The 56,651-nt window shown below is 57.6% G+C and carries 54 protein-coding genes and 1 tRNA gene (2 of these 55 only partly in view); 31 read left to right on the plus strand and 24 right to left on the minus strand.

Features of this window, described 5'->3' with window-relative positions; genetic code table 11:
- On the plus strand, positions 1-636 hold the 3' end of the coding sequence (locus JAO77_RS10590) for a DUF3858 domain-containing protein (RefSeq protein ID WP_198990307.1). It extends 1,443 nt beyond the left edge of the window; only the last 636 of its 2,079 coding nucleotides appear in the window; the start codon falls outside the window, past its left edge; its stop codon occupies positions 634-636.
- A gap of 36 nt (positions 637-672) precedes the next feature.
- Positions 673-2,619 (plus strand): DUF3857 domain-containing transglutaminase family protein, encoded by a 1,947-nt coding sequence (locus JAO77_RS10595; RefSeq protein ID WP_198990308.1) that lies wholly within the window; start codon positions 673-675, stop codon positions 2,617-2,619.
- A gap of 63 nt (positions 2,620-2,682) precedes the next feature.
- Here the strand turns inward: JAO77_RS10595 and JAO77_RS10600 are convergent, their stop codons facing one another.
- A complete protein-coding gene (locus tag JAO77_RS10600; RefSeq protein WP_198990309.1) occupies positions 2,683-4,842 on the minus strand; it encodes a helix-hairpin-helix domain-containing protein in 2,160 nt (719 codons plus the stop codon).
- Positions 4,839-5,720 (minus strand): PorV/PorQ family protein, encoded by an 882-nt coding sequence (locus JAO77_RS10605; RefSeq protein WP_198990310.1) that lies wholly within the window; start codon positions 5,718-5,720, stop codon positions 4,839-4,841. Before JAO77_RS10605 ends, JAO77_RS10600 begins: the two co-directional genes overlap by 4 nt.
- Before the next feature lie 203 nt (positions 5,721-5,923).
- Here JAO77_RS10605 and yidD point away from each other — a divergent pair, with 203 nt between their 5' ends.
- Both yidD and JAO77_RS10615 read left to right on the plus strand, forming a co-directional pair.
- The gene (gene yidD / locus JAO77_RS10610) at positions 5,924-6,148 is read left to right on the plus strand and encodes a membrane protein insertion efficiency factor YidD (RefSeq protein ID WP_198990311.1); all 225 of its coding nucleotides are present in this window, start codon (positions 5,924-5,926) and stop codon (positions 6,146-6,148) included.
- A 45-nt stretch (positions 6,149-6,193) separates the two neighbouring features.
- Positions 6,194-7,114, plus strand: a complete 921-nt coding sequence (locus tag JAO77_RS10615; RefSeq protein ID WP_198990312.1) for a hypothetical protein — start codon at positions 6,194-6,196, stop codon at positions 7,112-7,114.
- 77 nt (positions 7,115-7,191) lie between these two features.
- Here the strand turns inward: JAO77_RS10615 and lgt are convergent, their stop codons facing one another.
- The 4 genes from lgt to nadE all read right to left on the minus strand — a co-directional run bounded on the left by lgt (position 7,192) and on the right by nadE (position 11,418).
- Complete coding sequence (lgt, locus tag JAO77_RS10620) at positions 7,192-8,205, minus strand: prolipoprotein diacylglyceryl transferase (protein WP_198990313.1); 1,014 nt, start codon at positions 8,203-8,205, stop codon at positions 7,192-7,194.
- Positions 8,206-8,345: 140 nt separating this feature from the next.
- The gene (locus JAO77_RS10625) at positions 8,346-8,630 is read right to left on the minus strand and encodes a hypothetical protein (protein WP_198990314.1); all 285 of its coding nucleotides are present in this window, start codon (positions 8,628-8,630) and stop codon (positions 8,346-8,348) included.
- Positions 8,623-9,258: an RNA polymerase sigma factor gene (locus JAO77_RS10630; RefSeq protein WP_198990315.1), complete on the minus strand. Its 636-nt coding sequence runs from the start codon at positions 9,256-9,258 to the stop codon at positions 8,623-8,625. Before JAO77_RS10630 ends, JAO77_RS10625 begins: the two co-directional genes overlap by 8 nt.
- Before the next feature lie 228 nt (positions 9,259-9,486).
- Positions 9,487-11,418, minus strand: a complete 1,932-nt coding sequence (nadE, locus tag JAO77_RS10635) for an NAD(+) synthase (protein WP_198990316.1) — start codon at positions 11,416-11,418, stop codon at positions 9,487-9,489.
- Between the two features lie 67 nt (positions 11,419-11,485).
- Here nadE and JAO77_RS10640 point away from each other — a divergent pair, with 67 nt between their 5' ends.
- The gene (locus JAO77_RS10640) at positions 11,486-11,986 is read left to right on the plus strand and encodes a hypothetical protein (protein ID WP_198990317.1); all 501 of its coding nucleotides are present in this window, start codon (positions 11,486-11,488) and stop codon (positions 11,984-11,986) included.
- 5 nt (positions 11,987-11,991) lie between these two features.
- Here JAO77_RS10640 and rnc read toward each other — a convergent pair whose 3' ends face one another.
- From rnc to JAO77_RS10655, 3 genes are all read right to left on the minus strand, one after another.
- On the minus strand, positions 11,992-12,726 hold the full coding sequence (gene rnc / locus JAO77_RS10645; protein WP_198990318.1) for a ribonuclease III: 735 nt from the start codon (positions 12,724-12,726) through the stop codon (positions 11,992-11,994).
- 288 nt (positions 12,727-13,014) lie between these two features.
- Positions 13,015-14,271 (minus strand): beta-ketoacyl-ACP synthase II, encoded by a 1,257-nt coding sequence (fabF, locus tag JAO77_RS10650; protein ID WP_198990319.1) that lies wholly within the window; start codon positions 14,269-14,271, stop codon positions 13,015-13,017.
- A 210-nt stretch (positions 14,272-14,481) separates the two neighbouring features.
- Positions 14,482-14,718: an acyl carrier protein gene (locus JAO77_RS10655; RefSeq protein ID WP_068229068.1), complete on the minus strand. Its 237-nt coding sequence runs from the start codon at positions 14,716-14,718 to the stop codon at positions 14,482-14,484.
- A 176-nt stretch (positions 14,719-14,894) separates the two neighbouring features.
- Here JAO77_RS10655 and JAO77_RS10660 point away from each other — a divergent pair, with 176 nt between their 5' ends.
- Positions 14,895-15,320, plus strand: a complete 426-nt coding sequence (locus JAO77_RS10660) for an IPExxxVDY family protein (protein ID WP_198990320.1) — start codon at positions 14,895-14,897, stop codon at positions 15,318-15,320.
- A 13-nt stretch (positions 15,321-15,333) separates the two neighbouring features.
- Entirely contained in the window at positions 15,334-16,776 is a 1,443-nt protein-coding gene (gene pyk / locus JAO77_RS10665) for a pyruvate kinase (RefSeq protein WP_198990321.1), read from the plus strand.
- A 191-nt stretch (positions 16,777-16,967) separates the two neighbouring features.
- Here the strand turns inward: pyk and rpsT are convergent, their stop codons facing one another.
- Entirely contained in the window at positions 16,968-17,219 is a 252-nt protein-coding gene (gene rpsT / locus JAO77_RS10670; RefSeq protein WP_144852434.1) for a 30S ribosomal protein S20, read from the minus strand.
- Positions 17,220-17,423: 204 nt separating this feature from the next.
- Between rpsT and JAO77_RS10675 the strand changes: the two genes are divergently transcribed.
- Entirely contained in the window at positions 17,424-18,407 is a 984-nt protein-coding gene (locus tag JAO77_RS10675) for a YheT family hydrolase (RefSeq protein ID WP_198990322.1), read from the plus strand.
- Positions 18,408-18,472: 65 nt separating this feature from the next.
- Here the strand turns inward: JAO77_RS10675 and JAO77_RS10680 are convergent, their stop codons facing one another.
- Complete coding sequence (locus JAO77_RS10680; RefSeq protein ID WP_198990323.1) at positions 18,473-18,784, minus strand: cupin domain-containing protein; 312 nt, start codon at positions 18,782-18,784, stop codon at positions 18,473-18,475.
- Between the two features lie 208 nt (positions 18,785-18,992).
- Here JAO77_RS10680 and JAO77_RS10685 point away from each other — a divergent pair, with 208 nt between their 5' ends.
- The 9 genes from JAO77_RS10685 (at position 18,993) to JAO77_RS10725 (ending at position 31,875) form a co-directional block, all read left to right on the plus strand.
- A complete protein-coding gene (locus JAO77_RS10685; RefSeq protein ID WP_198990324.1) occupies positions 18,993-19,835 on the plus strand; it encodes a serine O-acetyltransferase in 843 nt (280 codons plus the stop codon).
- Positions 19,836-19,926: 91 nt separating this feature from the next.
- Positions 19,927-20,853: a cysteine synthase A gene (gene cysK / locus JAO77_RS10690; RefSeq protein WP_198990325.1), complete on the plus strand. Its 927-nt coding sequence runs from the start codon at positions 19,927-19,929 to the stop codon at positions 20,851-20,853.
- 93 nt (positions 20,854-20,946) lie between these two features.
- Positions 20,947-21,735 carry a TspO-related membrane protein gene (locus tag JAO77_RS10695; protein WP_198990326.1) on the plus strand — a complete coding sequence of 263 codons (789 nt, stop codon included), beginning with the start codon at positions 20,947-20,949 and terminating at the stop codon, positions 21,733-21,735.
- A gap of 73 nt (positions 21,736-21,808) precedes the next feature.
- Positions 21,809-22,576, plus strand: a complete 768-nt coding sequence (tpiA, locus tag JAO77_RS10700) for a triose-phosphate isomerase (RefSeq protein WP_198990327.1) — start codon at positions 21,809-21,811, stop codon at positions 22,574-22,576.
- Between the two features lie 113 nt (positions 22,577-22,689).
- Entirely contained in the window at positions 22,690-23,043 is a 354-nt protein-coding gene (locus tag JAO77_RS10705; RefSeq protein WP_198990328.1) for a 7(1) septoil knot domain-containing protein, read from the plus strand.
- Between the two features lie 89 nt (positions 23,044-23,132).
- Entirely contained in the window at positions 23,133-23,963 is an 831-nt protein-coding gene (gene prmA, locus JAO77_RS10710) for a 50S ribosomal protein L11 methyltransferase (protein ID WP_198990329.1), read from the plus strand.
- A gap of 57 nt (positions 23,964-24,020) precedes the next feature.
- Positions 24,021-29,537 (plus strand): hypothetical protein, encoded by a 5,517-nt coding sequence (locus JAO77_RS10715; RefSeq protein ID WP_198990330.1) that lies wholly within the window; start codon positions 24,021-24,023, stop codon positions 29,535-29,537.
- A gap of 56 nt (positions 29,538-29,593) precedes the next feature.
- Entirely contained in the window at positions 29,594-30,232 is a 639-nt protein-coding gene (plsY, locus tag JAO77_RS10720) for a glycerol-3-phosphate 1-O-acyltransferase PlsY (protein ID WP_198990331.1), read from the plus strand.
- A gap of 269 nt (positions 30,233-30,501) precedes the next feature.
- Complete coding sequence (locus JAO77_RS10725) at positions 30,502-31,875, plus strand: dipeptidase (RefSeq protein ID WP_198990332.1); 1,374 nt, start codon at positions 30,502-30,504, stop codon at positions 31,873-31,875.
- Between the two features lie 79 nt (positions 31,876-31,954).
- Here JAO77_RS10725 and JAO77_RS10730 read toward each other — a convergent pair whose 3' ends face one another.
- The 3 genes from JAO77_RS10730 to JAO77_RS10740 form a co-directional block, all read right to left on the minus strand.
- Entirely contained in the window at positions 31,955-32,572 is a 618-nt protein-coding gene (locus tag JAO77_RS10730) for a porin family protein (protein ID WP_198990333.1), read from the minus strand.
- A 120-nt stretch (positions 32,573-32,692) separates the two neighbouring features.
- Entirely contained in the window at positions 32,693-33,286 is a 594-nt protein-coding gene (locus JAO77_RS10735) for a porin family protein (protein ID WP_198990334.1), read from the minus strand.
- Between the two features lie 150 nt (positions 33,287-33,436).
- The gene (locus JAO77_RS10740) at positions 33,437-34,072 is read right to left on the minus strand and encodes a porin family protein (RefSeq protein ID WP_198990335.1); all 636 of its coding nucleotides are present in this window, start codon (positions 34,070-34,072) and stop codon (positions 33,437-33,439) included.
- Between the two features lie 397 nt (positions 34,073-34,469).
- On the opposite strand from JAO77_RS10740, the gene JAO77_RS10745 reads away from it, so the two are divergent.
- Entirely contained in the window at positions 34,470-35,459 is a 990-nt protein-coding gene (locus tag JAO77_RS10745) for an acyloxyacyl hydrolase (RefSeq protein WP_198990336.1), read from the plus strand.
- 67 nt (positions 35,460-35,526) lie between these two features.
- On the opposite strand, the gene JAO77_RS10750 is transcribed toward JAO77_RS10745, so the two are convergent.
- The 8 genes from JAO77_RS10750 to JAO77_RS10785 form a co-directional block, all read right to left on the minus strand.
- Positions 35,527-36,561: a quinone-dependent dihydroorotate dehydrogenase gene (locus JAO77_RS10750; RefSeq protein WP_198990337.1), complete on the minus strand. Its 1,035-nt coding sequence runs from the start codon at positions 36,559-36,561 to the stop codon at positions 35,527-35,529.
- Positions 36,562-36,572: 11 nt separating this feature from the next.
- Entirely contained in the window at positions 36,573-38,111 is a 1,539-nt protein-coding gene (locus JAO77_RS10755) for a YifB family Mg chelatase-like AAA ATPase (RefSeq protein ID WP_198990338.1), read from the minus strand.
- Between the two features lie 124 nt (positions 38,112-38,235).
- Entirely contained in the window at positions 38,236-38,832 is a 597-nt protein-coding gene (lpcA, locus tag JAO77_RS10760; protein WP_198990339.1) for a D-sedoheptulose 7-phosphate isomerase, read from the minus strand.
- Positions 38,833-38,841: 9 nt separating this feature from the next.
- Entirely contained in the window at positions 38,842-39,243 is a 402-nt protein-coding gene (locus JAO77_RS10765; protein ID WP_198990340.1) for a hypothetical protein, read from the minus strand.
- Between the two features lie 74 nt (positions 39,244-39,317).
- Positions 39,318-39,569, minus strand: coding sequence for a hypothetical protein (locus JAO77_RS10770; RefSeq protein WP_198990341.1), 252 nt, complete (start codon positions 39,567-39,569; stop codon positions 39,318-39,320).
- 44 nt (positions 39,570-39,613) lie between these two features.
- Positions 39,614-41,458, minus strand: a complete 1,845-nt coding sequence (locus JAO77_RS10775; protein WP_198990342.1) for an ABC transporter ATP-binding protein — start codon at positions 41,456-41,458, stop codon at positions 39,614-39,616.
- A gap of 117 nt (positions 41,459-41,575) precedes the next feature.
- A complete protein-coding gene (locus JAO77_RS10780) occupies positions 41,576-41,929 on the minus strand; it encodes a hypothetical protein (protein ID WP_198990343.1) in 354 nt (117 codons plus the stop codon).
- A 69-nt stretch (positions 41,930-41,998) separates the two neighbouring features.
- Entirely contained in the window at positions 41,999-43,906 is a 1,908-nt protein-coding gene (locus tag JAO77_RS10785) for a capsule assembly Wzi family protein (protein ID WP_198990344.1), read from the minus strand.
- A gap of 118 nt (positions 43,907-44,024) precedes the next feature.
- Here JAO77_RS10785 and JAO77_RS10790 point away from each other — a divergent pair, with 118 nt between their 5' ends.
- The 4 genes from JAO77_RS10790 (at position 44,025) to JAO77_RS10805 (ending at position 47,166) form a co-directional block, all read left to right on the plus strand.
- Positions 44,025-44,969, plus strand: coding sequence for a GNAT family N-acetyltransferase (locus JAO77_RS10790; RefSeq protein ID WP_198990345.1), 945 nt, complete (start codon positions 44,025-44,027; stop codon positions 44,967-44,969).
- A complete protein-coding gene (gene upp / locus JAO77_RS10795; RefSeq protein ID WP_198990346.1) occupies positions 44,954-45,643 on the plus strand; it encodes a uracil phosphoribosyltransferase in 690 nt (229 codons plus the stop codon). Before JAO77_RS10790 ends, upp begins: the two co-directional genes overlap by 16 nt.
- Before the next feature lie 129 nt (positions 45,644-45,772).
- Positions 45,773-46,219 carry a hypothetical protein gene (locus JAO77_RS10800; RefSeq protein WP_198990347.1) on the plus strand — a complete coding sequence of 149 codons (447 nt, stop codon included), beginning with the start codon at positions 45,773-45,775 and terminating at the stop codon, positions 46,217-46,219.
- Positions 46,220-46,287: 68 nt separating this feature from the next.
- On the plus strand, positions 46,288-47,166 hold the full coding sequence (locus tag JAO77_RS10805; RefSeq protein ID WP_198990348.1) for a carbohydrate kinase family protein: 879 nt from the start codon (positions 46,288-46,290) through the stop codon (positions 47,164-47,166).
- 31 nt (positions 47,167-47,197) lie between these two features.
- Here the strand turns inward: JAO77_RS10805 and JAO77_RS10810 are convergent, their stop codons facing one another.
- Positions 47,198-48,601, minus strand: coding sequence for a DEAD/DEAH box helicase (locus tag JAO77_RS10810; RefSeq protein WP_198990349.1), 1,404 nt, complete (start codon positions 48,599-48,601; stop codon positions 47,198-47,200).
- A 159-nt stretch (positions 48,602-48,760) separates the two neighbouring features.
- Between JAO77_RS10810 and JAO77_RS10815 the strand changes: the two genes are divergently transcribed.
- From JAO77_RS10815 to JAO77_RS10830, 4 genes are all read left to right on the plus strand, one after another.
- Positions 48,761-48,834: transfer RNA gene (locus tag JAO77_RS10815), tRNA-His, on the plus strand.
- Between the two features lie 98 nt (positions 48,835-48,932).
- Positions 48,933-49,871, plus strand: coding sequence for a PfkB family carbohydrate kinase (locus JAO77_RS10820; RefSeq protein WP_198990350.1), 939 nt, complete (start codon positions 48,933-48,935; stop codon positions 49,869-49,871).
- 154 nt (positions 49,872-50,025) lie between these two features.
- A complete protein-coding gene (locus JAO77_RS10825) occupies positions 50,026-50,628 on the plus strand; it encodes a TlpA family protein disulfide reductase (protein ID WP_235998349.1) in 603 nt (200 codons plus the stop codon).
- A gap of 89 nt (positions 50,629-50,717) precedes the next feature.
- Entirely contained in the window at positions 50,718-51,020 is a 303-nt protein-coding gene (locus JAO77_RS10830; RefSeq protein ID WP_198990351.1) for a hypothetical protein, read from the plus strand.
- 122 nt (positions 51,021-51,142) lie between these two features.
- On the opposite strand, the gene JAO77_RS10835 is transcribed toward JAO77_RS10830, so the two are convergent.
- Complete coding sequence (locus JAO77_RS10835; RefSeq protein WP_198990352.1) at positions 51,143-52,906, minus strand: M61 family metallopeptidase; 1,764 nt, start codon at positions 52,904-52,906, stop codon at positions 51,143-51,145.
- 256 nt (positions 52,907-53,162) lie between these two features.
- Here JAO77_RS10835 and rpmH point away from each other — a divergent pair, with 256 nt between their 5' ends.
- The 5 genes from rpmH to tsaB all read left to right on the plus strand — a co-directional run.
- A complete protein-coding gene (gene rpmH, locus JAO77_RS10840) occupies positions 53,163-53,321 on the plus strand; it encodes a 50S ribosomal protein L34 (RefSeq protein ID WP_198990353.1) in 159 nt (52 codons plus the stop codon).
- 268 nt (positions 53,322-53,589) lie between these two features.
- A complete protein-coding gene (locus tag JAO77_RS10845; protein WP_198990354.1) occupies positions 53,590-54,048 on the plus strand; it encodes a ribonuclease P protein component in 459 nt (152 codons plus the stop codon).
- 125 nt (positions 54,049-54,173) lie between these two features.
- Positions 54,174-55,868 carry a S41 family peptidase gene (locus JAO77_RS10850; RefSeq protein ID WP_198990355.1) on the plus strand — a complete coding sequence of 565 codons (1,695 nt, stop codon included), beginning with the start codon at positions 54,174-54,176 and terminating at the stop codon, positions 55,866-55,868.
- Between the two features lie 68 nt (positions 55,869-55,936).
- Positions 55,937-56,266 carry a DUF6678 family protein gene (locus JAO77_RS10855; RefSeq protein ID WP_198990356.1) on the plus strand — a complete coding sequence of 110 codons (330 nt, stop codon included), beginning with the start codon at positions 55,937-55,939 and terminating at the stop codon, positions 56,264-56,266.
- 8 nt (positions 56,267-56,274) lie between these two features.
- On the plus strand, positions 56,275-56,651 hold the 5' portion of the coding sequence (gene tsaB, locus JAO77_RS10860; protein ID WP_198990357.1) for a tRNA (adenosine(37)-N6)-threonylcarbamoyltransferase complex dimerization subunit type 1 TsaB. It continues 319 nt past the right edge of the window; 377 of the gene's 696 nt are visible here — the first part of the coding sequence; the start codon lies at positions 56,275-56,277; the stop codon falls past the right edge of the window.

The following is a 56,651-nucleotide window of genomic DNA, read 5'->3' on the forward strand; positions in this document are numbered from 1 at the left end:
CAGCGCTACAGCCACTACCAAGAGGCTACCTTGGCCGTAGATGCCCAAGGCAACCTAAGCGGCCAAGTGCACGAAGAGCACGGCGGCTACGCGGGCCTCGAAGTGCGTGAGAAGCTGCAGCAGCTAGGGGAGAAAAAATACGTGACCGAGCTAATAGCCCGCCACCCCGGCTGGGAAGTGGCCAAGTACGCATTCGCTAAGCAAAGCACCGTAGAGCAGTCGCTGGGCCTGAGCTACGAGTGGCGGCAGCCGGCTACCACCAGTGCCGCTGCAACCGAGCTCTACCTTACGCCTCTCAACTACTTTGGGGAGCGGCGCAACCCGTTTCAGCACGAAGACCGCAGCTACCCCGTCGACCTAGGAATGCTGCAGCAGGATATTGTCCGGGTCACGCTGACTTTGCCGCCGGGCTACGTAGCCGAGCTACCCAAAGCAGTGAGCCTAGTGCTGCCTAATAATGGGGGCCGCTACCTCTACTCGGCCACCTCGACCACGCCTGGCACAGTGCAGTTTGTGAGTCGCCTCACCCTCGACAAGCCTGTGTACAGCGCGGCCGAGTACGGCGCCCTGCGCGAGCTCTACCGCCTGCTACTGGCCAAGCAAGCCGAGGCGCTGGTTATCAAAAAGGCTGGGTAAGAAACAGATTTTCGAAATAGTAATTTATTAGTAGCTATGTTATTAACCTTTATTGCGGCAGTGCTGGCTGGGCCGCCCGCGCCCAAGTATCCGGCCGATGCCATTGCGCCAGCCCTTCGCGAGAATGCCCACGCCGTAGTGCGCGCCTACGACGAGGTAGTGACGGTGAAATCACCCAGCCAGCTCGTAAAGTCGATTCACAAAGTAATCACCATCCTAGACCCCGTGGGCAGCGATGCCTACGGCGAACAGGTAGTGAGCTACGATGCCCTAAACCGCATCAACTACCTGCGCGGGGCCGTGTACGACGCCCAAGGCCGCCTGTTGCACCAGCTGCGCCCCGCCGAAGTGCACGACCGGGGCCTAGGCAGTGCGGGTGGCAGCTTCATGACCGACCTGCGCGTGCGCTACGCCGACCTGCGCCAGCCCACCACACCCTACACGGTAGAGTTTGACTACGAGATAGCATCAGAAAACACGCTGTTTTATCCTCATTGGCAGCCCCAAAACGCGGAAAACGTGTCGCTGGAAGGTGCTACCCTGCAAGTAACGACGCCCACGGCGCTGCCTCTGCGCTTTGAGGAGCAACTGCTGCCCAGCGGTGCCGCCAGCGCGCCGGTAGTGGCGGGCTCCCAGACCACCTATCGCTGGCACCTGCCCGCGCAGCCCGCCGTAGAAGAAGAGCCGCTGTCGCCGTCCATCGACGAGCTGCTGCCCGCCGTACACCTGGCTCCGGCTACGTTTGAGGTGCAGGGTTACGCCGGGTCGTTGGCCTCGTGGCAAAGCCTGGGGCTGTGGACCTACCAACTCGGCAAAGGCCGCGACGTGCTACCGCCCGCCCTCACCGCCAAGATGGCGCAGCTGATGATATCGGACCCCGACCCGAGGGCCCGAGCACGCAAAGTATATGAGTTTGTGCAAAGCTCGACGCGCTACGTATCGGTGCAGCTGGGCCTGGGTGGCTGGCAAACAGCGCCCGCCACGGCCGTGGCCACTGGCGGCTACGGCGATTGCAAAGCCCTGAGTAACTACACTTGCGCACTACTAAAAGCTGCTGGATTGCCCGCTTATGTAGCCCTGGTAGGGGCGGGCGCCGACGAAACCGACGTACGCGCCAGCTTTCCCAGCAGCCAGTTCAACCACGCTATTCTGTGCATGCCGCTGGCGGCGCGCGGTACCACTCCCGCCGACACGGTGTGGCTGGAGTGCACCAGCCAAACGGAAGCCTTTGGCTACATGGGCACCTTTACCGGCAACCGCCACGCCCTGCTGCTCACGCCCGAGGGCGGCCGCCTCGTGGCCACGCCCCGCTACGGGGCCCAGGCCAACCGTCAGCAGCGCCGCACCGACCTGTGGCTCGACGCCACCGGCAGCGCCAAGGCTACCGTGCGTACCCAACGCGTGGGCTTGGCCCAAGACCGCTACGCCCAGCTCCTGCACGAAGCCGATGCCGAAGAGCAAAAGAAATACGTATCCAACCGGCTGCGCCTAGGCCACTTCACCATCACGAACCTGCGCTTAGCGGCTGCCCCCGTCACCAAGCCTCAGGCGCTGCCTGGGGTAGTCGAGCTGCTGGGGCTTGAGCTACCTGGTGTGGCTACGCCAGCTGGCAGCCGGCTCTTGCTAGAGCCCAACGTGCTGGGCCGCCTAGCGGCTCTGCCGGCCCAAGTGGGCCCCCGCCAGACCCCACTGGCCCTGCCGCTAGCCAGCCTCAGCCAAGACACAGTACGGCTGCATTTGCCCGTAGGCTTCAAGGCCGAAAACCTGCCGCAGCCCGTGCAGCTTACCTCGGCCTATGGCACCTACACTAGCACCTGCACCACTCTGCCCGATGGCACTCTGCAATACGTGCGGCAGTTCGAAACCCGCCGCCCGGCCGGCACTACGCTCCCGGCTGCTAAGTATGCCGAATACCAGGATTTCCGCCGTAAAATCAGCCAGGCCGACCACGCGCAGGTAGTGCTGGTCAAGACAGAGGCCTAAAGCAAGCTTTGTTCATTTCGCCTAAGTAGGCATTAGTTATAAGGCAGGCTCCAAAGGCCTGCCTTATAGTTTGTAGCGCATTTGTAGTTTGATTTCGGAGCGGGCATTGCCTTGAATTTCTTCTAGCCCGCTACCCACTGTAGTTTGGTGGCGGTAGTGGGTATCGGCGTAGCGCAGCCAGAAAGTAAAATGCTTATTGAGCGTGACTTGCGTAATGGCGTACGCCCGGGTGCCTTGTCCATACAGCGCTGGTATCGACACGGCGTACAGCACATCCTGCTCAAATAAGTACTGGCGCGTGTCATAGTCATCGGCATCAAACACGGCGTAGCGCGCCGTCAGCTGCACCCGCCGCGCCACCTGCACGCTGGCATCTTGGCTGAGGGCGTAGCCGCTGCGCCAGGGCAGGTTGTCATCGTCGCGCAAGCGGCTGGCTTGCAGGCGGGTGCGCAGCCCAAGCCTAGGGGTAGGCTGCGTGTCGTAATAGACTAAAAGCGAATGGCGTAGCTGCTGGCCAGGTAGCGGCACCGGCCGGCCTAGGCTACTGCTGAGGTCACGCGGCTTGAGGCGCACTCGGTATTGAGCGTAGAGTAGGCTGGTTTTTGCGGGCGTGAAGGCAAGGCGCAGCAACGCATCATTGCCGCGGCTGGGCGCGCCTACCCGGTAGCGCAGCCACGGAAACCAGAATTGGTCGAAATACGCTGAAAGCTCCCACCGCACCATGGGGCGTACTTTCAGTCCTAGATACAAGCCGCTTTCGTTGATGTTGCGGCTGTTTTCGCTCAGCGCGTTGCCATAGATAGTATGAAAATTAACATCGTAGTGGCGCAACAGCACGGCCGCATCTATCCGCGGGCCTAGGCTGGCCAGCAAGCCGTTGAGGCCGCCTAGCCCACCCCCGGTGGTGCGGGCCACTTCGCCAAACAGCAGTAGATTGCGCCACACGTAGCTGTAGTGGGCACCTAGGGCCAGTTTGTTCTGCCCACTAAACTCAAATCGATTATACGGCTCGGCACGCTTGAGCAGCGGCGTACCATAATGCGTGCCCACCGCCGTGAAGCCCAGGGCCAGGTTGCCATCGTGGCTGAGGTAGCCTAGGTTACCACCCGCTACCGATTCTTGCAGGGCGTGGCGGTCGGCCAGCTCCGCAGCCGTGCGGTGAAAGCCCGTGTACAGCAAGCTGCTGCCAAACTCGTCGTATTGGGTTAGCGAATCGGTGCGTTGCTGCAGGTTGGCATCTACGCGTTTGTGCGAGGCAAAAGCCGTAGCTTCCCAGCGAGACGAAAGCTGATAGGTAGCCGCCGCACCCCGGAAAAACGTGTTTTCGAGCAGGGCTGAGTACGGCCGCACGCCTACCGACGAGCGCCGCAGGCTTGTGATGGTTTCGGCACCCTTGCCCACTGCCAGGCCCGACGACAGCAACAGCCCTTGCCCAAATTGTAATTGGTAGTCACCTAGGGCCAGGGCTTTCAAGCGGCCGCGCTCTTGCAAAAAGAAATGCGCCGACCAGAAATCGGCCCCGTACTGGCCCTGCCTGGGCCGCCAGGCAAAGGCTTCGCCCGCGTCTTTTTCGGCGGCAAAGCCTAGGCTAAAGTCGTGCGCGTGGCTCACGCGGTAGCGCACCAGCAGCTTGTCGGGCGAGCCTAGGTAGCGCGAGGTGGGCCGCCCCTGAAAAGTATCGGCTGCCGTGTAGCCCTTGCGCGCTTGTAATACGCGCTCATAGCGCACAAATAAGGCGTTATTCGCTTCTTGCCTGATGCGCTGCCACAGCGGACCGCGGGCCCGGTTGGGGTCATCGGCCTGCACCGTCACGAAGGGCAGCACCCGGTAGATGGTACGCTGGTCCCAGCCCGGCACGGCTTGCAACTCGTAGAGGCTCAGCAGTGGGCCAGTGTCGGTGCGGTGCTTTAGGAGACTGCTTATCTGTGCTTCGGAAAGCAACAGCAGGGCCCGCAGCTCCTCGCGGCCCGCGGCGTTGAGGTTGATGGGCGTCTGATAATACTGCAGTAGCGTCTCGTACAGGTCCTCGTAAGGCACTTGGTCCGACTGGATTTCGGCAAACAGCTCTTGCGTGAGGCGGTCGAGGTCGGGCGCCCGGCGTGGTAGCTCTTGGGCGCCGGCTGGGCGCACCAGCCCTCCTAGGCACAGCAAAAGCACCGCGCGGCCCACCCAGCCGAATGCGTGCCGCCGGCCCGCTCCTAGCAAGAACGCGGCACGGCTCATGGCTTGCGGTCCCATTGCCAGTTCACGCTGATAAACTGGCTCAGCCCTAGAGCGCTCTGCCAGCCGGCAGCGTAGTCGAACTGAAAATTGCTGGCCTTCACGCCCACGCCCGCCGTGGTTTGCTGGTTGAGGCTGGCATATCCAGCGCGTAGCGCTACGGCTGGGGCTGGCAGATACTCTAGCCCCGCCTTAAAGCCCGCTTCGTGCTCAATATCCTTTTCGCTTTCAACTAGTACCAGTACTTGCTTGCCGGCGCGGTAGGCTAGGCCGGCGCGTACTACTGTGGGTACGCGTTCTTCTTGGTAATCAGTTAACTTGGCTTGGTTGAGGTTGTAGAGATACACGCCGAAAGTGAGGTGCTCGGGTACTACCTCGGCCTGCCCACCCAGCGAGCCTGCCAGTGTCCGCCGGCTGCCTAGGTCCCGAAAGCTGACTTGCAACATGTCGAGGCGCCCCCCGATGTTGACCACCCCTAGGCGGTAGCCGTAGGCAGCGCCCACGCGCACCTCGTGGTAGAGCACTCCACCAAAGCGCTGGGCTTCAAACGCCATCACGCCCCGCTCGGCGCGGGCGGGTTGGCCGGTAGCGGCTGGCTCTATTACTCCTAGGGGCAATGCCACGGCTACGGCCGCCATATTGAGGCTAGTGATGAGGTAGCGATTCTCGAAATAAGCGCCCGCCGTGGGGCGGGTAAGGGTACCTAGGCCGGCCGCATTATTGGCTGCGGCCCACACTTCATTGGCAAGCGTAGTGGCTGCGCCGCCCAGCGCTATGGCTCGCGCGCCGTGTCCGGCCGGGCCATTGCCCTGGGCGTGCAGCTGGCTGGTATATAAAGCCAGTAGGTTGAAAAGAAATAATTTAAATAATCGTAGATTCATAAATAGTGGATAATAATAAAGGTTGAAATATACAGCTTTATAAGCATTTGTGCGAGTTGTATTAAGTTCTGATATAGGATATTTGTAAGAAGTGTTTGGGGGTGATTATTCGAACGGTATACTGTCTAACCGCTGCTTTCTTTAATAGCGATGACCTAGGCAGCGGCGCTACCACCGGGGCCGTGCCGTTGTATCTTTAAGCGATGCTTTACTCGCTGGCCCGCGCCTTTTTTTTGGGGTGCATCTGGTTCTACCGCCGTTTTATCTCGCCCCTCACGCCGCCGAGCTGCCGTTACACGCCCACTTGCTCGGCCTATGCCACCGAGGCTATTACCAAGTACGGCCCGTGGCGGGGTGGGCGGCTGGCCCTGCGGCGCATTGCCAGCTGCCACCCCTGGGGCGGCCAAGGCTACGACCCAGTGCCCTAGGGGCGAAGGTGACCTTTGGTACTGCTTTTCGCGTAAGAGCACTCTATGCTCTGTTTCTCCCTCTTCATTCGCTCTTTGCTAGGAGCGACGCTCCTCACCTCGGCCTGCTCTTCAGCCGACGGTGACAAGGCTACTGCCGACCAGCCCCAAACCATTGCGCAAGCTCCGGGGGGCAAAAAAGGTAAAAAAGGCGGGCACAAAAAAAGCAAGGGTGCCGACTTGCCGGCTGGCCTGCGCAAAGTGGGCCGCCTTACCGATGGTATCTTGGAAAGCTCGGGGCTGTGCGCCGCGCCCGAGGCGGGCACTTACTTCACCTTCGGCGACGATGGGCAGCAGCCTATTGTGTACCAAGTGGATGCCACCGGCCAGCAGGTGGGGCAGTTTACCCTAGGTGCCCCCAACCACGACTGGGAAAGCCTAAGCCGCGACAACCGCGGCAACTACTTCATGGGCGACTGCGGCAACAACAACAGCGACCGCCGCAACTTGGCCATCCTGCGTTTCCGGCCCGAGCAGCCTGCCAAGGTTGGTAAAATTAATTTCTCTTACCCCGACCAAACCGAGTTTCCGCCGAACAAAAGCGAGCGCAATTTTGACTGTGAGGCCAGCCTCTGGCACGATGGCCAGGTCTACCTTTTCACTAAAGACCGGGCCCAGTCTTCTACCTGCAAAGTGTACACGGTGCCCGAAACGCCCGGTACGTATAAAGCTAAGCTCATCACCAAGCTCGCCATTCCGGGACAGGTAACCGACGCTACGCTCGCGCCCAGCGGACGCCGACTGGTGCTGCTAGCCCGGCAAGAGCTGTTCATTTTCGATGGTAACTCTTGGGACGCTATTCTGAAAGCCACGCCCCGTCACATCAGCCTAAAAGGCGCAGGCCAAACGGAGGGCGCTGCTTTCAAAAATGAAAAAACGCTTTTAATCACTACCGAGCAAGGCGCGGTCTACGAGCTAGACCTATAACCGCTTCGGCTGCCACAAGCCATAAAAAAGGGGCCGCTTGCATTACGCAAGCGGCCCCTTTTCGATGAAAAACTAACCTAGGCTTTCGCCGCGGCAGCCTGCGCTGCTTCCTCCTCGGCGAGGTCGCGTGGGGCAAAGCCATGGGGATTCTTGGGATTTTTGCCGGCGCGCAGCAGCACCCACAGCCCAATGAGAATGAAGGGAATGCTGAGTAGCTGGCCAATATTGAGCCCGTATTCGGCAATAATGCCAGTCTCCTTCGTGACTTGGTTTTCTTTGAAGTACTCCACAAAAATGCGAAACGAGAAGAGCAGCACCACAAACAAGCCAAATAGCAAACCGCGGGGCGTGTTTTCCTTGTACTTGTTCCACAGCCCGTAGAGCAGCGCTACTAAAAATAGGCAGAATAGCGACTCATAAATCTGGGTAGGGTGGCGCGGCACGGCTACTTCGGCCGATGGGCTAACGACACCACTCACAGGCGTAACCGTGAATTCGGGCTCTTCTTTGCCTTCTACACGGGTGCGCTGCACCGCCACGGCCCCGGCTGGCACGGGCTGGTCGGGCCGGAACTGCTGCAAGTGCTCAATATCGCGCGGGAATACAAAGCCCCAGGGCTCGGTGGTTGGCTTGCCCACAATCTCGGAGTTCATAAGATTACCTAGGCGGATGCATGCCCCACCAATAGCCACCACAATCACGATGCGGTCGAGCACCCAGAGGTAATCAAACTTATTGCGCATGCTGAAAATGAACAGTGCCAGCAAGATGCCAATGGTAGCGCCGTGCGAGGCCAGCCCCCCGTGCCAGATTTTTAGAATCTCCCACGGCTGGTCCTTGTACTGGTCCCAGTCGTAGAAAAAGACGTGCCCTAGGCGGGCCCCCAGCACCGTGCCCACTACCATGTAAAAGGTGATAACATCGACCCAGTAGGGCCGCACGCCCTCGCTCTTGTAGATGTGCGTGAGCACAAACGAGCCAATAACGAAGCCGAGGGCGAACAGCACGCCGTACCAGCGCAGCAGCAGCGGACCTATTTCGGCAATAATGGGTGAGACGTTCCAGGGAACGTAGGCGAGCAAAGCAGTCATGCGCAACAAAAAGTAAGAGTGTTCAAAGGTACTGACTACCCTGGGCTCGCCATTTCTTCGGCGGCCAGCTAGAAAAGTAGGTGGAGGCTGACGTTAGCCGGCGGCGAGCTACTAAGCGCCCACGTCGGGCCCGCCAAGTGTTAGTGTGGCGATGAGGAGGCCGGCTGGTTTGTCGCCATTGCCGGGCGCAGGGCCGCGCCATCGCCGCTCACGGCTAGTATCAGCATGCCTAGCAGCGCTACGTAGGCCGGGCGGCGTGCCCAGTCGGGCAGCCACCAGCCCCTAGGTGGCAGCTGAGCCGTAAGCCGGGCCTGAACCCGGGCGTAAAAAAACGGTCGTGGCTGCGCCCTTGGCTGCTTGCGAAGCTGCTGCAGTAGTGCCTCCCATTCTTGGTCGGAGCCGGGCTGACTAATTGGATTAGGCATGGCGAAAGGATGCGTGGAGGTGCTGGCGTAGGGTATGCCGCGCCCGAAACAATAAAGACTCGACCGCCGAAACTGTGGTATCAAGCACCGCCGCTATTTCGTCGTAGCTCAGTTCCTGCTCGTGGCGCAGCGTAAAAGCTATTTGCTGCTGGCTAGGCAGGCGCCCAATGTAGCTGAGCAACAGATGCAGCTGTTGCTCACCTTCCAGCAGCGCCAGCGGGTGCGCGTGGTCGGGCGGCTCGTGCAGTACTTGGTTCTGTAAGCCTAGTAGACTGGTAAAATAAGCAAAGCGCTTTTTGGCAGTAGCCCGCCGGCGGTGCTGTAGTGCCCGCGAAGTAGCCAGCCGGTAGAGCCAAGTGCTCAGAGTTGTTTCGCTCCGAAATTTGGCCACCGTTTGGTAAACCTCCACAAAAACTTCTTGGGCTACGTCCTCAGCCTCTTCTGCCGAGCGCAACAACGAAAAAGCCGTGCTGTACACACGCTGCTGGTACTTCTCCACAAGGCTGCGAAAAGCAGCCTCACTCCCTTGCTGAAGCTGCGCTACTAGCTCCGCATCGGCCACCACAACGCCTAGGTCAGACTTAGGCAATGAGTTGAAGCACAGGGGTAGTGAGAGGCTGTAAGCCATAAAGACCAGCGCAGCTTGGCAGCGTAGAGGTGGGGGCAGCGGCTAGCGCTACTGTCTCTTAGGTGCCGATGCTGCACAAAACTTGCGCAAGCTTATTCTTGTTTTTAATAAAACGTTAGCTGTCAGCATAATTAATTTGAAAAGAGCAGGTGGTTTAATTGTAGAAGCTACCATAGTGCTGGTAGGGCCCGCGATTAAACCACCTATCTCTTCACCTCAACAGTAAGCCTAGAGCCCCGCCAGTTCCTCGCCAAAGCCGCCGCTTAGAATGGGGAAGCGCAGCCATGAGCGTGGGTCCACGTTGTAGTCGTCGAGGTGGAAGGAAGGCGCGTAGCGCTCACGCTTCCACTGGTTGCGGCTCCAGAGCTGGTAAAAACGCTTGACATACGTGCGCAGCTGGTCGAGCTCATAGTTAGGCTCTTCGGCTACCAACTGGGCCAGTACGGCCGCTGGCGATAGACGGTCGTAGAAAGCTAGCCGCTCGATGCGGTTGAGCAGCACGTAAGGCATGAGGTCGCGCTCATCGGTTTGCTTGTCGGCCAAGGGGCGTAGCTCGGCGGTGGGTTGCAGGGCATTCACGTGCCGCAGGCCTTCGTAGCCGAGGGCCATTTGAGCCCAGCGCAGCCACTTTTTAACAAAGTCTTTGTCGACGCCCGCGATGGGGGAGATGCTGCCCGCTGTGTCGCCATCCATGGTGCAGTAGCCCACACTGGCCTCCGAGCGGTTGCTGGTAGTAATGAGCAGGCAATTCTGCACGTTGGCCAGCAGCCAGATGCCGGGGGCCCGCACCCGCGCCTGAATATTTTGCAGCGCCAGGTCGTCGGTTTGCCAGGTAAGCTCGCGGCCCAGCGCGTGCTGAATCTTACCCACGTAGCCGGTTACTTCGTCATCTATCGTCCAGTCGAAGAACCGAGCACCTAGGCTATCGGCTAGCTCCTTTGCCGAGTTTAGCGTGTCTTCCGAAGAGTTGACGGTGCCCTGGTAGGCGCAGGTCAGCAAATGGTTGACAAGTTTCTGGTTAGCCGTCTCTGGCTTCTGATTTTGCGCCTCAGCCGGGTTATCCACATCGGTGGCCTGCTGGTGCGCCGTGCCACCCGCGCCCGGCTGTACTATTTCGGTTTTTGCTGCATCAAAGGCGCCACTACGGCGCTTGAATTCTTCCTCACCTAGTTCGGCCACACCTAGGCGCACCATTTCGGCCACGGCTACGGCGCAAAAGCACGAGTCGGCGCCACCGCTCAAACTCAGCACAAAGCCCCGGCTGCGCGCCTTGCGTAGGTAGTCAAACAGTCCCAGGCTGATGGCTTGGTTAAGCTCGCGGTACTCGTCGGGCTCAGGCAGCTGCACAATGGACTCAACCACTTCCAGCGGCTCGTCAAAGTCCACGTCTACCCATTCTAGGTCTACTTCCTTGAAGCTGAGCAGCTGGTTGCGCTTGAGTAGATGCCCATTGCGCGCCACCAGTATCTCCCCGTCGTAAATGGTGCGGCCAGCCTCGTTGCCCAGCAAGTTGGCGTAGAGATATGTGCAAGCAAAGTTGCGCGACGAGTTAAGAACCAGCTTGTAGCGCACATCCGTTTTGCTCATGGCAAAGTGGCTGGCCGAAGGGTTCACTATTAAATCAACCTTGCCGCGCAGGCGGCAAGCGGGCCGCACATCGTCGGGCCGCCAGGCGTCTTCACAAATCTCAAAGCCAAACCGCACACCGTGGTGCTCAAACGTGAGGTCGCCCAAGGGCCAGCTTTCACCCCCGTGCTCCACAGTCGTTGTTTGCCCTGCCGGCCACGACACGAAGAAGCGCGTCTCGTAGTGCACCCCATCATTAGCCAGAAATTGCTTGGCCGCGAAACCTAGGATTTCGCCGTCGCGCAGCACCGCAGCCGTGTTGTAGGTGTAGTGGTGCAGGCGCACGGGCAGCCCCACTACCACGCAAATGCCGTGTGTGAGCGGCCGAATTTTTTGCAGGTGCTCCATGGCCGCCGCGGGCAGCCAGTCGCTCAGAAACAGGTCTTCGCAGTTGTAGCCCGTCAGGCACAGCTCGGGCAAGCACAGCAGCTCTACGCCATCGGCCTTAGCCTGCTCAATGGCAGTGCTAATATTTTGAATATTATGATTCCAGTCAAACGGAATCTGGTTGAGGGCGGCACCGGCAAGACGCATACTAAGAGCAATTCGGGAGAACTATATTGAGCAAATAAACTTCGCGTTTACTCGCTATACGGATAATATGCGCCAATTGCTCAGTACTTGTTTTTGCCTGCTCACTCAGGTAGCACCCGGTCAATCAAGTAAACCTCTGCTGTTAAGTTCAAGCAATACTGCTCTATTTGAGCAGCTTACGGCGGGGCTAGAAGCCAGCCGCTTATACCAGCTTTACCGTGCCGACCTCAAACTAAAACAAGTAAGACGAAACCGCCACGAGCCCGCGATAAAGGATTCTGTGCTGCTAGCTATAACCCCCACTGACCACCTAGAGTTGTTTAAAAACCGCTACAATACGCTGCTGCTTGGCGCAACTTTCACCTCAACCAAAGTCAGTTTTGGTGGGCTGAAGATTGGTGTAACGAAAGAAGTTTTCTGCCGAACCCTGCACCTTAGCCCAACTTATACTACGTATGCATTCACCGACGGCATGGAAAATTTCGTGCAACTCACGTGCACGTTTGCCAGTGGTAAGCTGAGGCGTGTTGAGTACAACTATTTGATCAACCCCGATTCAATAGATTAGCCTCGCTATACCCCTAGGGCCGCCAGTGCGCGTTCGGCGGCCAGTTGCTCAGCCTGCTTTTTATTAAGGCCCATGCCGGTAGCCACTACTTCCTCATTGAGCAGCACGGTGGCTGTAAACTCCATTACACCACCCGGCCGCGGCTCGCCACTGATTTCGTAGCGCACGTTTTTGCCGTTGCGTTGCGCCCATTCAATGAGCTTGCTCTTATGATTAGAGGTGGTCGTGGTGAGAGCCGTAACGTCCACAAATGGCTTGATTAAGCCTTTAAGCACAAACTTACGGGCTGATTTATACCCTAGGTCTAGGTACACGGCGCCAACCAAAGCTTCGAGCGCGTTGCCGTTTACCGAGCGCGAGCGAGCGGCCCGCGTCTGGGTGCTATCGAGCTGCACCAGCTTGTCGAGACCCAGCTTTAAGGCAATGGCGTTCAGGCTCTCGCGGTTGACAATGCGCGAGCGGGTTTCGGTCAGAAAGCCTTCCTGCTCGTAGGGGAATTTGCGAAACAAGTACTCGGCCACCACCGTGCCCAGCACCGCATCGCCCAAAAACTCCAACCGCTCATTGCTTTGGTGGCGGCCCGCACCGGGCTCGGCTCGCACCACCGACGAGTGCGTAAATGCTAGCTGGTATAGCCGCGCATTTTGCGGGTCTTGGCCAATAACCGTGGCCACGGCCTGCCGAAACTGCTTGTCGCTGCCCAGCAGCCGCCGAAACAGGCCGAAAAGAGGAAGTGCCATGACCGCAGATTCAAACGGATTTGTAGGATGGAACGGATACGCCCGCTGCGCTAGCAAGCTGGGTTGACTGTGCTAACAGGCTGGTTGGGACATGTGAGCTAGTCATTTGCAGTGAATATTGTGCGACAACTGCAGTATCGCAGTAAATAACTCGGTTTTTGGTAGGCAGTAGTCAAGCGATTGAAACTACTGAAAACGGTAAATACGCCCGGCTGCACTACGCTGGCTTAGCCAGTCTGCGCAGCGGGCGTATCCGTTTCATCCTACAAATCCGTTTGAATCTGCGGTCTACTCGGCCAAGCGGCGGAATACAACCGTCGTGTTGTGGCCGCCAAACCCGAAGGTGTTGCTCACGGCCACGTTTACTTCGCGCGCCTGCGCCACATTGGGCGTGAAATTCAGCGCTTGGTTGATTTCCGGGTCGGGCGTGTGCAGATTTATAGTAGGGGGCACCAGGCCGTGCTGAATGGCCATGATAGAAGCCACCGCCTCGATGCCGCCCGCGCCACCTAGCAGGTGGCCGGTCATGCTCTTGGTAGAGGAGATATTGAGCTTGGGCGCATGCTCTCCAAAAACGGTTTCAATGGCTTTAATCTCAGCGCCATCACCTAGGGGCGTGCTTGTGCCGTGGGTGTTGATGTAGTCAACCTCCTCGGGGCGAATACCCGCATCGCGTAGCGCATTTTGCATTACCAAAACCACGCCCGAGCCGCTAGGGTCGGGAGCCGTGATGTGGTACGCATCCGACGACATGCCACCGCCAATGAGCTCGGCGTAAATCTTAGCGCCGCGTGCCTTGGCGTGCTCATACTCTTCGAGCACCAGCGCGCCCGAGCCTTCGCCCAGCACAAAGCCATCGCGCTCCTTGTCATAAGGGCGCGACGCCGACGCCGGGTCATCGTTGCGCTCGCTCATGGCTTTTAGTGCATTAAAGCCGCCCACACCCGATTCAGTAATGGCCGCTTCAGAACCACCCGTCACGATAACGTCGGCCAGACCCAAGCGCAGGTTATTAAAGGCAGCGATAATGGCGTCGTTCGACGAGGCGCAGGCCGAAGTCGTCACGTAGTTGGGCCCGCGGAAGCCATTTTTAATGGAAATATTGCCCGACGATGAGTCGGCAATCATGCGCGGGATGAAGAAAGGCGAGTAGCGGGGGGTGCCGTCGCCGCGCTCAAACTGGAAGCACTCTTCTTGCAGCGATTTTAGCCCGCCGATGCCCGAGCCCCAAATAACGCCTACCCGGTCTTTATCAACGTTGCCCGTCAGCAGGCCCGCGTCGGCGATAGCCTCGTCGGAAGCGATGACGGCGAACTGCGTAAACAAGTCCATTTTGGGGCCTTGCTTGCGCTCGAAATAATCGAGGGGGTTATAATTCTTTACCTCGCAGGCAAAGCGCGTTTTGAATTTGGTGGCGTCGAAGCGCGTAATGGGGGCAGCCCCACTGACGCCATTTTTTAGCCCTTCCCAGTAGGCAGGCGCAGTGCTGCCCAGGGGAGTAATGGCCCCGATGCCGGTTACAACGACGCGACGAATTGACGACATAAAGCAGACGCCGGTGGGCGGCGTATTTTATTATTAAGTGGCTAATGGCTACTAGTAGTTGACTACTAGCTTCTTGTAAATCGAGCAAGCTAGCAGCCAAAAGCTAGTGGCTAATAGCTATTCTGATAAACAGCAAAACCGGCCGGCGGCGTGCCGGCCGGTTCAGGCAATTTCTTAGACAATACGCTCTGACGAGCGCAGGGTAGAAACTTACTTAGCGTGCTCTTCGAGGTAGCTAACGGCTTGACCCACAGTCTGAATGTTCTCAGCCTGGTCGTCGGGAATGCTAACGTTGAATTCTTTCTCGAACTCCATGATTAGCTCCACGGTGTCGAGCGAATCGGCACCTAGGTCGTTGGTGAAGCTGGCTTCCGGAGTTACTTCCGAGGCTTCAACGCCCAGCTTGTCGATAATGATGGCTTTTACTTTTTCGGCGATTTCAGACATTGCAGTCGTGGGTTAAGAGGAAACTTGCCTGCAAAGTAACGTCACTTTTTTTATCCGTCCTGCGAATCGGCTTTTTGCGGCACGTACAAGATTTTGGCCCCTGCCTTTTCGAGGGCCCTTGCCGGGCCGGCAAAATCCGTAGCTTTGCAGCTTGCCGCCGCCTACCGCTGCCCCTGATGACCCTGACCCTGGACGCTGAGTATGACTGCGATTTTGCGCTTTTTGGCCTCGTGTCCAGCACCCAAGATTATACGCTGGCCTGGGCCCTCAATCGCTTTTTGCGCCTGCGCCTGGTGCGGCAACCCGATTTTGTGCTAAACCTGGTACAGCAGGGGCCACTGGCCTTTAGCTACTACCTCTACGCCAAGGAGGCACTTACTTTGCGGCTGTTTCGCAACCGGGCCTTGCCGCCTTCCATCTTAGCCAAGCCTTTTTTAGCGCCCGACATTCGCGAATACGACTACCTGCTGCAAGTGCAGGGCGGGGCCGATGAACTGGCCGGCACCGAGCTGCTTGACCGCCTCACGGCAGTGCCCGCTGTGCGGTATGCCAGCGAGTTTGACCCCTACGAATTGAAATACAAGGAAAACCTGATTTTTTAACGCCTCTCCCCGCATGGACCCCATTTCCACTTCGTTCAATAAAACCAAAATTGTGGCCACCGTTGGCCCCGCTTCTAACACCTACGAGCGGCTGGGCATGCTCATTCGTGAGGGAGTTGATGTGTTTCGCCTCAATTTTTCGCACGGCGCTCATGAGGAGCATCTCTCGGTTATTAATACCGTGCGCCGCCTCAATAAAGACCTGCGCACCAACGTAGGCCTGCTGCAGGACTTGCAGGGCCCCAAGATTCGCCTAGGTGAAGTGGAAGGTGGCCAGGTAGAGATTAAGCCCGGTGATAAAATCACGATTGTGGCGGGTGAAAAAGAGGTGAGCACTGCCACACGCCTAGCAACTATCTACCTAGGCCTGCCCCGCGACGTGAAACCCGGCGACAGCATCTTGCTCGATGATGGCAAACTAGAGCTGCGCGTGCTCGCCACCGACCGCGAAAAGGAAGTAGAGTGCGAAGTCATCTACGGCGGCATTGTGAAGCCCCGCAAGGGCATCAACCTGCCTGACTCGGAGGTATCGGCCCCGAGCATGACAGAGAAAGATATAGAGGACCTGAAATTTGGCCTCGAGAACGACGTAGACTGGGTGGCCCTGAGCTTTGCTCGCCGCGCCGATGATATTCGATTCATCAAGAATATCATTGCTGAATCGGGCAAAACGACGCGCGTAGTCGCTAAGATTGAGACGCCCGACGGCCTGCGTAACATCGACGAGATTATCGCTCTCACCGACGCCGTAATGGTAGCCCGCGGCGACCTAGGCGTGGAAGTGAAGATGGAGGAGGTGCCGATGGCACAGAAGATGATTATCGAGAAGTGCAACAAAGCCGGCAAGCCCGTCATTGTGGCCACGCAAATGATGGAGTCGATGATAACGGCCCCTCGCCCCACGCGCGCCGAAACCAGCGATGTAGCCAACGCCGTTATCGACGGTGCCGATGCCGTAATGCTCTCGGCCGAAACCGCCGTGGGCCAGTACCCCGCCGAGGTTATCCGCTCGATGGTCGGTACTATTAAGAGCGTAGAAAGCCGTAGCCCCAAGCTGTTTAATAAGTGGTGGCCGGTTGACGCTACGTCACCTAGCTTCATGGCCGATAGCGTGTTGTCGGCAGCTTGCCACTTGGCTAAGAACACCGGTGCCAAAGTGATTACTGGCATGACTCATCGCGGCTACACGGCTTTCCAAATCGCCAAGTACCGTCCCAAAGCTGATATCTTTATCTTCACCGACGACCGCGCCCTGCTCACCGTGCTGAGCCTGGTGTGGGGTGTGCGTTCGTTCTACTACGACCGTTTCAATAGCACCGACAGCACGATTGCTGACATCCGCTACGTACTCACTACCACCGGCCACCTGCAAAAGGGCGATGTGTTCATCAACACCGCCACGCTGCCAATTACCGATAAGGGTCGTGCCAACATGGTGAAAGTAAGCGTGGCCTAAGTCTTAGCTTATCAGCCATTAAAAAAGGCCGCCCACATAGGCGGCCTTTTTTAATGGCTATACTTAAAAGCCAAAATTGGAATAACTCCAAACGCTGCAAGCCCCGCCGGTAGGGGCGGGGCTTGCGGATAAGAGGCGCGGGACCAAACGGTGGGGCGGCAGAGTTTGGCCCCGCTAGAACCCGTCTCGCGCTAAAGCGCGTTAACGAGTTTTGTCAGCTTGCTCTTGTTGTTAGCAGCTTTGTTCTTGTGGATGATGTTTTTCTTGGCCAGGCGGTCCAGCATCGACGTTACTTTCTTCAGCAGCTCTTGAGCAGCCGTTTTATCGGTGGTGCCACGCAGCTTCTTGATAGCGGTGCGGGTAGACTTGTGCTGGTAGCGGTTCAGTACACGCTTCGCTTCGTTGCTGCGGATGCGCTTAATAGCCGACTTGTGGTTTGCCATGACAAAAAAAGAATTCTATAGAGGAACAGCAGATTAGCTGTGGTTTTCACGTTTGGGAGGGCAAAGGTAATAAGAATACTTAGCTTATCCTAGTGTTGGCTAAAAATGGCGCGCAGGAACACCCGCAAAATCTGCCGTGCCACAAGACGGCTTACGTAAGCTCACCCAGTATAAATGGACCTAGGGCGTAATTTTGCGGGGGTAATGCCGTTAGTTGCTACCTCCGCTTATCGTCCGTCACCGCTATTGTTCAGCGGCCACCTTCAGACTATCGTGCCCAGCACGCTGCGGCGGGTGCCGGAAGTAGCCTACCGGCGCGAGCGGCTTGAACTGCCAGATGGCGATTTTCTGGACCTAGACTGGTCGCTGGCTCAGTCCGCACGAGCCCAGAAGCTAGGTATCATCTCGCATGGCCTGGAGGGCGATAGCAACCGGCCTTACGTGCGGGGCATGGCGCGCGCCCTCAACCAAGCCGGATTCGACGCCCTAGGGTGGAATTATCGGGGCTGCAGCGGCGAAACCAACCGCTTGCTGCGCTCTTACCACTTAGGCGATACGGGCGACCTCGCCGCTGTGGTTCGCTACGCCATCGAGGCGCAAGGCTATGAGGAAGTGGTGCTTACGGGGTTTTCGGCCGGGGGCAACGTTACGCTGAAATACTTGGGCGAACAGCCGGCCCAGGTGCCACCGCAAGTGCGCCGAGCGGCCGTGTTCTCCGTGCCTACCGACCTTAAAGCAAGCTCGCTGCACATTAGCCGGTGGCAAAATCATATTTACCTGCGCCGCTTTATGGCGTCGCTCCGCAATAAGATGCGCGAGAAAGCGGCGTATTTGCCGGGGCAGCTCGACTTAGCGGAGCTGGACACCCTGCGCGATTTTCCGCAGTTTGATGAGCGCTATACGGCGCCGCTACACGGTTTTGCCTCGGCCGACGACTACTATGCGCACGCTGCCTCGGGACAATATTTAGCTACTATCCAAATTCCGACATTGCTGGTCAATGCGTTGAACGACCCCTTTTTGCCGGCTTCGTGCTACCCTAGGGACGTGGCGGCGGCCAGCGACTGCTTTTTTCTGGAAACGCCCCTGGCCGGTGGGCACGTGGGCTTTGCCGAGGGGGCGCCTAGTGGCAGGTACTACTCAGAGCGGCGAGCGGTTGACTTCTTTACGCGGGCTGTGTCCGGCTAGCAAAAGAGCCCGGACAAGCAACCTATGCGGTTGCTTGTCCGGGCTCAAAACTTAAAGGCCGACGCTTATTTGGCGGGCGGCGAAGTGGCTTCTACAGCCGAGAAGGTTTCTAGAATTTTATAGGTATGCGAGGCACCCTGGGGCACGAGATACGACGAGCCGGGCTCCAGCGTCGTCACGTTGCCTTCGAGGTGTAGCTCGGCGCGGCCTTTGAGCACGTAGCCCACCGTTTCGTAGGGGCGGTTGCTGAGGGGCTTGGGCTCGCCGGGTTGCTCATCTTCCCAGAGGCGCAGGGCCACGTGGTGGCCAGCGGCCAGTTTTTTTTCACCTTGGTCGCCAGCGGGCGCGTCGGCAGCGTTGATGTTGGTGGTTGACATAGAAGCAGTAAACGGAGCAGTACTCCGTAGTGTAAGGAAAAAGAAACGCGGAGAGCCGCTCCGCACGGTACTGGCTGGCTAACGCAGGGGATGGGGCTACGGTTGTGATAAACCTTCAGGTAAGCTACTGGTTGAAATGCCAGCCGGTAACGGCGCGTGATGTATACTTGCCGCCGAGTTACCTAGTCTTCTCACTCATGATTCTGCCGTGTCCACTGCCGTCGCCGAACGATTTGCTGCGCAATTGGCACAGGCCCACGCGGCCGTGCCCGCCGCCCTGCCCGGCCCGGCCTTTTGCGCCCTGGCCGAGCAAGTACTAGGCCTTCTATTTCCGGAGCGCGCTGCCCGGCCGCTAGCTAGTGCCGATGCCATTGCGGCTACGTTCTACCAGCTACAATCGGAATTAACCGAATTGCTGGCTCTGATGCCCGAGTTGCCGGCCGCCCCGGCCGAATTGGCCAGTACTTTATTTTCACAACTGCCGCTGCTGCGCGAGGCGCTCTTGCGCGACGCGGCTGCCACCCTGGCTGCCGACCCCGCTGCCCAAGGCATGGCCGAGGTAATAAGCTCTTATCCTGGGTTCTACGCTACGGCTATGCATCGGCTGGCGCACGCCCTGCACCTGCGCGGCGTGCCCCGCCTGCCCCGCATGCTGAGCGAGTATGCGCACCGCCAAACCGGCATTGATATTCACCCCGGGGCGCGCATTGGCACTGCTTTTTGCATTGACCACGGCACGGGCATCGTCATTGGCGAAACGGCCCACATTGGGGCGCACGTGCAGATATACCAGGGCGTGACCCTAGGGGCGCTCAGCGTGACTAAAAACCAACAGGGCCTCAAGCGCCACCCCACCATCGAGGACCACGTGGTGATTTATGCCAATGCGACCATCCTAGGGGGCAGCACCGTGATTGGTACGCGCAGCATCATCGGCGGCAACGTGTGGCTGACCGAGAGCGTGCCGTCGCACTCGCGCGTGTACCACCGGGCGCAGCTGCACATGGCGCGCCAAGATGACCCTGCCGGTGAATTGATGTTTGTTATTTAGTTTCTTGGCTATTAGCGCCTAGCTGTTAGCTAATAGCATCCTTTTATTCCACCCAAAAAAGCTGCCAGTTGATAGCTGATAGTTCAGACCAATGAAAGCTAATTCCATTCTCGACGTTATCGGCAACACGCCGTTGGTCAAACTCAACAAAATTTTTGCCGCCGAGCGGCCCGACGTAGAAGTGTGGATAAAGCTAGAGCGCCAAAACCCCGGCGGCTCTATCAAAGACCGCATTGCGCTGAGCATGATAGAGCAGGCCGAAAAAGATGGCATTCTGACCAAGGATAGCACCATTGTGGAGCCTACCTCGGGCAACACGGGCGTGGGCTTGGCCTTGGTGGCGGCTGTGAAAGGCTACAAAATCACGCTGGTGATGCCCGAAAGCATGAGCATCGAGCGCCGCCGCCTGATGTCGGCCTATGGCGCTAACCTAGAGTTGACGCCTCGCGAGCAGGGTATGAAAGGCGCCATTGCCAAAGCCCAAGAACTGGTAGACACCACGCCGGGCGCTTGGATGCCCATGCAGTTTTCGAACGAGGCCAACATCAAAATCCACGTCGAAACGACAGCCCAGGAGATTTTGCGCGATGCTCCGGAAGGCGGCTTCGACTTTCACATCACGGGTGTGGGCACGGGCGGCCACCTCACGGGTGTGACGGAGGTGTTAAAGCCCCTGTTCCCAAACATGAAAACCTACGCTGTGGAGCCCGAACTGTCGCCCGTTATCAGCGGCGGCGCCCCGGGGCCGCACCCCATCCAGGGCATCGGCGCCGGCTTTATTCCGGATAACCTGCACCGCGATTTGCTGGACGGCACCATTCAGGTAAGCCGCGACGAGGCGTTCGAAATGGCCCGCCGCGCCGCCACCGAAGAGGGCATTTTGTGCGGTATCTCGTCGGGCGCTTCGTTGGCCGCCGTGGCCAAAAAGCTGGCCGAAGTGCCGCAGGGCGGTAAGGTCCTCACCTTCTGCTACGACACCGGCGAGCGCTACTTGTCTGTAGAAGGCTTGTTTGTGTAGCACCTAGGGCGCTGTTTTGCGCAGCGTAGCGACTAATCAATGAAAAGCGGGACTGGCAACAGTCCCGCTTTTTCTTTTTTCGTAAGCGTGCGCATGGAAACTTCTGCTCCCACCGGGCGCTTTTGGCGCTGGCTGCTGCCGCTAGCCGTTGTGGCTTGCCTCTACGTCAATTACCTGTACAATGCCCACCCGCCCGCTGGGGCCCTCAGCAACGGCGAGATGTCGGCCCGCCACCCCACCTGCCTGACGCCTGCCGGGTATGCGTTTAGCATTTGGGGTATAATCTTCAGTGGATTAGTCTTATACACTATTTGGCAGCTGCTACCGCAGGCGCAGCGCACGCCGCTGCCGGCCCGCCTCACACTGGTACTGACGCTGGCCGTACTGGCCACTACCGGCTGGACGCTGGCGTTCAGCTACGAGCTTATCGGGCTGAGCCTGGGCGTGATGCTGACGCTGCTAGTGCTGCTGGCGTTGGCTTACGCGCGGGCCCGGCGGCTGGTGCTGGCCGGCGCAGCCCCGGCCTGGCCCACGTGGTTTTTGAGTTTATACTTAGGCTGGATACTACTGGCCACCGTGCTGAATATAATTTTTGGCTTGCGCGATGCTTTCGGCTGGCAATGGTCGGACAGCGCCACCATCGAGGGCTGCGTGCAGCTAGCTAAAGTGGCGGGCCTGCTAGCGTTGGTGCTGGCTGTGCGGGGGCACGACCTGCTGCTACCAGTGCCAGTGGCCTGGGGGCTAGTGGGCACCTGGGTGGCTCAGCGCCAAACCATTCCGCCGGTGGCGGCGGTGGCCCTGACCACGGCTATTCTGCTGGTAGTGTTAGCGCCCCTAGGGGTGTGGATGTGGAATAAGCGCCGACCCAAACCGGCTGTGTAGGGGAGGGGCGCGCCCGTGCGGCAGCCGGCCGTACTTTTGCCCACTCTTGGTTCTACATTAATCGCTCCACGCAATGCGTCAAAAATTTGTTGCCGGCAACTGGAAAATGAATCTCACCCTGCCCGAGGCGCAGGCCCTGACCTCTGAAATCGTGCAAATGTTGCACGATGAGCAGCTCGGTGCCAACGCGCCGCAGGTAGTTATCTGCCCGTCGTTTCCGCTGCTGCCCATCGTGGGCCGCCTGCTGAATGAGGGAGGCAACGTGGCCCTAGGTGCTCAAAACTGCCACCAGAAGGAAAGCGGCGCCTACACCGGCGAAGTATCGGCCAAGCTGCTGCAATCTGTAGGCTGCCAGTACGTTATTTTGGGTCACTCGGAGCGTCGCCAGTACTTCCACGAAGACGACGAACTGCTGAGCCAGAAGCTGAAAGCCGCCCTAGGTGCCGGCCTGCGCCCCATTTTCTGCGTAGGCGAGAGCCTGGAAACCCGTGAGGCAGAAGAGACTTTCGACTTCATCGCCAAGCAGTTGAAAGATGGTTTGTTTCACCTCAGCAACGAGGAGTTTGACAAGGTGGTCATTGCCTACGAGCCCATCTGGGCTATCGGCACCGGCAAAACGGCTACGACCCAACAGGCACAGGAAGTGCACGCCTTCATCCGGGAGCAAATAGCTGGCGCCTACGACGCCGAGGCAGCTAACAACACGGCTATCCTCTACGGTGGCTCGTGCAATGCCCAAAACGCCCGCGAGCTATTTAGCCAGCCCGACGTGGACGGCGGCCTCATCGGTGGCGCGTCGCTGAAATCGCGTGATTTCGTGACGATTGTGCAATCGTTCTAAGCTTAGTTGCGTTCGGCGCCAGCATGTAAGAAAAGCGTGGCGCCGAACGCAACGTAGGACTAGCATGTAGTTTGCTAAGTCACTGCTTTTAGGCTACTCAGCACCTTGTCGCTATGTTATTCTCCTTTCTGCTTACGGCGCTGCTTGCCCTGCGTCCGGCTTCGCCGGCGCCGGCCGCCAGTATAGAACCATGTAAAATTTACGGGTCTGTTTATCTCGAAACTGACCCGCGCCTGCGCAGTAACTGCTTCGCTACGGTGTACATCGAGCCCGAAGAAGCCTTCGCTGACGTGCTTGTGTACCAGGAGAATAACAAGCTGTTTGCCGATAAAGCTGGCTTGTGGTACCCCGCCGAAAACCGTCAGTTTGCTGATTACAACTTGTTTGTAACGTCCGACCGCAACTTGGCTGAGTTTTCCATTCATTACATCAAGGTGCGGTCGTTTGCAGGGTGCAAAACGAACTGAGTTGCCCTAGGTGGCGCCCTTGATGACTTGCGAAGCCAGACAGGAACCTAGGGCTAAAGAGTTGGACATTTCCTATAGATTAACAAAGCATGGATTATATAGAGCTGCGGGTGCAAGCCCCGCGCGAGCTGGCTGATATCTTAGTAGCCGAGCTGGGCGAAGTAGGGTTTGATACGTTTGAGGACAACGACGAAGGCTTTTGTGGCTACACGGGCGAAGGAGAATTTGATGCCGACGCAGTAGCCGAAATCATGAGCCGCTACGAAGGCATGGGCGAGCTCAGCTATTCGCACCGCATCATCACGCGTCAGAACTGGAATGCTGAGTGGGAGAAGAACTTCCAACCGCTCATCATTGCCGACCGGGTATCGGTGCGGGCACCTTTCCACCCCAAGCCTGAAGGCGTAGAGTACGACCTAGAAATCATGCCCCGCATGTCGTTTGGCACAGGCCACCACGAAACGACCGCCCTCATGATTGAAAATCAGCTGGATATTGACCACCACGGCAAGCGCGTGCTGGACATGGGCTGCGGCACGGGCATTCTGGCTATCATGGCCGAGATGCTGGGCGCCCGCCAGGTGCTGGCCGTAGACGTGGAGCCCTGGACCGTAGAAAACGCCCGCGACAACGCCGCTGAGAACAACTGCCGCACCATCGAGTGCCGCCTAGGTGGGGTGGAAGTGCTGGCTGGTGAAGAACCGTTTGACATCATTTTGGCCAACATCAACCGCAACGTGCTGCTAGAAGACATGCACGCCTACGCGGCCCTGCTGCCCAGTGGGAAACCAATTTTATTCAGCGGGTTTTATGAGGAAGATTTAGCCAAGATTACGGCCGAGGCTACCCGGCAGGGGCTTCGCTACGAGCGTCATCGTGAGCTGCGTAATTGGATTTCTGCTATTTTTACAAAATTGTAGGGCGCCGGGCAATTAGGCCAGGCATCCTACTTGCTGCCAGTGCCTTTGCCCGACCTTATGAAGCGACTTTTCACCGCCGCCTTCTTCACCACTTTTCTGCATTTGCTGCCGGCCGCGGCGCAAACGACCAAGCCGGTTCCTACTCCACCTGCCACTAAGCCGGTTGTTCCTGCCGATGGGCGCACGCCTAGTGCTGTGCGGCCTGGCCAAGTGACAGTAGCGCAACGCTACAATGGCCACCTGGCTCCCGACCCTGCGCAGTTTATTGTGGACGTGCGCACCATGCTGCTGGCCACGAATAATGCAGCGGCGCAGGCAATAGGAGAAAAGCTGCGCCAGCTATGGGGCAGCAACCAGCTGACCAGCACGCAGCAAAGCCGCATTGCGGAGCTGTCGCAGAAAATGCTGGATAAGAAGTTCCGGCCGCTGCCTCACCTCACTACCTTCTATAGTGCCTTGGTGGGGGGCAAAAACCTGGCGAAGCTCAGCGATGGGCAGGTTGACCAGCTACTGGACGTGCTGAGCCAGTCGCTAGACCGCGACCCCAACGCTGACACTGAGAAGTTTTTGATATCGACGGCGCGGCTGCTCAATGGCGGCTACCTCTACCGCTCGGGCTTCAACTCGCTGCGTGTAATAGGTGGGCAGCTTTCTTTTGCGCATAAGGGTGCTGCCACGGAGCCTAGCCCCACGGCCAGCTTTGAGGCAGCGCCCCCAGCTCCGGTGGTCCCCGTGGCAAAGCCTGCTGCGCCCAAGCCGGCGCCGGCGAAACCCGTGGTGAAAGCCAAGCCTAAGCCAAAAAAACGCGCCAGCGACGGCTGGGACACGGCCGATATGTGGTCGTCGACGTCAAGCAGCAAGAAAAACGATGGCTGGGGCTCGGCTAACGACGGCTGGGGCACGCCCGTGAAAAAATCGTCTGCCAACGATGGGTGGGGCTCGGCTAATGATGGCTGGGGAACCCCCGTCAAGAAAAAAGCCCCTGCTAAAACCGTAGCCAAAGCGGCACCAGCCAAGGCGCCAGCGGCGAAGCCCGCCCCTGCGGCGCCCGTGGCTAAGAATACTGACTTTGACGAGCCGGCACTGCCCTTCACGCCTTCGGCTAGTGCAGCTAACGAGGCATACTACCCACCCGCGGTGAGCGGCCCGGTGATTGAAATCAAGGATGCCGACTTTGTGATGGGTACGGCGGGCGACTCTATTGTGCTGCGCAAGGTGAGTGGCATGGCCGCCCCGCTTAGCTCGCGCCTCGTAGCCACGGGCGGCCAGGTAGCCTGGACTATCAAGAACAACCCCGTAACGGCCGACCTAGGGCCGTTCGATTTTGATTTGAGCAAGGCGGAGTTCACGGCTCAGCCGGTTACGCTCACCTATCCTTACCTGCTCGAAGCCCCCGTGAAAGGGGCGCTGAGCTACAAGAGTCTGCGCCGCAAGCCAGCTACCGGCGATACGGGCTACCCTAGGTTTATATCGCTCACCAACGATGCCCGTCTCAAGAACATGGGCGAAGGTATCAAATACCAAGGCGGTGTATCTATCTCGGGGGCGCGGCTGCTGTCGGCCGCGCTCGATGGCTCGCTGGCTAACATCCGGGTAAGCCAGGATGGCAAGCTGCGCTTTCGGGCCGCTTCGCGCAGCTACGTGCTCGGCGATTCTATTATCACGGCCAGCCGGGCGGCGGTGGCGATGTACGAGAGCGACCACGACTCGATTACGCACCCCGGCGTGGAGCTGAAATACCTCAAGGGCAAGCAAAAGCTGCAGCTGCTGCAAGAGCAGGGTACCTATCGCAAGACGCCCTATTCGGACTCGTACCACCAGGTAGACGTGCGAGCCGAAATGCTTGTGTGGAACCTGCGCGAGCCCAAGATTGACTTTAGCATCTTCACCTCGCCCAAGCAGGTGTCGGCCGATTTTGAGAGCAAGAACTTCTTCTCTAACACGCGCTATCAGCAACTCAAAAGCATCAACCACCTGCACCCGTTGCAGATGCTGCTGGGCTACAGCCAGAACCACGGCAAAACCATGACCATGTCGGTGCGTGAGGTGGCCGAGGAAGTAAAGATTCCGGAGGCCAACCTACGCTCGGCCGTGGTGAGCCTAGCCCGCGATGGCTACGTAGATGTGCAGCCGCAAAACGGGATAGTGACCATCTTGCCCAAAGGCCGCCATTATGTGGGCGCCGCCCGCGAGAAAAAGGATTTCGACCACATCGCGATTAAATCCTTAACGGGTTCGGGCCGCTCGGCCACACTCAACTTGGCTTCAGACCAGCTGTTGGTGCGGGGCGTTGAGCAGTTCAGCTTTTCCGACGACTCGGCGGCCGTGGTAGTGCGGCCCGATAGTGGCGTGGTGCGCCTAGGTCGCAACCGGACCATTAAGTTTAATGGACGTGTGATAGCCTCGGCGTACCGGTTTAAGGGACGCGATTTTCAGTTCGACTACGACGGGTACTACATCGACATGCCGCATATCGACTCGCTAACGATTCGTAGCAAGTCGACCAAAAAAGCAACTGGCAACGAGCGCCGTCCTAGCGACTTCACCCTGACCAATAAGAACAATTCGCAAAGCGGGCGCCTCTTTTTGAACGACCCCAAAAACCGCTCGGGCCGCAAGAAGCTGGGTAATTTCCCGTCGTTTAACTCGACGTCAGGTGCCTACGTGTACTTCAACAAGCCCGATGTCCTAGGTGGGGCCTACGACTCTACTACGTACTTCGACGTGCCGCCCTTCAAGTTTGACTCGATGGGTACGAGCAAGTCGCGGGCGGGCTTTGTGGGCATGTTCCACAGCAAAGCCCTGCCACCCATCAAAACGGCGCTGACTACGCAAGAAGATGGTTCACTGGGTTTTGTTCATATTGTGCCGACTGGTGGGTACGCGCTTTACAAAGGCAAGGGACGCTTGTCGGCTGGGGCTAAGGTGCACCTCAATGCCCAGGGCTTGCAGTCAAACGGCACTGTAACCTACCTAGGGGCCACCATGCAAAGCGACCGGTTTGTGATGTACGGCGACTCGCTTACGGGTGAGGGCAAGGCGGGTGCCATTGCCGCTGGCCCCAATTTCCCGAAGGTGACGATGCCGCCCGGCTACTTTATCAGTTGGAATGCCAAATCGGATTCGCTGCACCTGCTAACGCCCAAAGAAGGCGCACCGGTGAAGATGTACGCCGACCACACCTTTAAGGGCTCGATGCTGCTGACGCCTAAGGTTCTAGGTGGAGCTGGCCGCCTCGACGGGCCGCAGAGCTACGTACGCTCAAGTGACCTGACGTTCAAAAACGACTCGTACTCAGGTAAGAAAGCCATACTCAGCGTAAAATCGGCCCAGGCAGGCAAGCCTGCGCTTACGGCCAATGACGTAGCGTTTAACTACGATATGAAAAATGGCTACGCTGAATTTACGCGTGAGGAAAACAGCAAGGCCAGCATCGACTTGCCCTATTCAAACTTCCGCACTAGCCTCAGCAGTGGGCGCTGGGACTTTAAGAAAAAGCGCGTATCGCTAAAATCGAACGCGGCTAGCAGCGCCTATTTTGTATCTACGAAGCCAGAGCAGCATGGCTTGAAATTCAAGTCTACCTCGGCCTCGTATGACCTGGCTAAATACCAGCTCGAAGCCAAGGGCGTACCTTACATAGCTGCCGCCGATGCGTGGATTATTCCCGATTCGGGCCGCGTGGCCGTAGCCGGCACCGGCAAGCTCCAGACCCTGCGCCGGGCCACGGTGCTGCTCGACTCCCTAGGTAAGTTTCATAAGCTGACGGGCGGCAACATCACGGTAGCTTCGCGCGATGCCTTCAGCGGCGATGCCAAGTACAACTTCCGCACCGTGACCGGCGACTCGCTGGCGCTGAAATTTACCAACTTTCAGTCCGACTCTGCGTCGCTGGTGGCGGGTCCTGGCAAGAAGCGTTTCAGCCTGCGCAAGCGCACAACCACCGACGAGAACGCCGGACCGCCCAGCCTGGCCACCACTGCCACGGCCAGCGTAGAAGCCAACCAGAAGTTTCAGTTGGCACCTAGTATTGGCTACCGCGGCAGCATCAACCTAAACTCGCAAAAGCGCGGCCTCATTTTCGATGGGCAGGTGCAGCTGCAGTTTAGTAAGCTCAAAAACTCGGCCGAGTGGTTTGCCGTGCAGGATAGCATCGACCCTAAAAACGTGGTGCTGACCCTGACCAAGCCCAAAGCGGAAGACGGTACGGAGCTGGTGACGGGCCTGTTTTTATCAGATGCCGACAACCGAGTATACCCGCTGTACGCGGCGCCCAAGGTGACGCCCGCCGACGTATCGCTGCTGGAGGTAGACGGCAAACTGCACTACGATGCAAAAGCTGGCGAGTACACTATCTCGAAGCACGACCTAGCCGATGCCAACCAGTATGAGGGTGCCGTACTAGTGTATAAGGAAGCAACCAACCGCATCAGCTTCCGCGGCCCCATGAGCTTTATCACTAACAACAAAAACTATAGCATAACGGCCAGCGGGGTGGGGGGTGCCAACCCCGACAGTGCGCGCTACCAAGTAAACACGTTATTAGGTATCGACGTCAACATGCCCAGCAAAGCCATTGAGACAATGGGTGCCAACCTAGGCCAGGTGACTAAAAACTCGCCCGAGGCACTCGATGGCTCTACCGATGAGGTCTACAAAATAGCGCAGTTTGCCGGCAACAAAGGCGCCGAACTGTATGCCAACCGCCGGCCGGGTGCCGCTGCCGCACCGCTGGCTTCGGTGTCGCCCAAGCTGCTACACACGCTGGTGCTGAGCAAGGTAGACCTGCGTTGGAATCCTAAGCAAAAAGCTTGGTACTCGATGGGCAAGATTGGCTTGGCGGGTGTGGGCAAGCAGCCGATGAACGCACTAGTAGATGGCTATGTAGAAATCAAGCGCGATAACTCGACCGACCTCGTAGAAATATACCTAGAGGCCGAGCCTCAGACGTGGTACTACCTGCGCTACGCCAATAACATTGTGCTGGCCAAGTCATCGAGCGAGAGCTTCGACGGTGAGATTGGCGGCAAGGCTAAGGGCGATGCGAATACGGCTACGGAGTATGGCGTCTTTCTGGGTGATTACACCGACGTAGACCAGTTCCGCTCGCACTTCGAGCGCGACTACCTAGGGAAGTCGGGCAAGCTAACGGCGCGGCCCGCTGCCCCGGCCAGTACTTCGGAAGAAATCGGGGTAGACAAGGACAAGAAGAAAAAGAAGAAGTCCAACGACCCCTTCGGCGACAGTGAGCCCGCTGCCGACCCTACCACCGAGCCAACCAAAAAGTCGAAGAAGAAAAAGGACAACGACCCCTTTAGCGAGGGCGAGATAACGCCGCCCCCGGCCGCCGCCCCGGCGAAGGAGCCTAAGAAGAAGGAAGCAGCTGCTCCTGCGGCCGACCCTACCGACGCACCTGCCGAGGAGCCAGCCAAGAAGAAAAAGGAAAAGAAGAAGGATCAGGAGGCCGCGCCCGCTGACCCGGCTTCTGACCCTGGCGCCGAGCCAACGGTAGACCCCGGCAAGAAGTCGAAGAAAAAGAAGAAAGCCGAGGAAGACCCCTTCGGCGATTCGTAGCAGTAGTACCCCGAAGGCCACCTTCGGGGTACTTTTGTTTTCACGCTATTCTTCCAATGCTCTACATCCTTATTGCGCTGCTCGCCGCTTACCTCCTAGGTTCTATTCCGACCGCTTTGTGGGTAGGACGCTGGTTTTTCCAGCTAGCCGATATTCGAGAGCATGGCTCGGGCAATGCAGGCGCTACTAATACCTTTCGGGTGCTAGGTAAGAAAGCTGGCACTTTTGTGCTGCTATTCGACGCTTTCAAGGGCTTTGCAGCGGCTTATTTTCTGCCTAACTGGCTGCTCAGCCAGCAGGCTATCGCGCCGGATAGCCTGTTCTATTTCCGGTTGGCATGCGGAGTACTGGCTGTAGTAGGGCACATCTATCCCGTGCTAGCGCAGTTTCGGGGTGGCAAGGGCGTAGCTACTATCCTAGGGATGATGCTAGCCATTGCACCTGCCACGGTAGGGGTGGCGTTGCTCGTGTTTTTGGCTGTACTGGGTACCACGCGCTACGTATCGCTTTCGTCTATGTCGGCCGGCGTTGCTTTTGCGTTTCTGCAGCTACTGCCCGCTTTCCGGCCTACTAACTCTTTACAAATCTGGTTTGGCTTTCTGCTGGCGGCTATGCTCATCTACACCCACCGCGCCAATATTGGCCGGCTGCGGGCTGGCACCGAAAGCCGTGTGCCACTTTGGGGCAAATGGTAGCTACCGTACACAGCAGCTATGAGTTCTGAGCCGCAGCTACTAGTGCCGATTATTAGCTCCTAGGGCTATAAGGCAGGCGGTACAGCCATAGCTACATAGGAAATGCCTTTCGACTGAAAAGCTTTGTGCCAGTACTGGGCTCATTCGGCGAGTATTACATACGGTTCGTGGGCGTAAAACTGCTTTAGCCGGTTGACCGAGCCTGACCAGAGAAAGGCTAAAGCCCGAGTACTTACTTTTGTCCTATCAATTGTTCCTTGTATATAAGCATGGCTACACCTGCCTACCTCACGCAGCACCAAAATCGCTTCCTAGAAGAGCTTCTAGATTGGCTGCGTATTCCCTCGGTTTCGGCCGACCCCAAATTCCACGGCGACGTATTACGCGCCGCCGATTTCATTAAAGACAAGCTGCTAGAGGCCGGCGCTACGTTAGTTGAGATATGTCCCACGGCTGGCAACCCCATCGTGTACGGCGAATACATGGCGGGCCCCGACCGCCCCACCGTGCTAGTGTATGGCCACTACGATGTGCAGCCTGCCGACCCCTACGAGCTGTGGACTTCGCCGCCGTTTGAGCCGGTAATTAAAGACGAAAAAATATACGCCCGCGGCGCCTGCGACGATAAAGGCCAGGTGTACATGCACGTAAAGGCCCTCGAAATGATGCTGCGCGATGGCGGCTTAGGTGCCCCCTGCAACATCAAGTTCATGTTCGAGGGAGAAGAAGAGATTGGCTCCGACAACCTTGGCATCTTTGTGAAGGCCAACAAAGAGAAGCTAAAAGCGGATGTTATTCTCATCTCCGACACCGGCATTCTAGCCAACGACGTGCCCAGCATTGAGGTGGGGCTGCGCGGCCTCAGCTACCACGAGGTAGAAGTAACCGGCCCCAACCGCGACCTGCACTCGGGTCTCTACGGCGGCGCCGTAATGAACCCCATCAATGCACTCTGCGACATGATAAGCAGCCTGCACGATGAGAATCGGCACATTACCATTCCGGGCTTCTACGACAACGTAGCCGAGTTAAGCGCCGCCGAGCGCGCCGAGCTGGCGCAGGCACCTTTCTCAGAAGACGAATTTGAGCAAAGCATCGGTCTGCCTGCAGCAGCGGGCGAAGCCGGCTACACTACGCCCGAGCGCACGAGCATTCGGCCCACGCTCGATGTAAATGGCATCTGGGGCGGCTACATCGGCGAGGGTGCCAAGACGGTAATAGCCAGCAAGGCCTACGCTAAAATCTCGATGCGCTTGGTGCCCAACCAAACGAGCGACGAAATCACAGCCCTGTTTCAGAAGCATTTCGAAAGCATCGCTCCGGCCGGTGTTACCGTGAAAGTGACGCCCCATCACGGCGGCGAGCCCGTCGTGACGCCCACCGACTCGGTCGCTTACCGCGCCGCGGCTAAGGCCCTGGAAACTACTTTCGGCAAAAAGCCAGTGCCTACGCGCGGCGGCGGCTCTATTCCTATCGTGGCCATGTTTAAGAGTGAGCTAGGTCTCGACTCGGTTCTGCTCGGGTTCGGCCTCGACTCCGATGCCATCCACTCGCCCAACGAGCATTTCGGCGTCTTCAACTTCCTGAAGGGTATTGAAACCATCCCGGAGTTCTATCGTGAATATGCAGCAGTTAGTAAATAGTTAGCTTGTGTAACGCAGCATAGAAAGGCCCTGGTTCCTAGCTAGAAACCAGGGCCTTTTTTTAATGATACTTGGTTAATCAACGGCCATTGACCGAATAAGTCAGGTATAGCTGAAAAGCTCCGTTGCGCTGGCGGCTCTGGATGGTTGTGCTACCGAACGTATTTGCTTGAGGCACATTAGTAAACCCACCATTATAGCGTAGGCCTACTCCTAAACCGTGCTTAAGCTGGTAGCCGAGTCCGAAAAGGTAGCCAAAGTCAACAGTATTTAAACCATTTTTTATATCCGTCGAGACACTACCTGTCTGATATTTAGCACCTATTAAAAAACCTGCCTGTGGGCCAGCTTCGAAAAATAGCCCACCGGTATTCACATGAAAGGCCAGCGGCACATCAATATAATGCAGGCGCCAGGAGACATCGGTAGTGTTCTTGTAGTAACCACCCTTTTGAGAGTATAATAACTCGGGTTGAAAGGCAAAAAGTGACGTAAGACCAATATTAGCAAACACACCTCCATGAAAACCAAATCGGTAGTCATTAGCACCAGCATCGGGCCCTGTCAAGTTTGTCAGCGAAGCGCCTGCTTTTAGGCCTAGTGATACGTCGCTGCCGCCGCGGTCGCGCCGCTGCGCCTGCGCTACCGTGCTGAAGCCCAGCACTAAAGCCAGCAGTACAAGGATGGATTTTTTCATCGAAAAACGGATGAGTGAAAGGATAAGTGGGACAAAGCTACAAGCGTCGGCCAGTTGTGTGACCGCAAAAAAGCCGGCCCACCTAGGTGAGCCGGCTGTAACTAGATTAGCCTAAACGACTTACTTGCCGCCAAACATGAAGCCTACGTACAATTGGAAAGCGCTGTTTTTAATGTTTCTCGCCTGTACACCATTGCTGTTGTCACTCTTGCCTACGTTTGTGAAGCCCCCATTATAGCGCAAGCCAATCATAGGACCACTAGCAGCTTGAAAGCCTAGACCTGCGGCGTAGCCAAAGTCAACGCTTTTAAATGCTTCTTTATAATTAATAGAGAAATTGTCGTCTTTTGCTTTAGCCGATGCAAGAAAACCGACCTGCGGACCTAGTTCAAAGAACAAGCCTGTTTCGCCAGTAGAAATCTTTGCCAATACTGGCACGTCGATATAGTTGAGGTTAAGCCTCGCACCAGTACCGCCTTCTTTGGCACCTTTCATAGAGTATAGTACTTCGGGCTGAATGGAGAACATATCGTTCAAGCCAAAATTGGCTACAACGCCACCATTGAAGCCAAACTTATTCTTGAAGCCGTCAGAATCTTCACCCGAAAGGTTAGTGAGCGAAGCACCTGCCTTAATACCATACTTGATAGATTGGGCTTGTGAGGCGAAAGAGATGCCTACTAATAAGCCTAGAGATAGTAATACCTTTTGCATAAAAAGGACGAGAAAAAAGAATGGTTAAACTGTGGTACAAAAGTACGGTGTAATACAGCGAATTAGGGGGTAATATTAGTAAGATACAGAAAAAGGCCAGATTCTTTACAGAATCTGGCCTTTTTCTGAGCGAACTATGCTAATCTCAGCTTATTTGCCACCGAACAGGTAACCAACTTGGAACTGGAATACCGAGTTGTGGACGTTAGGCGTAGCGTTTTTGTACACCTGCGAGAAGTCACCGGTATAGCGCAGGCCAAGCTGCAAGCCGCTGGTGATTTGGTAACCTAGACCACCTACGTAGCCGATTACTACTTTATTCAAGCCATCGGTGCTGGTAGTGCGCGAGCCCGAGATTTCTTTGCCGCTGCCATCTTCGTTGAACGTACGGCGGTGCAGCACGAAGCTACCCTGCGGGCCGAGTTCTACGAAAAAGCCTTTGCCATCCTCGCCGATGTTATAACGGAACATGATAGGCACATCAAGATAGCCTAGCGTGTTTTTCAGGGTAGTGTTAGCGCTGGGGCTGCCGTAAGCAAAGTTGTCTACCGAAGAACCCTTTTGCGAATACAGGAATTCGGGCTGGATAGAGAAGTTATCCGAAACGCCAAAGTTCACATACGGGCCAGCAGCAAAGCCAGCCTTGTACTCCGAGCCTTTGGAGGCTTCACCCGAGAAAGTCGAAAGGTTGAAACCGCCTTTTAGACCTACTTTGATACCGGTTTGAGCATTAGCTGCGCCGGCAGCACCAGCGAGAAGAGCAAGAGAGAGAATGGTTTTTTTCATGGCTGAAAAAATGGTGAGATTAGCCCGGTCGCTTAAATAGCTGAAGTATGAAAGAGGTGAACTAGACCGGGAATGCGCCTTATACTAAGCCAGGATAGGATAGGGTTACAGTTTGAAGTGAATTTAGCTTTTTTCTGAATAAGCCTCCTGTATAACAGTAGCATTGTACTTTTGGAACTGGTTTGTTGCCAGCTTTATGCCTTCTACTGTCTCAGGACTAGGGTTAGGGAAATATTTTTTGGGTGCTGTAGGCCTTTTCGCGCTTAGCTGCGGCGTAGTGAGGCCCGCCGCCGCCCAGGCAGTACGCTTAGCTAGACAAGCCGTTTATGACTCGGCAGCGGCACAGGCTGCCCGGTCTCCGCTGGTGCTCGGCGCCTATGCCCAGGGTAGCTTTGTGATGAAGCACACGTCCGCTGTAAATCACCTGGCGGCTTCGCATCCAACTGGCTTTGAGCTGAATGCGCAGCGGCAGACTACGGGTGCCGCCGCCTGGCATGGCTGGTACAAGTACCCCAAGGTAGGAGTGGCCCTGGTATATTACGACTACCACAACCCTACGCTGGGCCAGAGCTACGCCACAACGGTTTACTTGAGCAAGTCATTTTGGCGCACGCCGCGGCAAGACCTGAGCTTCCGGCTGGGCACAGGGCTAGCGTGGTTTACCAGTCCCTTCGACCTGCAAACGAATCGCAAAAACGTAGTCGTCAGCTCGTCGCTGAATGCAACGCTGCAAATGCGGCTTGAGTATGACTATGCCCTGACGCCGCACCTAGGCGTGTTAGTAGGAGTAGCGCTCAATCATTACTCTAATGGAGCTACTACCAAACCTAATTTTGGGATAAATCTGCCCACAGTGCTGCTAGGGCTGAATTATCATCAGCAGCGCCCGGCGCCCACACTGCCCTACCTGGCACCCGCCCCCGCAGACGTAGGGCACAACTTTTTACTGGCCAGCACTAGCCTCGGCTATAAGCAGCTGGAGCTAGGGAAATACAAAAAATACGAGGTGAACTCTGTGACAGTAGCTGCCGGCCGGCGCGTTAACCGAAAAAGTAATTTGCTGGTGGGGCTAGAGGGCTTCTATGACCGCTCGCTGCTGGCCGCGCAAAAAGACACTGCTCGCAACCAAGGGCAACTGGTAGATGTCAAGAAAGCCGGCATTTTTCTGGGGCACGAACTGCTGTTCGGCCGGCTGGCTTTTGTGTCGCACCTAGGCGTGTATATCTACAATCCTTACAAGTCAAATAGCTTTTACTATGAGCGTTTGGGATTGAGGTATCAGTTTACTAATGTAGTATTTGGAGCAGTCGACTTGAAAATTCACCGCGGTACGGCTGATGTCATTGAATTTAAGGTGGGTGCCAAGCTAGCTAAACGCCCACGCTAGGCTCTGCAGGCGCACTAAAACGTTTTATGCTTATTAAAGTAGGTATAGCACCTTGCATAAGTGGTCGCTATGACACGAGTGCTCGGTTTATCTGCTTCACCAGCCCCGGCCCTTCGTAGATGAAGCCCGTGTAGAGCTGCACGAGCGTGGCGCCAGCTGCGAGCTTTTCTAGCGCATCCTGGGCTGAGTGAATGCCGCCCGCCCCAATAATGGGCAGCGCGCCCTGGCTGCGCTGGTGCAGGTAACGGATAACCTCAGTGGCCCGCTCGCGCAAGGGCCGCCCGCTGAGGCCGCCCGCGCCGTAGCTGGCCACAGTAGGGGCCGCTGTGCGCAAGGTGCTGGGCCGAGCAATAGTAGTATTGGTAGCCACTAGGCCGCTGAGCTTCGTTTCGCGAGCTATGTCGAGAATATCATCGAGCTGTGCGTCGGTGAGGTCGGGGGCAATTTTGAGCAAGAGAGGGTGCGGTTTTGGGCGCGCCTGATTGCGCGCCTGCACCTGCTGCAAAAGCTTGATAAGGGGCTCTTTATCTTGTAATTCACGCAGGCCGGGGGTATTGGGCGAGCTCACGTTGACTACAAAGTAGTCCACCTCTTCGGCGAGGGCATCGAAGGCCGCTACGTAGTCGTCGCCGGCCTGCTCGTTAGGAGTATCCTTGTTTTTACCGATGTTGCCGCCAATGATAAGCTGGCGGTTGTGGCGGCGACCTAGGCGCTCAGCCGCTGCCGCAGCACCATCGTTGTTGAAGCCCATGCGGTTGAGCAGGGCTTCATCTTGCGGCAGACGAAACAGGCGCGGCGTGGGGTTGCCGGGCTGCGGCCTGGGGGTCACGGTGCCAATCTCCACAAAGCCAAAGCCCATCGTGGCCAGCTCGTCGGTAAGCAGCGCATTCTTGTCGAAGCCCGCTGCCAGCCCTACCGGATTAGGAAATTTCAGGCCGAATACTTCGCGCTCCAAGCTTGGGTGGTGGTAGTCGTAGAGGGCACGTAGCAGGGCCGTAGTACCCGGTACCTGACCTAGGCGCTTCACCTTATCGAAAACGAAATGGTGAGCGCGCTCGGCGTCGAGCTTAAAGAGTAGGGGTTTGGCAAATTGCTTATACACAATACTATGAATTAACCCGCCCAACCTTCGCGGTCTAGCGAGCGGTATTGAATGGCCTCGGCCAGGTGCTGAATCTGAATATCGTCGGTGCCCGCTAGGTCGGCAATAGTGCGTGCTACTTTCAGAATGCGGTCGTAAGCGCGGGCGCTCAGGCCAAGGCGCTCCATGGCGGTTTTGAGCAGCAGCCGGCCCGCATCGCTAATCTGACAAATATCTTTCACCATCTGCGAGGGCATCATGGCGTTGGAGTGCACATCGGCATAGGCCGTAAAGCGCTGCGACTGCACCTCGCGCGCTTTTTCCACGCGCTGCTGAATGTCGTGGCTGGTTTCGGCGCGGCGCGTTTCGGTCATCTGGTCGAAGGTAACGGGCGTCACCTCCACGTGCAGGTCGATGCGGTCGAGCAATGGGCCCGATACTTTGTTCAAGTACTTTTGCACTACGCCAGGGCCGCACACGCATTCCTTGTCGGGGTGGTTATAATACCCACAAGGACAAGGGTTCATGCTCGCAATAAGCATGAAGTTGGCTGGGAAATCAATGCTGACTTTGGCCCTGGAAATTGTGACGCGCCGCTCTTCCAATGGCTGGCGCATTACCTCCAGCACGGTGCGCTTGAACTCGGGCAGTTCATCCAAGAACAGCACGCCGTTGTGCGACAGCGAAATCTCGCCGGGCTGCGGATTGCCACCGCCACCCACCAGCGCCACATCCGAAATAGTGTGGTGCGGTGCCCGAAACGGCCGCTGATTTAGCAACCCCTGGCCGGTGCCAAGCTTGCCCGCCACCGAATGAATCTTGGTGGTTTCGAGCGCCTCCAACATATTCAGAGGTGGCAAAATGGTAGGTAGGCGCTTAGCCAGCATGGTTTTGCCGGCGCCGGGTGGGCCTATCATTATTACGTTGTGGCCGCCGGCTGCGGCTATCTCCAGCGCACGCTTGATATTTTCCTGACCCTGCACGTCGGCAAAATCAGCGGCGTACTGGTTGGCCGTATGCTGAAAAATATCCCGCGTATCAATGCGCACTGGCTCAATGGCCTCGCGGCACTCGAAGAAGTCGATGGCCTGCTGCATGGTGCCCACCGGAATCACGTCGAGGTTATTGACGATGGCTGCTTCCTGGGCGTTTTCCTTAGGTAGAATAATGCCTTTAAAGCCCTCTTTACGCGCCTGAATGGCAATAGGCAGCACGCCCTTAATGGGCCGCAGCATGCCATCGAGCGCCATTTCGCCCATTATAACGTAGCTGCCGAGCTGCTCTGTCTGCAGCTGCTGCGACGCGTGCAGGATACCTAGGGCAATGGGCAGGTCATAGGCCGCGCCCTCCTTGCGGATGTCGGCGGGCGCCATATTCACGACCACTTTGGTGCGCGGCATGCGGTAGCCCCGCAGCTTCAGCGCGGATTCAATGCGCTGCTGGCTCTCTTTGATGGCGTTATCAGGCAGGCCCACCACATAAAAATTCGTCCCGGCCGATACTAATACTTCAATGGTAATGGTGTAGGCATTAACGCCCTGCACCGCCGAGCCAAAAACCTTGGTTAGCATAGACTGCAGATTATGATAGATTTAACGGATTTCGCAGATACGCTTGCTACGCAAGTTGACTAATTGGATATAACTGCGAAGATTTGATAGATGGAATTGAATAGGAGAGAGTCTGAGCGGTTGGCTACGCAAACATCAGCTTCTCAATCAGCATAATCATAATATGGATGGCCTTGATGTGCACTTCTTGAATGCGGTCGGCGAAGCCGAAGTGCGGCACCCGAATTTCGACATCGCTGAGGTCGGCAAGCTTGCCCCCGTTCTTGCCGGTGAGGCTTACTACTTGCATGCCAGCAGCTTTGGCGGCCTCAACGGCATTGAGCACATTGGGCGAGTTGCCGCTGGTGCTAATGGCCAGCAGCACGTCGCCAGGCCTACCTAGGGCCTGCACAAAGCGGCTGAACACAAACTCGAACCCGTAGTCGTTGGCCACGCAGGTCATGTGCGAGGCCTCGGTGAGGGCGATGGCTGCCAGGGCGGGGCGGTCTTGGCGGTAGCGGCCGCTGAGCTCTTCGGCAAAGTGCTGGGCATCGCAGAGGCTGCCGCCGTTGCCGCAAGTCAGGATTTTGCCGCCAGCGTGCAGGCTCGCGGCCATGAGCTCGGCCGCTTGTGCGATGCACGCTAGGTTGGCTTCATTAGCCAAAAATTGGTCAAGGACGGTGCGGGCTTCGCTCAGTTCGGCCTGGATGAGGCTAGTGAGCGGGGTAGGGGTATCGGACACGAATAAAAGCTAGTAGGTAGGCGGAGTAGCGGTAGGCCCTTGGTTGGGGGCTTGGTCGCGCTCGGCAGCCGAGGCCGCCGTAGGGTAAGATACCGCCGGGGCAGTGGTTGAGGTAGTAGGTTGGTGTACGTCGTAGAGCTTGGCTTTCAGCTCGTTGATTTTGCCATCTTGCTGGGTTACAGTACGGCGCAGCACGCTACTGTCGATGTTCTCGATTACTAGGTGCAGTGCCAGCACCACGACGCCGATAAAGGAAAGCACGTAGAAAAAATTGCGCTCATTTTCGGTGGGTAACACGCCCGAGCCTAGCTCGGCTACGTTGGTGCGCACGGCGGGCAGCAGCAAAAACAGCAAAGCCAGCAGGAGATACACCATCACGGCGACGGTCACGATACGTTTGAGAGCGAGCATAAATCGGGAGAGAAAAAGAGTGGGGTGCGTCAGCACGGCCTTTTACGGATTAGCTGCGCAGTTTGCTACGTTAGCTAATTTGCCGATGCCGTATCGGCGGTGGCCAAGGTAGAATCGGCCAAAATTACGGTAGCGCCCGCAGCACGCTGCTTTTCTTGGTCGGCCTTAATAGCCTCCACTAGCGCCTTGCTACGGGCTTGCGTGTTCGCCATCTGCTCTTCAGCAGCAGAGGGCTGCTGACTGCGGTAGTATTTATACCCAATGCGCAAGCCTAGCATCAGCAAGATGAAAAAACCGAGCCAGCGGGAAGTTTTGGCGCTAAGCATACAGGTGAAGTAAGCGAGAGAAGAAGTGTAATGGCCTGCCAAAGCTACACTAGGGCGGCGTTGGTTTGCAGTTGGCTGAGGCGCTGGTAGAGGCCGCCCGCTTGGCGCAGCAGCTCGTCGTGGGTGCCGCGCTCCACAATGCGGCCGTGCTGCAGCACCACTATCTCGTCGGCGTGGCGCACCGTGCTGAGGCGGTGGGCAATAACCAGCGACGTGCGCGAGGCCATGAGGCGCGTCAGGGCTTCCTGCACCAGCTTCTCACTCTCCGTATCTAGCGCCGACGTGGCCTCGTCAAGGATGAGGATGGGTGGGTTGCGCAGGATGGCGCGCGCTATGCTCAGGCGCTGGCGCTGCCCGCCGCTCAGCCGCCCGCCGCGGTCACCTATCATGGTTTGGTAGCCATCGGCGCTCTGCATAATGAAGTCGTGCGCATTAGCTGTTTTGGCGGCGGCTATCACTTCTTCTTCCGTGGCTTCGGTATTGAACTTGATGTTGTTATAAATCGTGTCATTAAACAGGATGCTCTCCTGCGTCACGATGCCCATTTGGGCGCGGACCGAGTGCAGCGTGCAGTCGCGTATATCGTGGCCGTCGATGAGCACCTGGCCCGCCGAGGGGTCGTAGAAGCGGGGCAGCAGGTCGGCCAGCGTGCTTTTGCCGCCGCCGCTAGGGCCCACCAGAGCCACCGTCTGCCCCTTCTTAATAGTGAGGTTGAGGTCGTAGAGCACCGGCTTTTCGCCGTAGGTAAAATTCACGTCGCGCAACTCTACTTGCTCCGTGAAGTTGGGTAGCTCTTCCGCATCGGGCCGGTCACGAATGGCCGGCTCGGTATCGATAACGCGCAGCACGCGCTCGCCAGCTACTAGTCCGCGCTGAATGTTGCTGAACGCGCCCGACAACGCTTTGGCCGGCGTTAGAATTTGCGAAAAGAGAATGATATAGGTAATGAACGCCGACGCCGACAAACCCGCTTGCCCGCTTAACACCAGCGAGCCGCCGTAATACAGCAGCCCCGCCACCACGGTCACGCCCGCAAACTCGGAGAATGGCGAAGCCAAATCGCGGGTGTTGTCAATGCTCTGCGTTGTTTGGGCATACTGGTCATTCTGCGCCCGAAACTTGTCGAGAATGTAGGCGCGCGCATTGAAGCCTTTGATGACCCGAATGCTACCTAGGGTTTCGTCGATGACAGAAAGCATAGAGCCTAGGGTGCTCTGGCTTAGGGCCGCCTGCCGCCGCAGCCGCTTTGCCACGCTGGCGATAATGCCGCCCGAAATAGGCAGCAGCACCAGCGTGAAAACAGTAAGCCGCGCCGACATGCTGAAGAGCAGTACGAAAAACCCGATGATGGTGAGCGGCTCCTTGAACACAGCCGTCAGCGTATTTACTACCGAGATTTCCACCTCGTGCACGTCGTTGGTAAGGCGCGACATCAAGTCGCCCTTGCGCTCGTTGGAGAAGTAACCAAGCTCTAAGTCAAGGATGCGGTCATAAAGGGCGCCACGCAGGTTTTGCACCACACGGGCGCGTACCTTGGTTAGCAGTTTGCCGCCTAGGTAGCGAAATACGTTGCTAAAAAACACTGAGGCAATGATAACGCCGCACACGTAGGCTAGCGCGCCCCGCTTGCCTCTAACCGCCAGTATCTGAGAAAAATAGTAATTGAAGACGTCCTTGATGTACTCAATATTCAGAGCGAAATGCGGTAGCGCGGCGGGTGCAGTGGCTGTGTGCGTATCGGTGGTGCCGAACAGCACATTGAGCAGCGGAATAACCAGCGTGAAGTTGGCGATGCCAAAAAAGATACCCAGCACCATGTACAGCAAGTACAGAGGCAAAAAGTCGCCGTAGGGCCGGGCAAACTGCAACAGGCGCAAATAAACTTTCATAGACCGCAGATTCGAACGGATTTGTCGGATTTAACGGATACGCCTGCCTCTGGCGGACTGGCTATCCGGCTTGGTTTCCGCTTGCCGTGGGTGGCTCTTTCTAATTGGTACTCTTACTTACTGTTGGCGCCGAAACGTCGCCGTTACTTCAATCAACCCCTGAATATGCTGGTTGAATTCGGCTAGTTGCTCGGCCGGCACCCACAGCTCGTCGTGGTGCCGGTCGCCCACGTTTTGCACCGGAAACTGCCCTAGGTACCCTGTCTCGACCGCAAAGCGCACCACGTAGCCCACGCCGTAATAAGGCACGTTCCAGTCGCGGCTTATCTGAATGGCGTACTCCTCATTCAGCACTGGGTAAAAAATAGGCTGCTCGGGCAGCCTAGGCAGAAAGCCACGCCACCCACTAGCCTCAATCAAGTCAAGCTCAGCCTGATTGATAGGGCGGTATAAATAAGTAGTACCACTCATAGACATACTAGCCAACCCGCCGAAGGCAGGCGTATCTGTTAAATCCGACTAATCCGTTCGAATCTGCGGTTAAAATTCGTGTAGGCGCTGCGCGATGTTCCAGCGCACAGCCACCGAGGCGTACACCTCGTTGCCGCTCACCGTGCCATAATAGGTGGGCTGGGCTACATTCTGGTGGCGGGCGATGAGCGTGGCGTCTAGAAAAAGGTTGAGGCGCGGCTGGTAAGTGGCCGTAAAATCGGCGTGCAGCAGGCGGTTTTTGTCGCCGGTGCCGATGCGGTAGCCATACTCCATGGGCCGCGTGTTGTAAGAGAGCAGCACGTTGCTGCCGTAGTTGCTGGTGGCGCTGGGCGCCTGCGCATCTAAGCCCTGCACCGAGTAAAACGCCTTGGCCACCAGGTTGAGGCGGGGCAGCGGCTGGTAGCTCACGATGCCGAGTAGCTCGCTAATGTTGGCGCCCATGGGGTGGGCAAGGGGCTGCTGATAATGCTGATAGTTAGTATACTGTGACTCGTGCTGATAAGTAAACGGCCGGATATAGTTAAACTCTAGCTGTAAGTCGAGGTTGCGCACACCAGCCACGTCGAGCAGCTTGCCGCCGAGCTGGAAGGCCTGCTTGTTAGCCCACCAGCCATTGCCCGCCCGTATCTCGCTCAGCTTAAACTCATCGAACACCAGCTGGCCGTAGAGTTGCGCTCGGTGCTTGATGTTCCACTTAAAATCGAGACCTAGGAGGGCGTTATCAGTAGAGCCCACCTGCTGCTCGATGGCCCGATAAAAAATAACCGGGTTCAGGTATTGCAGTTCTAGGCCGCGGCCCGGCCCGCCTGATACCTCCGACTCAAACACGCCGATGTTGAAGTTGTCGGTCACGTCGAGGCTGAGGTGGTGCAGCGCCAGGTACTTCTTCGGAAATAGCGAATCAGTAGGGCTGCCGGACGCATTATACGTGCGGCCACCCGTTAGCTCGGCGAAGAGATTTTGATAATTAAACTTCCAGACGCGGGTGTTCAGCTTCAGGAAAAAATAAGGCGTGCTGTAGTCCGACAGTATTAGCGAGCGGTAGCCGTTGCCGATAAAATTACGGTCGTGGGCAAGCTGCACATTGATGTGCTTGGTGGCGGCATAGGTGATGCCGCCCCGCGCCGTGAAGAAGTCGTAGGCGCTGCCGCCCACAGTCTTAAAGTCCTTCCAGTAGCCCTCGTGCGGCACTATGCGGTCGCGGCGGGTGCGCTGCTGCACCCAGCCCGGCACTGCCTGCTGGTTGTCGGTAAGGAAGCCGTAGAAGCCCAGGCGCTGGTCGATGGTGCCCTCGAAGGCAATGCCGCGGGTATTCACGTAGCGCAGGCCGTCGATGCTGCCAGTGCCGTTGTCTTTGCCGCCTTGCAGCAGCAGCACAGGGTTGAGGCGAAACGAAAAATCCTTAGTCTGAACGTGGTAAAGGTCCGTTTGGTCGCGGTAGAAGTACGTGAGCACCGGCCGCTGGCTCTCATTAAGGCTATCGCCGAGCGCCGAGTACATCCAGTTGTCTTTCAGTAGGTACTGCGCATTGAAGCGGTCGGCCCGCGACAGTGTGCCCTGGCTGAAAGTGAGGCTGTCGCCGCCAAACACACGTTCGCCTAGGTGGGCTGCTGCCGCGCGGGTGTAGGGCCGCACGCTGGTGTGCGGGTCGCGTAGCGAGTCGGAGCCGTACTTGATGGCGTAGCGGTCGAGCAAGCGGTAGGTGTTGGGGTCGAGCGGCACGTAGAGTGCGCCTTGATACTCGGTACTGGGTGCGGTGGCCCGCCGCGCGCGGTGCGGAGCCTTAGCCGGCTTGTCGGCTTTGGTGGTCACGCGGGCAGCCTCGCTGGCAGGCAGGGGCTGGTTAAAAATATACCAGTTGGCCGAGCCTGGGGCCGGGGTAGGCGCAGGAGCAGGCGTTTGGGCCGCGAGCTGGCCCGCCAGCACCAATAATAGAGGTAACAGGTAGTGTTTCATCAATAAAGAATACTACCCAGAACGGGGCAGGAATCGCAAAATTACGTCGGCCGCCGCCGAGCCGGTTTCCGGCCCCGACCTTTGGCCGCGCTACCTCTTGGCGAGGAGTCCGCTTCCTGTGCTGCGCCTGCTCTATTTCTCTGACCTCGACCTAGCCCGCTGGCAGGCCTGCGTGGCTGCCAGCCCGGGCGCATCGCCCTATGTGCAGGCGTGGTGGCTGGCGGCCACGGCCGGCCGCTGGGCTGCGGTAGTCGAGCTGGGCCCCGGCGGCGAGTACTATTCGCTGCTGCCGCTGCCGCTAAAGTGGCGGCCGTGGGGCCGCGTGGCCTATCAGCCGCTATTCACACAGCAGCTAGGTTTGGTACTGACGGCCCAGAGCCGCCAGGTGCAAATAGCCGATTACTTGGCCGTAGCGAAGAAAAGCTGCGTAGCCTTTTACCAGCAGTGGCCCCCGGCCGCACTAGTGCCGGTGCTGCCCGTAGGTTTCACGCTGACCGAGCGCCTGACTTATCACCTGGACCTAGGGTCGCCCTACGCTACTATTTACCAGCACTACCTGACGGGCTGCCGCCGCCGCCTGCGCAACAACCAAGCGCTGGCGCAGCCCCTGCTGGTGACAGAAAGTGAGGACCTAGGCGCGCTGATTGAGCTATTTCTTACTTACCGGGGGCCGACGCACACGGGGCTGCGCCCGCGCCACTACGCAGCGCTGCACCGGCTCTACGCCGCCTTGCGCGCCCGTGGGCTAGCTGAGCTGCACCAGGTGCGCCACCCAGCCACCGGCGAGTTATTGGCTGGGGCGTTGTTTGTGCGCCACCCTGGCGGCGTGATTTATCTATTTGCGGCGGCCTCGCCGGCTGGCAAAGCGGCCAGCGCACCTATTCTGCTCCTCGACGATGCCCTGCGGCGCCACGCGGGGCAGCCGGGGCAGGTCTTCGATTTTGAGGGGGGCAGCATACCAGGTATTGGGCGCTTTTTTACCAATTTTGGGGCGCGGCCCGTATTCTACCCAACCGTCACGCTTACTCACCCCCCTAGGCTTCTCTCATGGATGCGCCCCTAACTTCGCCTGCCGCTGCTGCGCAGGATACTGAACGCCTGCACGTTGTTTGTGCCGAGCCAAGCATTGCCAATCATTTTCTGGCCGAACTGCGCGACATCAACATCCAAAAAGACAGCCTCCGCTTTCGCCGCAACCTGCAGCGCCTAGGGGAGATTATTGCCGTTCGCATCAGCGCCCAGCTTAGCTACACGCCCCAGGCCGTAAAAACTCCGCTGGGCGAAGCACCCAGTCAACTGCTGCGCGATTTTCCGGTGCTGGCGACTGTGCTGCGGGCCGGCCTACCATTTCACCAAGGCTTTCTGAATTATTTCGACCAGAGCCCCAGCGCTTTCGCAGCAGCCTACCGCATCGAGGGCACGGCCCAGGTGCAGGTGCAGCTCGATTACCTCACGGCGCCGAGTCTCAATGAGCGGGTACTCATCCTGGCCGACCCTATGCTGGCCAGCGGCAAAAGCCTGGTGCAAACCTACCGGGCCATGCTGCGCTTTGGCACACCGCGCCAGGTGCACATCGCGGCCGTTATTGCCTCGCCTGAGGGGGTAGCCTACGTAGCCCGCGAAATACCGGAGGCTACGCTGTGGGTAGCTGCCGTAGATGAAAAACTCAATGAGCAGGCCTATATCATTCCGGGCCTAGGCGACGCCGGCGATTTAGCTTTCGGCAGCAAATTATAATTGCGGGCCGCACGCACGTAGTTTAGCTGCTCGTCGTTTGCTGAAAGCAACTGACAGCCGGCCCTAGGTACGGTATTTTTGCCCGCCCTCCGTTTAGCTCTCTCTTCTGACTTACTTAGTTTTCTGCTAGTGCTTCCCTACGCCGCCAAATGGGCTTCTGTCTTCCTGCTCAGCACAGTTAAGTTTCTGGGCGGCCCCTTAGCGGGCAGCAGCCTGGGGCTGGGCTTTTGGCAAACCCTGGGCCTCACCGTGGCGGGTATGATGACCAGCGTGTTCGTGTTTTCGGGCATTGGGCGGGCTTGGGTGCGCCACCGCCAGCAGCAGCGCCGCCTGCGCCGAGCGCCGGTGTTTTCCAAGCGCTCGCGCAACATCATTAAGGTGTTTAAGAAGTTCGGTATGGGAGGCATCGCCTTCCTCACGCCGATTTTGCTGTCGCCCATCGGAGGTACCGTCATTGCTACACTCCTAGGGGTGCCGCGGCAGCGTATCTTGCTGCACATGTTCTGGAGTGCTGTGCTGTGGGGCGGCGTGCTCACGCTGGCTAGCTCCCGCATTAGCCACTTGCTGCACCACTAGGCCGCCCGTCAAGAGCTGGTAAGAAGGGACATGCCCTTCTGCTTTCGTTTTACCTCGCCAATACCCTTATGTCAGCCCCTATTGTTTGCTTCGGAGAAACCCTGTGGGACGTGCTGCCGGCCGGCCGCCAGCCTGGCGGGGCCCCCTTCAACGTGGCCGTGCACCTGCACCAGTTTGGGCAGCCCGTGCAGCTGATTAGCCGCGTGGGGCAAGACGAGCTAGGAACCGAGTTGCTGGCATTTTTGCAGGGCAAAGGTGTAGATACGGCCCTCGTGCAGCGCAGCCAAACGCACCTGACCGGCGTAGTAAAAGCCAACCTCGATAATAGCCACGAGGTAACGTACAAAATAGTGGAGCCCGTGGCCTGGGACTACGTGCAGTATGCCCCCGAGCTGCGCGAAGCCGTGGCCAACGCCGCCATGCTGGTATATGGCTCGCTGGCCACGCGCCGCCCCGATACCCGCGAAACGCTGTACCAATTGCTGCCCAGCGCTCGCTACCGGGTGTTTGACGTAAACCTGCGCCAGCCCCACTACACGCGGGCGGTAGTCGAAACCCTGCTGCGCCAAGCCGATATGGCCAAGCTCAACGAGCACGAGCTAGCCGAGATTACCGAGTGGCTAGGCATGCCCGGCGACGAAACCACCGCCCTGCCGTGGCTGGCCGAGCATTACGGCCTGCAAGCCGTTTGCCTCACAAAGGGCGCCGATGGGGCGGCCCTCTGGGTGGCCAATCAGCTCTTCACGCACCCTAGCTTCCCCATCGAGGTGCAGGATACCATTGGCAGCGGCGATGCTTTTTTGGCTGCTTTGCTAGCCGGCTGGCAAGCCAAGCTGGCGCCCGCCGAGTGCCTACGCCGGGCCTGTGCGGCCGGTGCCCTGGTGGCCACGCACCAAGGCGCCACGCCCACCCTTACACCCGCCGACATCGATGCTATGCTTGGCTAGCCAGCCCCAACTGGTAGCTACCTAGGCGACGCTATTGGCCGCGTCGCCGCAGTGCCTTGCTGGCCGGCGACGACTTGCCTTTCTTGCCGGGGTTTTTCTTGCTGCCTTTCTGGCTTTTCTTGCGGCCCTCCTCAAATGGTTTGCCGGTTCGCTTATCAATCGTGACGCCAGGCTTAACCCATTCTTTCTTCTCGTGGAAAGCGCCCTTAAAAGTTGGGTCTTCGCGGCGGCGCTGCTCGTCTATTACCCGGGCATGGGTCTGGCCCTCGGTAAATGGCGTTGCTGTTATCTCAATCTCCTCCGGAAGGGGCAGCAGCGGAATGGACTGCTTGATAAGTGCTTCTATGCGCTCGATGTGCTGGCGCTCGGCCGGGTTGGCAAAGGTGATAGCCGCACCCGTGTGCCGCGCCCGCCCTGTGCGCCCAATACGGTGCACGTAGTCATCATAAATGAGCGGCACATCGAAGTTGATAACGTGGCTTACCTGCGGCACGTCGATGCCGCGGGCCGCCACGTCGGTAGCCACCAAGTAGCGCACATTACCCTCCTTAAAGGCATCCATGCTGTTGAGGCGCGCATTCTGGCCTTTGTTGCCGTGTATCACGCGCACCTCACCTAGGGGCGCCTTGCGGTTGAGGAAAGCTGCTACCTGGTCAGCATTCTCCTTGGTGCGAGTAAAGAGCAGTACCCGCGTCATTTCCTCCGAGTCGCGGTGCAGCAAATAATCGAGCAAGTTGATTTTGGTGGCCAGGTTAGGCACCTCATATAGGCTCTGCGTGATGGTCTGGGCCGGCTGGGCGGGCGGCGTTACTTCCACGCGCACCGGAAATTCCAAGAACTCTTCACTTAGCTGCGTCACACGCTCGGGCATGGTGGCTGAGAACAGCACGTTTTGGCGCTTGCGCGGAATAATTTCCAAGATGCGCCGGATTTGGGGCATGAAGCCCATGTCCATCATTTTATCGGCCTCGTCGAGCACAAGCGTTTTCAGCTCTTTCAGCACCAACTCGCCCTTGAGGTAAATCTCCATCAGGCGGCCCGGCGTAGCAATCAGAATATCCAGCCCGGCCTTTATGGTTTCAATCTGCGTCTTCGGTCCCAGCCCGCCATAAATGGCAAAAATGCGGATGTCGGTGTGCGCGGCCAGCGCCTTGAGGTGCTTCTCGAGCTGAATGGCCAGCTCGCGGGTAGGGGCCAGCACCAGTGCCCTAGGGTGCTCGCCCTGCGCATATTTTACCTTCATTAGCAGCGGCAGGCCGAAAGCCGCCGTTTTGCCAGTACCCGTCTGGGCGATGCCCAGCACGTCGTGCCCGGCCAGCAGCAGCGGAATGGTTTGCTGCTGCACAGGCGTGGGCTCGGTAAAGCCGGCGTCGGCTACAGCTGTGAGTAGCTGCTTGTTGAGTTTAAAATCGGCGAAGGTGGCAAGGGTATCCATTTTGCAAAGGTCGGGTTATTTTGTGGTTTGGCCGTGAAACCCCTCTCCTGGAGGGGAGGGGCCGGGGGTGGGGTTTCACGGCCGAAAAGATATTTTTCTCTAAAAAATCTTGCATAAAACCACTTGCCGCGTATCTTTGCACTCCCAAACCACCACACGGTAGATATAGCTCAGCTGGTTAGAGCGTCGGATTGTGATTCCGAAGGTCGTGGGTTCGAGCCCCATTATTTACCCGCTAGAAAGTCCCCGGATGCGAATCCGGGGACTTTTTTTGTTATTTGCGCCGTTGCGCCCCTGAATTCTTTTTTCTCATTAACTCATTCTTTCCCAAATGAGCCTTCTCGTAATCGGCTCCGTGGCCTTCGACGCCCTGGAAACTCCCTTCGGCAAAACCGACAAAATCATTGGCGGCGCGGCTACCTACATCAGCCTGTCGGCCTCGTATTCGACCAAGCCGGTGAACCTGGTGGCCGTAGTGGGCGGCGACTTTCCGCAGTCCGATATCCTGACCCTGGAAGAGCACGGCGTTGACACCAAAGGTCTGCAAATCAAGCAGGAGGAGAAGTCGTTTTTTTGGTCGGGCAAGTACAACAAAGACCTCAACTCGCGCGAAACTATCACCACCGAGCTCAACGTGCTCGGCTCGTTCGACCCCGTTATTCCCGACGCTTACCAAGACTGCAAGTACTTGATGCTGGGCAACCTAGCCCCCCAGGTGCAGCGCCTCGTTATTCAGCGCCTCGTCAACCGCCCCAAGCTCATCGTGCTCGACACCATGAACTTCTGGATGGACATTGCCGCCGAGGAATTGCTGGCTACCATCGAAATGGTGGATGTGCTCAGCATCAACGACGAGGAAGCTCGCCAGCTTTCGGGCGAGTACTCGCTGGTGAAAGCCGCCCGCAAAATCCTGGCTTTCGGCCCCAAGTTCTTGATTATCAAAAAAGGTGAGCACGGCGCGCTGCTCTTCCACAAAAACAAAGTATTCTACGCCCCGGCCCTGCCGCTGGAAGAGGTATTTGACCCCACCGGTGCTGGCGATACGTTTGCGGGCGGCCTCATCGGCCACATCGCCGCTACAGATGACTGCTCGTTCGAAAACATGAAGCGTGCTGTTATTCACGGCTCGGCCATGGCCTCGTTCTGCGTTGAGAAGTTCGGCACCGAGCGCCTGCTCAACCTCACCCAAGAGGAAATCGAAGCCCGCGAAGCCATGTTTGAGGAGTTGGTAAAAGTGCAGCCGGCCGGCGTGGTGGAGAACGTGCGGTAAGCTCTGGCTTGCCATCTTGTAAAAAAAAGTCAAGTAAGCTTTTCATGCTGAACGCAGTGAAGCATCTCGCGTGGTGCAGTAAACCCAAACGTATTGGTTGCTGCGTCACGCGAGGTGCTTCACTGCGTTCAGCATGACTTTTTTATCCCATAATATGACCACTTGGCTCCGCAAAAACCGAGGCGAACTCTTGCTATTCAGCGCCTTCGCACTAGTAATGACCACCGGCCTACGTCAGCCCGTGCTGAGTACTCTGCAGCGCGGCCTACTAGCCACCGGCTTATGGCGCGCTACGCCGCCCGAGCGCCTAGCGGCGGCACCTAGGGCACAGTTTGCCAGCGAGCGCACATATCCGCTCAGTCTGCCGCTTACCACGCTAGATGGCCGCCCAGCTGACCTAGGGCAATTTCGCGGCAAGGTGGTGCTCGTGAACCTGTGGGCCAGCTGGTGCCCGCCCTGCCTGGCCGAAATGCCGGGCCTGCAAGCCCTCTACCAGAAAGTGGACACGAGCAAAGTCGCCTTCGTGCTGATTTCGCTCGACGCAAATCAGAACAAGGCCCGCGCTCTGCTCAAGCGCAAGCACTACACCATGCCGGTGTTCTTCCCGACGGCCGAATTGCCCGCGCCGTTTCAAACCTCGTCCATCCCCTACACCGTTATTCTCACACCGGAGGGCCGAGTGGCCGACCGCCACAACGGCATGGCCGATTATGATACACCAGAATTTAAAGCTGCGTTGGAGAGGTTAGCCAATTGACTAGTAGTAGCGTAGTCAGGCCCTAGGTAACCCTTTTGGCGGTAGCGTGGTAAAAGAGTTAAGTTCTTACTCTTAAACCCCGCCCTGCCATGTCTGACAAACCGAATGACCTCGCCAACGATAAGCCGTCCGTAAACCCTTACGAAAATCAGCATCACAAAAAAGGTGACCTCGCCGCTGGCGAGCACGTGGACAGCGCTGCTAATCAGAACCTCAACCAGAGCGACCTGACTCAGCAAGGCAACCAAACTAAAGGCAACACGCCCGGCGGCAACTTCAACGAGACCCGCCACACCCAAGCCAACAAGCCGCGTAGCAATCCGCAGGGCAACCGCCCGATGTCGGTTGACACAAACAGCCCCGAGAAAGGCCCCGGCAGCCACGCTGACTAGACCGCAGATTCAAACTGATTTTTAAGATTTAACGGATATGCCTGTTACACAGGCTGACTATTGAATTGGTAATAAGAGAGCCGCCTTTTTGGGCGGCTCTCTTTGTTTAACCTGTATTATGGCTAGTTGGCAGGCTGTTGAGATTGGGGGTTGTAGGGCCAGCCGAGCCACTTTTGGAAGCCGGCTTGCTGTGCCTCATCGGCGTCGGCTAGCTTCTCAATCGTGTAGCGAACGCCGTAGGCCGCGCCGGGCTGCGCTAGTAGCTCTACCAGCACCAGCCGATTTTGGCGGAACACAGCTATCTCATAGAGCGGCGCGTCGGTACTGAGCAGGCTTTGCAGGTTCATGTCAACGCGGCGGCCGTTGATGGCTACTATCTCATCATCGACGGTGAGTACAGCGGAGGCCGGCGAGTTGGGCCAAATGTAGGTGACTTCGGTGCGCTCGTTTTTCACCACCGTGCGGAAGCCGAAGGTGCCTTCCGAAGCCGAGGCGTTTTCGTAGGCCACGAGCTGGCAGCCCACGGTGTGCAGGGCCTTGTCGAGTGGCTCTTGCAGGGGCGCGGTACCGTTGATGAATTTATCGAAGTAAACCTGCATTTTGCGGCCTGCTACCTCGCCCACGATGCGGGCGTAGTCCTCGTCAGTGTAGCCGACGCCGGTTTTGCCGAAGTCGTCGTAGAGGCGACGCATCACGTCGTCGAGGCTGCGAGCGTGGCCATGCAGCTGCCGGATGGTGAGGTCGAGTAGCAGCGCCGTGAGCGCCCCCTTGTGATACACCGACACCTTGCGGTCGGGCACGCCAGGCTTGTAGCCGTCGAGCCAGAGGTCCATGCTAGCATCAGCCAAGCTTAGGTTTTGGCCGCCCGCGTCGTCGTAGTGCTTGCGCAACACAATATTCAGCTCCTCAAAATACTGGGCGGGCGTGCGGACATGGCTGCGCGCCAATAAGTACTCGCCGTAATAGGTTGTAATACCCTCCGCGATGTAGCAGGTGCGGAAATAGTTCTCGCGAGCGTAGTCGTACGGCTGCATCTCGGCCGGCCGGATAGCCTTGATGTTCCAAGTATGAAATAGCTCGTGGCAGCTCACGCCCAGCAACTCCTTGTATAGCGCCTCGTGCATTAGCAACTCGGCCGGCCCCAGGGTTATCACGGTCGAGTTGTGGTGCTCCACGCCGTGGTAGTGCTTGTAGGGCAAAAACTGATTGAGAAAGTGGTAATCCTGCACCGGGAAGCCGCCGAATAGCTTCAACTGCTCTTCCGAAAACGCTTTAAAATCAGCCAGCAGACGCGGCCAGTTGATGATGGCTTCCTCGCCCTGCGCCCACACGTGGAAGGGCAGCCCTCCCGCCTCGTACTGCTGGTGCTGAATAGTGGGGCTGGCAATGAGCGGTGCATCGGCTAGCTGGTCGAAGTTTTTGGCTTCGAGTACATTCGGCTTCGACTGCGGCAGGCCGCAAGCCAGTCGCCAGTCGGGCGGCAGTACTAGCGAGAGTTGGCACGGCAAGTCTTGGTGCCCCTCGGCGTACATGAGCGCCTGCACGGGGTTGAGGTAAAGCTGCGTTTCATCGAGCCACGAGCCGCCGGCGTCCATTTGGTGGGCGTAGAAACTGTAGCGCACGCGCACGCTGCGGCCCGCCGCGCTGGGCACTTCCCAGCGGTCTTTCGTGACCTTGCGGTAGTGGAGGGGCTCGTCGGTTTCGGCGTCACTGAACTCTACCCGCTGAATCTTTTGGCCAAAATTTTGAATCTCATAGCGGCCTGGCCGCCAAGAGGGTAGCTGCAAGGCCAGCGGTGCGGTAGCCTCGGCTGGTACCTCCACCATGAGTTGAATTTGCAGGTAAAACGTGAGTGGATTCTCGAACGAAACGTGGTAGTAGGTCATGGGTAGGAGGGATGCGGCGCGCAATGTTACGTACAGGCGTTGCTAGGGGTAGAGACGCTATACTTTGCGTCTGACGTTAGGATGCGTTATAACAGCCGTTGAAGTCTGGCATCAGCATACGCTACGTAGCAACGCAAGACGCAAAGTATTGCGTCTCTACACCTGGCAACAGCCGCTAGGCATTCTCGAAGTAACATCTTGCTATTGTAAAGCTAAATCCGTACCTTTGCCGGCCCAACTCGCAATTTAACTTGTCATGAAACGTACCTTTCAACCCTCGCAACGCAAGCGTCGCAACAAGCACGGCTTCCGTGAGCGCATGGCCTCCGCTAATGGCCGCAACGTACTAGCCCGCCGCCGTGCCAAAGGCCGCAAGCGCCTCACCGTATCGGACGAAGGCCGTCACAAGCGCTAGTCTTTTGATTTAGCTGGTAGCTAATGGCTTATCGCTATTAGCTTCGCAGATAGCCGCATTGTTGGGGCAGGTTATTTTCTGGTTTCGCCAGAAATAACTGCCGCTACAATGCGGCTTCGCTGTTTTTGTTTCAATCTGTTTTTGAAAGCAGAGTAAATAAACTTTGTCATGCAGAGCGTAGCGAAGCATCTCGCTCGCTTCGTTATTTAACGTCTAGGTTCACTGCGCCACGCGAGATGCTTCGCTGCGCTCTGCATGACCGATGGAAATGCCTTCCGAACAGAATAACGTGAACGAGCCAATCGCTAACAGCTCTCAGTCAGTAGCTAAGAGAAGCTACACCTTTCCAAAGGAGGAGCATCTGTGCAGCAAAAAGCGCATTGAGCAGCTTTTTAATCGCCAAAATCCCTCGCTCGGCGCATATCCATTGCGCCTGACGTGGCTGCCCGCGCCGGCGCGCACCACCGCCCCGCCCGAGGTACTCATTACAGTACCCAAGCGCACCTTCAAGCGGGCCGTGGACCGCAACCGCCTCAAACGCCTCGTGCGCGAGGCCTACCGCCTCAATAAATACCGCTTGCTCGAAGCCGAAAACGGCCACCCAGTAGCACTATTGGGCATTCTCTATACCGGCAAAGAAAAAAGTGAGCTGCCGCTGATAGAAAAAAAATTAATTTCCGGGCTTAATCGTTTGCTGGCCGAAGCTTCGGTGCAACCCGCGCCGTAGTATTGCTTATCTTCACCTGCGATACAGCCACCACGGCTACCTAGGGCGCATCGTTGCGCCACGCCAACTGGTCCATTAGTTGCACAGTATCGCTTATTAGCTTCGCTGCCTCCGTTTTCCCGCCGATGACCACTCGTACAAAAGTTCTCGCTTCCCTGGCCCTAGGTACCTTAGGCCTCGCCAGCTTCCGCGCTGCCTCCGATAGCGAGCGGTACTTCGAGATTGCCAAAAACTTGGACATTTTCGCCACGCTGTTCAAGGAAGTGAACACGTACTACGTGGACGAAATCACGCCCGGCAAGCTGGTGAAAACGGGCATCGACGGCATGCTAAAATCGCTGGACCCGTACACTAACTACATTCCGGAAGACGATATCGAGGACTTCCGGACCATGACGACCGGGCAGTACGGCGGCATCGGGGCGGTAGTGATAAAGCGCAACGGCAAGACCGTGGTGCAGAGCGCCTACGAAGGCTATCCGGCCCAGAAAGCAGGCTTGCTGCCTGGCGATGAAATTTTGACTATCAACAACATCAATGTTGATAAGAAGACTAACGCCGACATCAGCAAGCTGCTCAAAGGCCAGGCGCAGTCGCTGGTGAAGCTCATTGTGACGCGCTACGGCCAAGACAAGCCGGTGGAGGTCAACATTACCCGCGATAAAATTCAGGTCAACAACGTGCCGTACTACGGCATGCTGACCTCGGATATCGGGTATTTCCAGCTCGGTGGCTTCACCGTAGATGCCGGCCGCGAGGTGCGTACTGCCGTGGCCAAGCTCAAGGAGCAGGGTGCGAAAAAGCTGGTGTTCGACATTCGCGACAACCCCGGCGGCCTGCTCAACGAGGCAGTGAATATCTCCAATCTCTTTGTAGATAAGGGGTTGGACGTAGTAAGCACCAAGGGCAAAGTAACCGAGTGGAATAAAACCTACAAGGCGCTCGACGTGCCGCTCGATACCCAGATTCCTATCGCCATCATCACGAGCAACCGCTCGGCCTCGGCGTCCGAAATCGTGTCAGGCGTGCTGCAAGACTACGACCGCGCTGTGCTCGTGGGCGAGCGCACTTTCGGCAAGGGCCTCGTGCAGGCCACGCGCCCGCTCAGCTACAACTCGCAGTTGAAAGTAACGACCGCCAAGTACTACATCCCGAGCGGCCGCTGCATCCAGGAAATCGACTACTCGCACCGCGGCGAGGATGGCGCGCTCACTAAATTTCCTGATTCACTGCGCACGGCCTTCAAAACCCAGGCCGGCCGCGTGGTGTACGACGGCGGCGGTGTGGCCCCCGACATCGACGTGCAGGACCGCGAAATCGCCGACATCACCCGCGTGCTCATCCAGAAGAGCTACCTCTTCGACTACGCCACGCGCTTCCGCTCCGAGCACGCTACCATCGCCCCGGCCAAGCAGTTCAAGCTCACCGATGCTGACTACCAGAAGTTCGTGGCCTACCTCCAAAACAAGAGCATCGCCTACAGCACCGACGCCGAGCGTTCCCTCACCGACCTCACCAAAAAGGTGAAAGAGGAGAAGCACTACGACGACGTGAAGCTGGAGCTCGACGCCATCAAGAAGAAGGTTACCGTCAATAAGGCCAACGACTTGCAGCGCTTCAAGCCCGAAATAAAGGAAATCCTAGAGTCGGAAATCGTGTCGCGCTACTACTACGAGAAGGGCCGCACCGAAGCCAGCTTCGACGATGACCCCAACATCCAGGCCGCCGTGGCCGTCCTCAACGACCCCAACCGCTACGCCGCGCTGCTAAAGCCGGGCGGGCAAGCCGCCAGCGCGCGGAAGTCGGCGGGGGTGAAGTAAGGAGGCCAAGTACCTATGTTTAGAAAAGCAGGCATCGTGAGGTGCCTGCTTTATTTTTGTTTACACAAATGAGCCGAATAACTGAGCTAGCAGATTTTGTTGGAAAGCTTAAGTGTCAAGTGAGGCTTAAGCTGAAGGTAGACGAAGCTCCAGAAATATGGGCTAGAGGAATCGGCTTGCCAGTAGATGGTTATATCGAGCTGCACGGGCCTTCGCCATTTCGAGAAGTAGAATGGCTTGAGATTAACCCAGCAGTTATAGAGCATATAGGTAGGCTTGTGGAGCCTAAGCAGCATAATTATTTGGAAGAGATAGGCGCGTTTTTGCTCTCTAAGAATATCGCTTACCTTGTCAAGGAAGGAATAGTACGAATTTCCTTTTCCGAACTTGTCGGCTAGTATTAATAATGAATTTGTTACTCTCTCTCGAAACCTCTTCCCCAATCTGCTCCATCGCGCTGCACAACGTGGAGGATGGCCGCCTGCTCGGCCAGTCTGAGTTGCGCCTCGAAAAATCGCATTCCACCCACCTCACGGTCTTGATTGAGCAGCTCATAGCCAATACTGGCTACACGCTGCGCGACCTCGCGGCCGTGGCCGTGAGCGATGGCCCTGGCTCGTACACCGGCCTGCGTATTGGAGCTGCGGCAGCCAAGGGCTTGTGCTTCGCGCTGGATATTCCGCTGGTGGCGGTGGGCACACTACCCGCGCTGGCCCACCAGGTAGCTGCCCGCACGCCCCGCGCCGCTACTTACTATTACGCGCCCATGCTCGACGCCCGTCG

The organism is Hymenobacter sp. BT559, assembly GCF_016427535.1.
Lineage (GTDB): Bacteria > Bacteroidota > Bacteroidia > Cytophagales > Hymenobacteraceae > Hymenobacter.

Coding starts and splice junctions, on each gene's coding strand:
- rnc (WP_198990318.1), bottom strand. CDS start 12,726: ATGGCACTTCCTCTTTTCGGCCTGTTTCGGCGGCTGCTGGGCAGCGAC.
- JAO77_RS10735 (WP_198990334.1), bottom strand. CDS start 33,286: ATGCAAAAGGTATTACTATCTCTAGGCTTATTAGTAGGCATCTCTTTC.
- rpsT (WP_144852434.1), bottom strand. CDS start 17,219: ATGGCAAACCACAAGTCGGCTATTAAGCGCATCCGCAGCAACGAAGCG.
- upp (WP_198990346.1), top strand. CDS start 44,954: ATGGATGCGCCCCTAACTTCGCCTGCCGCTGCTGCGCAGGATACTGAA.
- JAO77_RS10705 (WP_198990328.1), top strand. CDS start 22,690: ATGTTATTCTCCTTTCTGCTTACGGCGCTGCTTGCCCTGCGTCCGGCT.
- JAO77_RS10740 (WP_198990335.1), bottom strand. CDS start 34,072: ATGAAAAAAACCATTCTCTCTCTTGCTCTTCTCGCTGGTGCTGCCGGC.
- JAO77_RS10595 (WP_198990308.1), top strand. CDS start 673: ATGTTATTAACCTTTATTGCGGCAGTGCTGGCTGGGCCGCCCGCGCCC.
- fabF (WP_198990319.1), bottom strand. CDS start 14,271: ATGTCGTCAATTCGTCGCGTCGTTGTAACCGGCATCGGGGCCATTACT.
- JAO77_RS10600 (WP_198990309.1), bottom strand. CDS start 4,842: ATGAGCCGTGCCGCGTTCTTGCTAGGAGCGGGCCGGCGGCACGCATTC.
- JAO77_RS10850 (WP_198990355.1), top strand. CDS start 54,174: ATGACCACTCGTACAAAAGTTCTCGCTTCCCTGGCCCTAGGTACCTTA.
- JAO77_RS10825 (WP_235998349.1), top strand. CDS start 50,026: ATGACCACTTGGCTCCGCAAAAACCGAGGCGAACTCTTGCTATTCAGC.
- JAO77_RS10660 (WP_198990320.1), top strand. CDS start 14,895: ATGACCCTGACCCTGGACGCTGAGTATGACTGCGATTTTGCGCTTTTT.
- JAO77_RS10640 (WP_198990317.1), top strand. CDS start 11,486: ATGCGCCAATTGCTCAGTACTTGTTTTTGCCTGCTCACTCAGGTAGCA.
- JAO77_RS10835 (WP_198990352.1), bottom strand. CDS start 52,906: ATGACCTACTACCACGTTTCGTTCGAGAATCCACTCACGTTTTACCTG.
- JAO77_RS10785 (WP_198990344.1), bottom strand. CDS start 43,906: ATGAAACACTACCTGTTACCTCTATTATTGGTGCTGGCGGGCCAGCTC.
- JAO77_RS10805 (WP_198990348.1), top strand. CDS start 46,288: ATGTCAGCCCCTATTGTTTGCTTCGGAGAAACCCTGTGGGACGTGCTG.
- tpiA (WP_198990327.1), top strand. CDS start 21,809: ATGCGTCAAAAATTTGTTGCCGGCAACTGGAAAATGAATCTCACCCTG.
- JAO77_RS10810 (WP_198990349.1), bottom strand. CDS start 48,601: ATGGATACCCTTGCCACCTTCGCCGATTTTAAACTCAACAAGCAGCTA.
- lgt (WP_198990313.1), bottom strand. CDS start 8,205: ATGACTGCTTTGCTCGCCTACGTTCCCTGGAACGTCTCACCCATTATT.
- plsY (WP_198990331.1), top strand. CDS start 29,594: ATGCTCTACATCCTTATTGCGCTGCTCGCCGCTTACCTCCTAGGTTCT.
- prmA (WP_198990329.1), top strand. CDS start 23,133: ATGGATTATATAGAGCTGCGGGTGCAAGCCCCGCGCGAGCTGGCTGAT.
- yidD (WP_198990311.1), top strand. CDS start 5,924: ATGCTTTACTCGCTGGCCCGCGCCTTTTTTTTGGGGTGCATCTGGTTC.
- JAO77_RS10615 (WP_198990312.1), top strand. CDS start 6,194: ATGCTCTGTTTCTCCCTCTTCATTCGCTCTTTGCTAGGAGCGACGCTC.
- JAO77_RS10780 (WP_198990343.1), bottom strand. CDS start 41,929: ATGAGTGGTACTACTTATTTATACCGCCCTATCAATCAGGCTGAGCTT.
- JAO77_RS10725 (WP_198990332.1), top strand. CDS start 30,502: ATGGCTACACCTGCCTACCTCACGCAGCACCAAAATCGCTTCCTAGAA.
- JAO77_RS10675 (WP_198990322.1), top strand. CDS start 17,424: ATGCCGTTAGTTGCTACCTCCGCTTATCGTCCGTCACCGCTATTGTTC.
- nadE (WP_198990316.1), bottom strand. CDS start 11,418: ATGCGTCTTGCCGGTGCCGCCCTCAACCAGATTCCGTTTGACTGGAAT.
- JAO77_RS10755 (WP_198990338.1), bottom strand. CDS start 38,111: ATGCTAACCAAGGTTTTTGGCTCGGCGGTGCAGGGCGTTAATGCCTAC.
- JAO77_RS10680 (WP_198990323.1), bottom strand. CDS start 18,784: ATGTCAACCACCAACATCAACGCTGCCGACGCGCCCGCTGGCGACCAA.
- JAO77_RS10730 (WP_198990333.1), bottom strand. CDS start 32,572: ATGAAAAAATCCATCCTTGTACTGCTGGCTTTAGTGCTGGGCTTCAGC.
- rpmH (WP_198990353.1), top strand. CDS start 53,163: ATGAAACGTACCTTTCAACCCTCGCAACGCAAGCGTCGCAACAAGCAC.
- JAO77_RS10775 (WP_198990342.1), bottom strand. CDS start 41,458: ATGAAAGTTTATTTGCGCCTGTTGCAGTTTGCCCGGCCCTACGGCGAC.
- JAO77_RS10845 (WP_198990354.1), top strand. CDS start 53,590: ATGCCTTCCGAACAGAATAACGTGAACGAGCCAATCGCTAACAGCTCT.
- JAO77_RS10770 (WP_198990341.1), bottom strand. CDS start 39,569: ATGCTTAGCGCCAAAACTTCCCGCTGGCTCGGTTTTTTCATCTTGCTG.
- pyk (WP_198990321.1), top strand. CDS start 15,334: ATGGACCCCATTTCCACTTCGTTCAATAAAACCAAAATTGTGGCCACC.
- JAO77_RS10830 (WP_198990351.1), top strand. CDS start 50,718: ATGTCTGACAAACCGAATGACCTCGCCAACGATAAGCCGTCCGTAAAC.
- JAO77_RS10625 (WP_198990314.1), bottom strand. CDS start 8,630: ATGCCTAATCCAATTAGTCAGCCCGGCTCCGACCAAGAATGGGAGGCA.
- JAO77_RS10715 (WP_198990330.1), top strand. CDS start 24,021: ATGAAGCGACTTTTCACCGCCGCCTTCTTCACCACTTTTCTGCATTTG.
- cysK (WP_198990325.1), top strand. CDS start 19,927: ATGAAAGCTAATTCCATTCTCGACGTTATCGGCAACACGCCGTTGGTC.
- JAO77_RS10605 (WP_198990310.1), bottom strand. CDS start 5,720: ATGAATCTACGATTATTTAAATTATTTCTTTTCAACCTACTGGCTTTA.
- JAO77_RS10695 (WP_198990326.1), top strand. CDS start 20,947: ATGGAAACTTCTGCTCCCACCGGGCGCTTTTGGCGCTGGCTGCTGCCG.
- JAO77_RS10745 (WP_198990336.1), top strand. CDS start 34,470: ATGAAGCACACGTCCGCTGTAAATCACCTGGCGGCTTCGCATCCAACT.
- JAO77_RS10630 (WP_198990315.1), bottom strand. CDS start 9,258: ATGGCTTACAGCCTCTCACTACCCCTGTGCTTCAACTCATTGCCTAAG.
- JAO77_RS10855 (WP_198990356.1), top strand. CDS start 55,937: ATGAGCCGAATAACTGAGCTAGCAGATTTTGTTGGAAAGCTTAAGTGT.
- JAO77_RS10820 (WP_198990350.1), top strand. CDS start 48,933: ATGAGCCTTCTCGTAATCGGCTCCGTGGCCTTCGACGCCCTGGAAACT.
- JAO77_RS10655 (WP_068229068.1), bottom strand. CDS start 14,718: ATGTCTGAAATCGCCGAAAAAGTAAAAGCCATCATTATCGACAAGCTG.
- JAO77_RS10765 (WP_198990340.1), bottom strand. CDS start 39,243: ATGCTCGCTCTCAAACGTATCGTGACCGTCGCCGTGATGGTGTATCTC.